Annotated in this window: 53 protein-coding genes and 3 pseudogenes (1 of these 56 only partly in view); 34 read left to right on the top strand and 22 right to left on the bottom strand. The window is 69.6% G+C overall.

The window, feature by feature from the left end:
* From EES42_RS36250 to EES42_RS47415, 3 genes are all read right to left on the bottom strand, one after another.
* Positions 1–1,235: the 5' portion of a multicopper oxidase family protein gene (locus EES42_RS36250; RefSeq protein ID WP_206433769.1), read on the bottom strand. 685 nt of this gene lie to the left of the window's left edge; the window shows 1,235 of its 1,920 coding nt (coding positions 1–1,235); the start codon lies at positions 1,233–1,235; its stop codon lies beyond the left edge, outside the window.
* 482 nt (positions 1,236–1,717) lie between these two features.
* Positions 1,718–1,999, bottom strand: a complete 282-nt coding sequence (locus tag EES42_RS47420) for a DUF6223 family protein (protein WP_266623298.1) — start codon at positions 1,997–1,999, stop codon at positions 1,718–1,720.
* A complete protein-coding gene (locus tag EES42_RS47415; protein WP_266487811.1) occupies positions 1,987–2,259 on the bottom strand; it encodes a DUF6223 family protein in 273 nt (90 codons plus the stop codon). Before EES42_RS47415 ends, EES42_RS47420 begins: the two co-directional genes overlap by 13 nt.
* A gap of 287 nt (positions 2,260–2,546) precedes the next feature.
* On the opposite strand from EES42_RS47415, the gene EES42_RS36240 reads away from it, so the two are divergent.
* The 3 genes from EES42_RS36240 (at position 2,547) to EES42_RS36230 (ending at position 4,661) form a co-directional block, all read left to right on the top strand.
* Positions 2,547–2,777, top strand: coding sequence for a metal-sensitive transcriptional regulator (locus EES42_RS36240; RefSeq protein ID WP_241196843.1), 231 nt, complete (start codon positions 2,547–2,549; stop codon positions 2,775–2,777).
* Positions 2,778–3,138: 361 nt separating this feature from the next.
* A complete protein-coding gene (locus EES42_RS36235; protein ID WP_124722455.1) occupies positions 3,139–3,342 on the top strand; it encodes a helicase associated domain-containing protein in 204 nt (67 codons plus the stop codon).
* Positions 3,343–3,788: 446 nt separating this feature from the next.
* Positions 3,789–4,661, top strand: coding sequence for a universal stress protein (locus EES42_RS36230; RefSeq protein WP_124722454.1), 873 nt, complete (start codon positions 3,789–3,791; stop codon positions 4,659–4,661).
* A gap of 479 nt (positions 4,662–5,140) precedes the next feature.
* Here the strand turns inward: EES42_RS36230 and EES42_RS36225 are convergent, their stop codons facing one another.
* The 4 genes from EES42_RS36225 to EES42_RS36215 form a co-directional block, all read right to left on the bottom strand.
* Positions 5,141–5,560 carry a CBS domain-containing protein gene (locus EES42_RS36225; protein ID WP_124722453.1) on the bottom strand — a complete coding sequence of 140 codons (420 nt, stop codon included), beginning with the start codon at positions 5,558–5,560 and terminating at the stop codon, positions 5,141–5,143.
* Positions 5,561–5,833: 273 nt separating this feature from the next.
* Positions 5,834–5,956 (bottom strand): hypothetical protein, encoded by a 123-nt coding sequence (locus tag EES42_RS47410; RefSeq protein ID WP_266487816.1) that lies wholly within the window; start codon positions 5,954–5,956, stop codon positions 5,834–5,836.
* A gap of 252 nt (positions 5,957–6,208) precedes the next feature.
* Positions 6,209–6,523, bottom strand: a complete 315-nt coding sequence (locus EES42_RS36220) for an SHOCT domain-containing protein (RefSeq protein ID WP_323180951.1) — start codon at positions 6,521–6,523, stop codon at positions 6,209–6,211.
* Positions 6,524–7,207: 684 nt separating this feature from the next.
* Positions 7,208–7,882 (bottom strand): CBS domain-containing protein, encoded by a 675-nt coding sequence (locus tag EES42_RS36215; RefSeq protein WP_124722452.1) that lies wholly within the window; start codon positions 7,880–7,882, stop codon positions 7,208–7,210.
* A 219-nt stretch (positions 7,883–8,101) separates the two neighbouring features.
* Here EES42_RS36215 and EES42_RS36210 point away from each other — a divergent pair.
* A pseudogene (locus EES42_RS36210) lies at positions 8,102–8,281 on the top strand (DUF1918 domain-containing protein); the annotation flags it as partial.
* Positions 8,282–8,386: 105 nt separating this feature from the next.
* Here EES42_RS36210 and EES42_RS46775 read toward each other — a convergent pair.
* The 3 genes and pseudogenes from EES42_RS46775 to EES42_RS46765 form a co-directional block, all read right to left on the bottom strand.
* Positions 8,387–8,803 (bottom strand): hypothetical protein, encoded by a 417-nt coding sequence (locus tag EES42_RS46775; protein ID WP_241196848.1) that lies wholly within the window; start codon positions 8,801–8,803, stop codon positions 8,387–8,389.
* A gap of 113 nt (positions 8,804–8,916) precedes the next feature.
* Positions 8,917–9,324, bottom strand: a pseudogene (locus EES42_RS46770) (protein disulfide oxidoreductase); the annotation flags it as partial.
* 106 nt (positions 9,325–9,430) lie between these two features.
* Positions 9,431–9,826: an NAD(P)H-dependent oxidoreductase subunit E gene (locus tag EES42_RS46765; protein WP_323180974.1), complete on the bottom strand. Its 396-nt coding sequence runs from the start codon at positions 9,824–9,826 to the stop codon at positions 9,431–9,433.
* Positions 9,827–10,111: 285 nt separating this feature from the next.
* Here EES42_RS46765 and ppk2 point away from each other — a divergent pair, with 285 nt between their 5' ends.
* Complete coding sequence (ppk2, locus tag EES42_RS36200) at positions 10,112–10,951, top strand: polyphosphate kinase 2 (RefSeq protein WP_124722451.1); 840 nt, start codon at positions 10,112–10,114, stop codon at positions 10,949–10,951.
* Here the strand turns inward: ppk2 and EES42_RS36195 are convergent, their stop codons facing one another.
* Positions 10,952–11,824, bottom strand: coding sequence for a universal stress protein (locus EES42_RS36195; protein ID WP_124722623.1), 873 nt, complete (start codon positions 11,822–11,824; stop codon positions 10,952–10,954). It lies immediately after the preceding gene.
* 431 nt (positions 11,825–12,255) lie between these two features.
* Here EES42_RS36195 and EES42_RS36190 point away from each other — a divergent pair, with 431 nt between their 5' ends.
* Together EES42_RS36190 and EES42_RS36185 are read left to right on the top strand one after the other, a co-directional pair.
* Entirely contained in the window at positions 12,256–12,717 is a 462-nt protein-coding gene (locus tag EES42_RS36190) for a cyclic nucleotide-binding domain-containing protein (RefSeq protein ID WP_124722450.1), read from the top strand.
* Between the two features lie 47 nt (positions 12,718–12,764).
* On the top strand, positions 12,765–13,388 hold the full coding sequence (locus EES42_RS36185; RefSeq protein ID WP_124722449.1) for a CBS domain-containing protein: 624 nt from the start codon (positions 12,765–12,767) through the stop codon (positions 13,386–13,388).
* Positions 13,389–13,560: 172 nt separating this feature from the next.
* Here the strand turns inward: EES42_RS36185 and EES42_RS36180 are convergent, their stop codons facing one another.
* A complete protein-coding gene (locus EES42_RS36180; RefSeq protein ID WP_124722448.1) occupies positions 13,561–14,421 on the bottom strand; it encodes a universal stress protein in 861 nt (286 codons plus the stop codon).
* Entirely contained in the window at positions 14,418–15,320 is a 903-nt protein-coding gene (locus EES42_RS36175; protein WP_124722447.1) for a universal stress protein, read from the bottom strand. Before EES42_RS36175 ends, EES42_RS36180 begins: the two co-directional genes overlap by 4 nt.
* A 279-nt stretch (positions 15,321–15,599) precedes the next feature.
* Here EES42_RS36175 and EES42_RS36170 point away from each other — a divergent pair, with 279 nt between their 5' ends.
* The 5 genes from EES42_RS36170 (at position 15,600) to EES42_RS36150 (ending at position 19,342) form a co-directional block, all read left to right on the top strand.
* Positions 15,600–16,280 (top strand): CBS domain-containing protein, encoded by a 681-nt coding sequence (locus tag EES42_RS36170; RefSeq protein ID WP_124722446.1) that lies wholly within the window; start codon positions 15,600–15,602, stop codon positions 16,278–16,280.
* Positions 16,281–16,369: 89 nt separating this feature from the next.
* Positions 16,370–17,035, top strand: coding sequence for a CBS domain-containing protein (locus EES42_RS36165; RefSeq protein WP_346775439.1), 666 nt, complete (start codon positions 16,370–16,372; stop codon positions 17,033–17,035).
* A gap of 118 nt (positions 17,036–17,153) precedes the next feature.
* Complete coding sequence (locus EES42_RS36160; protein WP_124722445.1) at positions 17,154–17,756, top strand: CBS domain-containing protein; 603 nt, start codon at positions 17,154–17,156, stop codon at positions 17,754–17,756.
* A 13-nt stretch (positions 17,757–17,769) separates the two neighbouring features.
* Positions 17,770–18,402 (top strand): CBS domain-containing protein, encoded by a 633-nt coding sequence (locus EES42_RS36155; protein WP_124722444.1) that lies wholly within the window; start codon positions 17,770–17,772, stop codon positions 18,400–18,402.
* Positions 18,403–18,466: 64 nt separating this feature from the next.
* Complete coding sequence (locus EES42_RS36150; RefSeq protein ID WP_124722443.1) at positions 18,467–19,342, top strand: universal stress protein; 876 nt, start codon at positions 18,467–18,469, stop codon at positions 19,340–19,342.
* On the opposite strand, the gene ppsA is transcribed toward EES42_RS36150, so the two are convergent.
* Both ppsA and EES42_RS36140 read right to left on the bottom strand, forming a co-directional pair.
* On the bottom strand, positions 19,343–21,766 hold the full coding sequence (gene ppsA, locus EES42_RS36145; RefSeq protein ID WP_124722442.1) for a phosphoenolpyruvate synthase: 2,424 nt from the start codon (positions 21,764–21,766) through the stop codon (positions 19,343–19,345). It abuts the gene before it with no gap.
* A gap of 337 nt (positions 21,767–22,103) precedes the next feature.
* A complete protein-coding gene (locus EES42_RS36140) occupies positions 22,104–23,132 on the bottom strand; it encodes a zinc-binding alcohol dehydrogenase family protein (RefSeq protein WP_124722441.1) in 1,029 nt (342 codons plus the stop codon).
* 167 nt (positions 23,133–23,299) lie between these two features.
* Here EES42_RS36140 and EES42_RS36135 point away from each other — a divergent pair, with 167 nt between their 5' ends.
* Positions 23,300–24,061, top strand: a complete 762-nt coding sequence (locus tag EES42_RS36135) for an HAD family hydrolase (RefSeq protein ID WP_124722440.1) — start codon at positions 23,300–23,302, stop codon at positions 24,059–24,061.
* A gap of 92 nt (positions 24,062–24,153) precedes the next feature.
* On the opposite strand, the gene EES42_RS36130 is transcribed toward EES42_RS36135, so the two are convergent.
* Positions 24,154–26,556, bottom strand: coding sequence for a glycoside hydrolase family 65 protein (locus EES42_RS36130; protein ID WP_124722439.1), 2,403 nt, complete (start codon positions 26,554–26,556; stop codon positions 24,154–24,156).
* A complete protein-coding gene (locus EES42_RS36125; protein ID WP_124722438.1) occupies positions 26,553–27,626 on the bottom strand; it encodes a zinc-dependent alcohol dehydrogenase family protein in 1,074 nt (357 codons plus the stop codon). The genes EES42_RS36130 and EES42_RS36125 overlap by 4 nt, the downstream gene beginning before the upstream one ends.
* A gap of 173 nt (positions 27,627–27,799) precedes the next feature.
* Between EES42_RS36125 and EES42_RS36120 the strand changes: the two genes are divergently transcribed.
* The 4 genes from EES42_RS36120 to EES42_RS36105 all read left to right on the top strand — a co-directional run bounded on the left by EES42_RS36120 (position 27,800) and on the right by EES42_RS36105 (position 32,149).
* Positions 27,800–29,227: an MBL fold metallo-hydrolase RNA specificity domain-containing protein gene (locus EES42_RS36120; protein ID WP_124722437.1), complete on the top strand. Its 1,428-nt coding sequence runs from the start codon at positions 27,800–27,802 to the stop codon at positions 29,225–29,227.
* Between the two features lie 198 nt (positions 29,228–29,425).
* Positions 29,426–30,079, top strand: coding sequence for a CBS domain-containing protein (locus tag EES42_RS36115; protein ID WP_124722436.1), 654 nt, complete (start codon positions 29,426–29,428; stop codon positions 30,077–30,079).
* Positions 30,080–30,211: 132 nt separating this feature from the next.
* Positions 30,212–31,213, top strand: coding sequence for an Acg family FMN-binding oxidoreductase (locus EES42_RS36110; protein ID WP_124722435.1), 1,002 nt, complete (start codon positions 30,212–30,214; stop codon positions 31,211–31,213).
* 60 nt (positions 31,214–31,273) lie between these two features.
* Complete coding sequence (locus tag EES42_RS36105) at positions 31,274–32,149, top strand: universal stress protein (RefSeq protein ID WP_124722434.1); 876 nt, start codon at positions 31,274–31,276, stop codon at positions 32,147–32,149.
* Positions 32,150–32,448: 299 nt separating this feature from the next.
* Here the strand turns inward: EES42_RS36105 and EES42_RS36095 are convergent, their stop codons facing one another.
* Positions 32,449–32,940, bottom strand: coding sequence for an Rv1733c family protein (locus EES42_RS36095; RefSeq protein WP_124722432.1), 492 nt, complete (start codon positions 32,938–32,940; stop codon positions 32,449–32,451).
* Positions 32,941–33,357: 417 nt separating this feature from the next.
* Between EES42_RS36095 and EES42_RS36090 the strand changes: the two genes are divergently transcribed.
* Both EES42_RS36090 and EES42_RS36085 read left to right on the top strand, forming a co-directional pair.
* Positions 33,358–33,819 carry a cyclic nucleotide-binding domain-containing protein gene (locus EES42_RS36090; RefSeq protein ID WP_124722431.1) on the top strand — a complete coding sequence of 154 codons (462 nt, stop codon included), beginning with the start codon at positions 33,358–33,360 and terminating at the stop codon, positions 33,817–33,819.
* Positions 33,820–33,922: 103 nt separating this feature from the next.
* The gene (locus tag EES42_RS36085; RefSeq protein ID WP_124722430.1) at positions 33,923–34,633 is read left to right on the top strand and encodes a response regulator; all 711 of its coding nucleotides are present in this window, start codon (positions 33,923–33,925) and stop codon (positions 34,631–34,633) included.
* Positions 34,634–34,666: 33 nt separating this feature from the next.
* On the opposite strand, the gene EES42_RS36080 is transcribed toward EES42_RS36085, so the two are convergent.
* Positions 34,667–36,391: a sensor histidine kinase gene (locus EES42_RS36080; RefSeq protein ID WP_241196821.1), complete on the bottom strand. Its 1,725-nt coding sequence runs from the start codon at positions 36,389–36,391 to the stop codon at positions 34,667–34,669.
* 305 nt (positions 36,392–36,696) lie between these two features.
* Here EES42_RS36080 and EES42_RS36075 point away from each other — a divergent pair.
* Positions 36,697–39,024, top strand: a pseudogene (locus EES42_RS36075) (heavy metal translocating P-type ATPase).
* A 29-nt stretch (positions 39,025–39,053) separates the two neighbouring features.
* Here the strand turns inward: EES42_RS36075 and EES42_RS36070 are convergent.
* Complete coding sequence (locus EES42_RS36070; RefSeq protein WP_124722429.1) at positions 39,054–39,605, bottom strand: CBS domain-containing protein; 552 nt, start codon at positions 39,603–39,605, stop codon at positions 39,054–39,056.
* A gap of 167 nt (positions 39,606–39,772) precedes the next feature.
* Between EES42_RS36070 and EES42_RS36065 the strand changes: the two genes are divergently transcribed.
* The 9 genes from EES42_RS36065 (at position 39,773) to EES42_RS36025 (ending at position 47,490) form a co-directional block, all read left to right on the top strand.
* The gene (locus EES42_RS36065; RefSeq protein ID WP_241196820.1) at positions 39,773–40,216 is read left to right on the top strand and encodes an SPFH domain-containing protein; all 444 of its coding nucleotides are present in this window, start codon (positions 39,773–39,775) and stop codon (positions 40,214–40,216) included.
* Positions 40,217–40,398: 182 nt separating this feature from the next.
* Positions 40,399–41,142, top strand: coding sequence for a hypothetical protein (locus tag EES42_RS36060; protein WP_241196819.1), 744 nt, complete (start codon positions 40,399–40,401; stop codon positions 41,140–41,142).
* Positions 41,129–42,568: a V-type ATPase 116kDa subunit family protein gene (locus EES42_RS36055; RefSeq protein ID WP_241196818.1), complete on the top strand. Its 1,440-nt coding sequence runs from the start codon at positions 41,129–41,131 to the stop codon at positions 42,566–42,568. The genes EES42_RS36060 and EES42_RS36055 overlap by 14 nt, the downstream gene beginning before the upstream one ends.
* Entirely contained in the window at positions 42,553–42,966 is a 414-nt protein-coding gene (locus EES42_RS36050; RefSeq protein WP_124722427.1) for an ATP synthase subunit C, read from the top strand. The genes EES42_RS36055 and EES42_RS36050 overlap by 16 nt, the downstream gene beginning before the upstream one ends.
* Position 42,967: 1 nt before the next feature.
* Positions 42,968–43,195 (top strand): hypothetical protein, encoded by a 228-nt coding sequence (locus EES42_RS36045; RefSeq protein WP_124722426.1) that lies wholly within the window; start codon positions 42,968–42,970, stop codon positions 43,193–43,195.
* Positions 43,192–43,701, top strand: a complete 510-nt coding sequence (locus tag EES42_RS36040; protein ID WP_124722425.1) for a V-type ATP synthase subunit E family protein — start codon at positions 43,192–43,194, stop codon at positions 43,699–43,701. The genes EES42_RS36045 and EES42_RS36040 overlap by 4 nt, the downstream gene beginning before the upstream one ends.
* A gap of 35 nt (positions 43,702–43,736) precedes the next feature.
* Entirely contained in the window at positions 43,737–45,482 is a 1,746-nt protein-coding gene (locus tag EES42_RS36035) for a V-type ATP synthase subunit A (protein WP_266623264.1), read from the top strand.
* Positions 45,479–46,873, top strand: a complete 1,395-nt coding sequence (locus tag EES42_RS36030) for a V-type ATP synthase subunit B (RefSeq protein WP_124722423.1) — start codon at positions 45,479–45,481, stop codon at positions 46,871–46,873. Before EES42_RS36035 ends, EES42_RS36030 begins: the two co-directional genes overlap by 4 nt.
* Complete coding sequence (locus EES42_RS36025) at positions 46,870–47,490, top strand: V-type ATP synthase subunit D (RefSeq protein ID WP_206433768.1); 621 nt, start codon at positions 46,870–46,872, stop codon at positions 47,488–47,490. The genes EES42_RS36030 and EES42_RS36025 overlap by 4 nt, the downstream gene beginning before the upstream one ends.
* Before the next feature lie 65 nt (positions 47,491–47,555).
* Here the strand turns inward: EES42_RS36025 and EES42_RS36020 are convergent, their stop codons facing one another.
* Positions 47,556–47,978, bottom strand: a complete 423-nt coding sequence (locus EES42_RS36020; RefSeq protein WP_124722422.1) for an Hsp20/alpha crystallin family protein — start codon at positions 47,976–47,978, stop codon at positions 47,556–47,558.
* A gap of 172 nt (positions 47,979–48,150) precedes the next feature.
* On the opposite strand from EES42_RS36020, the gene EES42_RS36015 reads away from it, so the two are divergent.
* The 5 genes from EES42_RS36015 (at position 48,151) to EES42_RS35995 (ending at position 55,466) form a co-directional block, all read left to right on the top strand.
* Positions 48,151–49,548 carry a nicotinate phosphoribosyltransferase gene (locus tag EES42_RS36015; protein WP_124722421.1) on the top strand — a complete coding sequence of 466 codons (1,398 nt, stop codon included), beginning with the start codon at positions 48,151–48,153 and terminating at the stop codon, positions 49,546–49,548.
* A 572-nt stretch (positions 49,549–50,120) separates the two neighbouring features.
* On the top strand, positions 50,121–52,847 hold the full coding sequence (locus EES42_RS36010) for a cation-translocating P-type ATPase (protein WP_124722420.1): 2,727 nt from the start codon (positions 50,121–50,123) through the stop codon (positions 52,845–52,847).
* Complete coding sequence (locus EES42_RS36005) at positions 52,844–53,503, top strand: potassium channel family protein (RefSeq protein WP_124722419.1); 660 nt, start codon at positions 52,844–52,846, stop codon at positions 53,501–53,503. Before EES42_RS36010 ends, EES42_RS36005 begins: the two co-directional genes overlap by 4 nt.
* Entirely contained in the window at positions 53,500–54,156 is a 657-nt protein-coding gene (locus tag EES42_RS36000) for a potassium channel family protein (protein ID WP_124722418.1), read from the top strand. The genes EES42_RS36005 and EES42_RS36000 overlap by 4 nt, the downstream gene beginning before the upstream one ends.
* Positions 54,157–54,359: 203 nt before the next feature.
* Positions 54,360–55,466 carry an AMP-binding protein gene (locus tag EES42_RS35995; protein WP_241196816.1) on the top strand — a complete coding sequence of 369 codons (1,107 nt, stop codon included), beginning with the start codon at positions 54,360–54,362 and terminating at the stop codon, positions 55,464–55,466.
* A 367-nt stretch (positions 55,467–55,833) separates the two neighbouring features.
* Here EES42_RS35995 and EES42_RS35985 read toward each other — a convergent pair whose 3' ends face one another.
* Complete coding sequence (locus EES42_RS35985; protein ID WP_124722417.1) at positions 55,834–56,628, bottom strand: MerR family transcriptional regulator; 795 nt, start codon at positions 56,626–56,628, stop codon at positions 55,834–55,836.
* Positions 56,629–56,641 lie beyond the last annotated feature (13 nt).

Raw genomic sequence — 56,641 nt, 5'->3', positions numbered from 1 at the left:
ACCTGGTCGCGCTGCACAGGTGCGGGGAGGAAGCCTCCCTCGCTGCCGATCTGGCAGAAGGGGAGGGCGGGGGTCGCGGGACGGTTGGCGAGTGGGTGGGTAACGATCTTGAGGATCAGGTACCGCGAGTTGCATCCGTTGAGAAGCCTGAAACGGTAGCGGCGCGGTTCGACTCGAAGGACCGGCCAGGTACTCCCGTTGGTCACCATCGTGTTGCCGAAGAACTCGGGGTTCCAGATCGGGGGGATGTCACTGTCCGGGATGTAGGGGCCCCTGAATCCGTCGAAGGCACTGCGTCCGGCCGGGTAGAACAAGCTGCCGTCGACGTGGAAGGAGCGGTCCTGGATGGCGAGAGGGATCTCGTAGTACTTCCGGCCGGGCGGATCACCGGGCCGGGGCGCGGGCCCGGGCAAAACACCGGCGGGAAGGTCCGCAGGTCCGCCTCGCAGAAGGTAGAACCCTGCCAGTCCGGCGTAGACATTCAGCCGCGTGACGCCCAGGGCGTGATCGTGGAACCAGAAGGTCGAGGCCCTATCCGCGTTGGCGTACTGGAACACAGCGTCCCCCCGACCCCAGGCGTCGCCGAACCGGTCTTCGAACTTCTCCTTGAACTCCTCGTAGAACGAGCCGACTTCGGCGTATCCCGCAGGAAGATCAAGCGCGCCGGGAAGGTACCAGGCTTCGGTGTAGCCATCGCTCTCCTCCGAGTTCCGCCCGCCATGCAGGTGCGTCACGATCGGCACTGGGCCCGTATACGGTCCGGGTGTCGAGCGGAATCCGGGACGTGAGTCCCGGGCCGATGTTCCGCCCGGAGGGTTCGCCCAGTGCAGTGTGGGGTCGACCGGCAACAGGTGTGGCAAGTAACGGCCTCTGCGATCAAGCAACTGGTTCTTCCACCTCACCCTCACAGGTGTTCCGGCACGAGCCTCGACGGTGAACGCGGGGTAGTGGAAGCTGCGCGGGTGCGGAGGCGATCCGTACCCCCACACGGTCGTCGCCGGTAGGCCGGAGGGCAGCACCTGCTGCTGGAACTGTCGCACACCGATCACGTAATGGTCGATGTGATCAGCGACGCCGCCCCCGGCCTGCGGCATGACAGGCGGGACGACGAGCGGCGTGACGTACTTATCCACCTTTCCCGGATCCAGAACGCCCTTGCCGCTGGGCTCAAGGAGGCGTGGAGTCGCGGAGGCCGCCGGAAGGAGCGCGAATATTCCGCCGACCGCCGCCTGCACGACACGCCGTCTCGTGACCACGTAGGTCCTCCATCAATTGCGGGCACCATCAGGGGTCGCAGCTTGCAGATCCGCGCGCTGCCGGCAATGCTCCACGGACCTATCCGGCGACCAGCGCGTGAACGCATACGGGATACCGGGCCCGAACCCGCGTGTGCCAGACCCCGGGATACCGGCCTTGGTGAGCTTCTTTGGTTTCTTCTGTGCGTATTTAAGCCACTCTGGATGCCAGAATCGCGTCACGAGTGAGGCAGCGCACCTCCTATCACCCCATTGCTTCGAAATCGCTGACGGGCAATTAGCAGCCAACCTCCCACCGACGACATCCCAGGACGCTGGAGGAACCGGCGAGTATGACGTAGAGCCGCGTTCACAGCGGCCGACCGGGGAACAGCGCTGGCCCGGAATCCGGATCGCCCTCCAGCACACGACAGGACCACCGCAGAGGAGTGGCCAGCAGCCGAAGCGCGCACAAGCGTCGGTCAGCGGGCCGGTCGCAGAGTCTTGTTCCATGCGCGTGTGATCGCCGGCTCGTTCGGCGCCTGCCGAATCAACCGCGGGCCCGCGCGAAGGCAAGCCCGCAGCGGACCTTCCCAAGGATTCGCGTTTCGGTCAGCCACTTCGGCGGGAGCGAGCCAACCAAGGGTGACGGCGACCAGGCCCATCAGCATGGCGACGTAGGCGCCGCCCAGCCCGGTGCCGGTGCCACCATCGGCGGTGGCCGCAACCGCCCCGCCGACGCCCACGGCAATCAGGCCCGCCACGAGCGCTGTGACGGCCCCGTTCCGTCGGGCCCAGGTGCCGATGTGGCCCTGACGGCGGGGCGGGCCAGGGCCAGGCCGCCGCTGACCGCACCGAGGAGGCCAACCAGCGCGGCCAAGGAAGATCCGATACGGCCGACGCTCAGGGTGTAGACGCTTGCGGCGACCGGCTGGACAGAAAGGTCCGCGGCCGCCGGTACGGCGAGCACGAATCCGCCGACCAGGACGGCGCCGGCCACGGCGAGCACAGTGCGCATTGACATGGGGTGCTCCTTCTCCTCACGGGAACTGGATCACCCCAGCATGTCCGCCTGCTCCACCTCCGGTCGTCCGGCGGACGCGGGCACTTCCCGCTGCCGCGCCCGCCGCAGGCGACACGCATATACCGCCTACGTGGTAGCCGATCACTCGTCTGCAAGCGGGACTCGCCCGGGACCGCATCCGGCTAGGGTGCGCGCGTGAGCACAGGATGGCCCGGTGTCCCGGCCGGTGTGAGGGACTGGGCGATCGCCGTCGGCGTGGCGGCGACGCTGCTGGTCACCGGCCTGTCCTGAACCGTCTTCGGCGGGCTCAAGTACAGCTGGCCGCGGTGATCACGATGATCGAGTCCGGCCGCGACTGCAAGGACGTCGTGACCCAGCTGGCCGCCGTCTCCCGGGCCCTGGACCGGGCCGGATTCAAGATCGTGGCCAGCGGGATGCGGCAGTGCCTCACCGAAGGATCCGACGCCTCACTCATGACACAAGAAGGACTGGAGAAACTCTTTCTCACCCTCGCCTGACCCCGCTCCGTCCGGCCGGCCGGCTCCACCAAGGACCGACCGGCGACGTGGTTCTTCTCGCGGACGTAGGCGGGTCGATGGTCGATATCGCACAAATGGTCAGGTGCGCGCTGCGTACACGTCCCGGGCGGGGGAAACTCGCAACGCTGATCGTGCCGGTATCCCTCGGGCCGGACGAACGGCCGGATGAAATGGTGACGTCGGACGCCTACAAGACCCTCGCGAAAGCCCTCTGGGTCCTGCGGGCGCACGACACGGACATCATCGCGGCACTGGCCGACCCCGCGTCCGCGGGACGGGGCGCTGAGCGCGGCGGCCGAGGTACTGCGGTTCAGCGAGGCACGGCACCCCGCGCCGGTCCGTGCGGCTGCGGGTCATCGACCCGGAGTGCGCCCACAGGCCGCGCGGGATCGGGGCGGCCACGGGGTGGCTGCGGGAGACCGGGAACGGTGCGCTGCGAGTGCCCTACACGGTCATCACGCCGGAGGACTGGCGCACGGTCGGCGGCGGGTATCCGCTCGGGCAGTGGATCGCCGAGCAGCGCCACGCCAACAGGGCCGGGTAACCTGCCTCACCGCGCGCCGCACGGAGCATTCTGCACGGGCCCACGGCAAGGCTGACCGAGCCCGGAGCATGCCCGCGAGACGGAATGGCTCTCGTGTCGAGCCGCCTTGCCAGTAGCCCGTTCCGCCCTTTCAGGGAGCGCCCCGCAACCCGTCGATGCCCGACCACCTGAGGAATGACCACCGCTCTCCTTCATGTGCGAATTCTGTGCCCCTATGAGTCCCGCCACATCAGGGTCCGCATGCGACACCAGGAGATATGCGGTACTTCTCGAAATGAGGAGTAGTCGCTATAGGCGCGTCGGTGCGGATGTTCATACTATCGATTGCCTCTCACCCTCGTCTGGCTGGATACAGATAAGGGCACCGGGGCGCAGCGGGCGGGGCATGCGGACTCGCTTGCTGTCATTCCACCTCTTACGAGCCCTACGGGACGGAGGCAGTTGCCATGGAGACAGTCGTCACCGTAGGCCTCGACGGCTCACCCGAGAGCCTTGCCGCTGCCCGGTGGGCCGCCGACGAAGCCGAGCGGCGCAAGCTCACGCTGCGTCTGCTGCACGCGTGGCCTCTGCTGGTGCCGGAGCCGACCCGCGTTCCTGCAGAGATGGATCAGAACTACTGGGCGAGGCGGATCGTGCACAAGGCGCGGGCGGAGCTCCAGGCGCGCCACCCGGGCCTTGCCATTGTCGGCAGCCTGGTTGCCGACGACGCCCAAGACGCGCTGCTGCGAGCGGCATCGGAGTCCGTGATGATCGTGCTCGGTTCGCGCGGCCTGGTGCCCGTCGAGAGCTATTTCCTCGGAGACATCAGCATGTCCGTCGTGGCACGGGCCGACGTGCCGGTGGTCCTGGTACGCGCCGAAGTGAGCGAACAAAGGCCACAACCCGCCCCAGTAGCGGAAGGCGGCGTCGTGGTGGCACTGAAATTGCACGGCCCCTGCGACGACCTCCTCGAATTCGCCTTCGGCATCGCCGCGGCGCGAGGCGTGGCCCTTCGCGCGGTCCACGGCCAAAGCCTGCCACTGGTCGCATACGCGCCCTGGGGCGTGGATCACGACGTTACGGAAGAAATCACTCGGGACACACGGCAGCGCGTCCACCAGATCCTCCTCCCCTGGCGTGACAAGTTCCCGCTCGTGGAGGTGAGCGACAGCATCGCTCTCGAAAGCCCCGCCAAGGCTGTCGTACGGGCCGCCCATGGAGCCGGGCTGCTGGTAGTCGGCCGACGCAAGCATCGCCCCGCCCTACCGCACCTGGGCCCAGTCGCCCAAGCTGCCATTCATCACGCGCGCTGCCCTGTCGCCGTCGTCCCTCATCGCTGAGGTGCGTAACCATGGCAGCCGGCTCAAGCTGGCAGACGCGTCGGTGGCCGGGGGCCCCGATGCGGACGACATCGTTGTTTTGGCGCTCGTGACCGGCCGACACACACGCGGACAGCACCGTCAACGGCTCCGACCCCAATCGTCGGCGGGCCTGGCCGATCGCCGCTGTTGTCTGCACCCACCACGGCTTCTCCCGTCGCCGCGCCCGCTCCAGCCCTTGCGTCAACGGCCGGAGCGGTACGGGATCGACGGGAGTGGACAGGCCGTCACACTGTGAGCCACCAGGAACGGATCTCGGTCATCACCAAACGCCCTACCATGCCCGTTCCAATCGGCACGACCACGCAGCTCTCGCTCTCGTCCGTGATCATCGAGGGCCTTGATTTGAGCGGGGCCGAGCACGTCCTCAGCGGAACTGGGCTCGGCTTCCAGAGTCGAGGCTCGTCGCTGGGGCAGCATCAGGACCTCACCCCCGATGGTCACTTCGCGGCGCAGATGGCCTCGACGAAGTGGCCCACCTGCTCCTCCGGTAGGCGACGTGCGAGGTCCGCCTCGCTGATCATGCCGACCAGGCGATGGTTCTCAATGACCGGCAGCCGCCGGATCTTGTGCTCCTCCATGGCCCGCAAAACGTCATCCGTGTTGGCCCCAGCGTCAATGGTGATCGGTTTACCCTGCTCGAGCATGCCCGCGGTCATGGTCTTCGGGTCTTTGCCCTTGGCAAGACACTTCACAACGATGTCGCGGTCGGTAACGATGCCATGGAGCCTGTCGTCCGGCCCGCAGACCGGGAGCGCTCCGACGTCCAGCTCGCTCATCCGGCGCGCCGCAACCTCCAGCGTCTCGTTCTCCTGGATGCAGGTTGCATCGGCGTGCATGATCTCCCGTGCAATGGTCATGACCGTCTCCTTCGATCCTGAGGATCAACGCGGCAGAACCCACAGGTCCGGGCACGCCCCGAATCTTTCCTCCCTGAAGCCAGTGTGGGTTCTTCGCACCCCGTACGCATGCTGGCTTCCAGAGTCCCCGCGCCGCCGAGCCTGGCCCACGCGGCATCGCAACTGGGCTGACCGCGTTCGGGATGAGACCCCGGTAGCAGATAGCGTTTCCCTCCGTGTTCTCCGGGGGTCTATGGCGCCGACGTCGACTGCTCGGTCCCGGTCCCTCTCCTGTCACTGGGTCCGGGTCGGCCACATACGACTGCAGCCGTGGTTGAAGACGTCGAGGAACAAGTCGTCGGTGGTCAAGGGGCCGACGACACACCAGTGCTCGTCCAGGACGGGCAGGCTGCGCACGCCGGATCCGCGAAGCGCCTGGTAGGCGGCCTGGATGTCGTCGGTGGTCTCGCGGAGATCTTCGTGGGACGCCCGTTCTCACGTGCGGGTGATACTCCGGAGCTCTCGGGCCATCGCCGGTAGGTGCAGCGCAGCATGCTTGCATGACCTGTTCTTGGCCGCTGGTGCCCACCTCTCTACATACTTTGTACGCGGTCCCGCACCGCAGCAGCTTCCCCTAAGGGTGCCGGTCGCGGTGTGCGGCGGCGCTGCTCACCGCTGTTCACGCAGTAGCGTGAGGCGGCGTTTGTACTCGTCCTCGTCGATCTCCCCGCGCGCGAACCGTTCTGCGAGCAGGTCTTCGGCTCGTCGGCTTCCCCATGCTGCGTCACCGGAGGTCGGGTCGGACTGACGACCGCGGTGGGTATTGGTGAGGTAATGGGTGAGGGCAACGATCCCGACAATCAACAGCGACCAGAACACAACCATGACCACGGTCATGAAAAACCATCCACTCCAGCCCCAGCCGCCGTCGTACCACATCATGCCGATCACCTTCTCTGGGACGACCGCCGTCGACAGTTCCACAGTGACACCACGTGGCGCCGACGCGGAAGGGAAACATGGCCCTGTCAGAGGACTGAACGGCCCGTACGATCCGTACGCGGACGATCGCTGACGAAATCCGCTCAGGTCCTTGAGCCTCGCGTGCCTCGGGGCGTGCCACAACGGACGCGCTGGTATCGCCTAGAAGACAGCCCTCGACGGGCACCAGCCCCCGCGAGCCGAGAACGATCTCACGGACTCCGGTGCCACTCGCAGAGGCACCTGCTCGGCATCGTCGGCGACCAGGCTTCCGACGATGGGTAGGCCCAGGTGATGTGCACGGTCGGCCTCGCCCAGTAGTTCTGATCCATCTCGGCGGGAATTCCAGTCGCTCCCGGCACCAACAAAGGCGGCGCGTGCACCAGGCGCGGCGTGAGTTTGTGCCCACAGCTTCGTCGGCGGCCCAACGGACAGCGGTCAGGCCCTCAGGTGGCCCCGTCGAGACCGGCGATGACTGCTGGCTCCATGAGGGCTGCCTCCGTCTCGCAAAAGGCCGGAACGACGACGGTGTGGGAGCCGCCCTTCCACACTGCTGCCGCCCCCTGTGTCACAGCCCAGGGCGTGAGGGACGACGGCAGGGCATTGAAGGGCTGAGCAGGGGTCTCGGAAAAGGCATACGGGAGCACGGCCGCCGGCCTTGTGGTCGGACAACAGCCGCGCGGAATCTCACGTGCTGGTGGGCGTACTCGGTACGTCGCTGGTCCGGTAGGCCAGGTGTTCGGCGACGGACACCACACCGTCGACGCTCCTGCACAACCGTTCGATGATGGGAATCAGGCTCTTGAACTCGACGGATCCTCTGAGCGTCACCTCCCCCTGCCGGACCTCGACCGTCACCGCCGAGGGAGCGAGGCCCATGGTCTGCTGCAACACATCACGGTTGATTTCCTCTCGGATGGCATCATCGTGGCGCAGGAAGACCCGTAGCAGGTCTCTGCGGCTGACGATGCCCAGTAGCTTGTCCGTCTCGTCCACGACGGGCAGCCGTTTCACGTCCTGCACTTCCATGAGGCGGGCAGCCTCGACCACGGTCCACTCCGGACGCGCGCACACCGCGGGAGCCGACATCAGTTCCTCGGCCCTGGCCCCCTCGGCCTTGGCCCGCTCCCACGCCTCCAGATGCGGAATCGGTGTCCGGCCGGTCGGGTCGGTCAGGTCGGCGGACTTGCGCAGCAGGTCGGCCTCGGACACGACACCCATGGGCCGGTCCAATTCGTCCACCACGGGCATCGCGGTGACATCGTTCTCCGCCAACAGTTTGACGATCTCCTTGAACGGCAGGTCACGCCGCGCCCGAACAACGTCTCGGGTCATGAGCTCTGCAACAGTTCGGTGATGCATGTGACTCGCCTTTCAGGAAGCGCTGGTCGGAAGTGGTCATGTGCCGAGCGGATCAGGAACCAGACGCCCACGGTCGTGCCGACCGGGCTCGCCTTCGGGGCCGGTGGACCCCAAGGAACGTCCCACTCGGCCCCACGGCATTGTGCTTTCCTCCTCGTGCGGCGGCACGCCGTGCGTGGCAGTTTGAGTACAGCGACACGATGAAGAACGGTGACGATCATGCGAGCTCACCTCGGCGATCGCCTTGTCGTCGAAAGTCCGGCCACCGGAACCAACAGACGCGAGGGCGAGATCGTCGGAATCCACCATGCGGATGGAACCCCTCCTTATGACGTGCACTGGTCCGACTCCGACCGGGAGACGCTCGTGTTTCCCGGGCCCGACGCCCACGTGCGTCATTCCGGGGACGGGACACAAAGAACCCACTAGCTGGGCCGACGTCTGAATGCCGATACCCGACACGCGTCGAACGCAGTGCGTCCGGTGCCCGTCGGCCGCTCGCCGTCACAGCGCGGCCACACGTACTGCCGTGACCTTGTACTCGGGACAGGATGTGTCGGTGTCGGCATGGTCGGGCGTAAGTTGGAGGTTGCCGCTGCGCCGCGTCACGCTTCCGGAGTTGTAGTGCGCCCACCGCCGCCCGGTCACCAGGACGAGTGGATGGTCGGGATCGGGCAACTCACCGGGCGGGAGGTAAGGGACCGCCGCGAGATGCGCCCGGCCGTCCGCAGTGGCGAACCGCTCGCCGTACAGCTTGGCCCTGCCCGGACGGTCGGAGTGCGGACAGGGCCAAGGGACGGCGCCCTCGCGGTCCAACCGTTCGTGGGACAGCCCGGCGAACACGGGTGCGACCCGCCCGCACTCGTCCAGGGTGGCGGCAGGGGTCGGGCACCCCAGGTCCACGCCCATGGCTGCGGCCACGGCTTGCACGGCCTCGAAGTCGGTACGGGCCTACCGCCCCGGGATACGATCCAGGAGACGGCCGCCAAGGTCTCGACGTTGTTGACCACGGTCGGCGCATCCCACAGCCCGCGCTGGGTCGGGTACGGCGGGCGCGGTCGGGCGCACCCCCGGTCCCCCTCCAAACTCGCGATCAGGGCGGTCTCCTCACCCGCGACGTACGACCCGGCTCCCTCCACCACCTCGATGTCAAAGGCCGTGCCCGTGCCGTGGACGGACGGGCCGAAGTGTCCGTCGGCGTACGCCCGCGCGACGGCTTCCCGCATTCTCATCAGCGCGCACGGATACTCGGAACGCACCAGCACCAGCCCCTGGCGGGCCCCACACGCGAAACAGGCCAGAGCCAGGCCCTCCAGCACCCGCTCCGGATCCTCCTCCATCAACAGCCGGTCGGCGTACGAGCCAGGGTCTCCCTCATCCCCATTGGCCACCACCACGGTGCCGGGCGCCCGGCCGGCCGTCTCCCACTTCGTGGCGACCATGAAGCCGGCTCCGCCACGCCCTCGCAACCCAGATGCCGCCACTTCCCGCTGGACCTGGTCGGGAGTGCCTGTCGTCACAGCCTGCGGCCAGGTCTGCCACGCGGGCTCACCGGCCAGCACGCCTGGCGAGCAGTACGGGGTCGCCCGTGTCGTCGGCCACCGGGATCCGCGGCGCCAGCGGCGGCTCACTCCTCGCGAGTTGACCGGCCAGCGTCGGGCCCGTGCAGGGGGTGTCGCCGTCGAGCGCTGCGGGACCTGCGTAGCAGTACCCCAGACAGCGCACGGTCTGGAGTGATGTCTCTCCGCCTGGCGAGGCGGTTCCTGCCACGACGCCCAGTGAGTGCTCCGCATCGGCGAGATGCCGGCCGGCCTGGGCAGCGAAACACGCGGTCGCGGAGCAGAGCCGGACGTGACGGCGACCGTGCGCGGTCACGAGGTCCGCGTAGTAGCGGGCCGGTCCGAGCCCGGCTGCGGCGGGCAAGCCGGCACGAGCGGCGACCACCGGAGCCCACGCCTCGGGGCTGTCCACCGTTCCCGTTCTGGCCTCCGCCAGCGACCGGATCAGCCGGGCACCCGGCCGACCGTGTCAGCCTGCCAGCGCCCGAAGCGCGTCGAAGCGGTCTGCCGAACCGACAGGATCCATGCCCTCATCGTGGAGGCGGCCGGCCGTGGCTGCAATTCCGGCATGAGCGCTTACGCATGCGAGCAACAACAGCAACAGGGCGATCCATGTGTGGACGGAACACGGTCTCTTCCATAACGTCGTGCCATGTCTGAACGTCGTGCCATGTCTGACGAGAAGAGTTCGGGCGAGCCCGGGAAGCTGCCGCGCTCGCTGTACGAGCGGGAGCTCTACCGGCTCCAGACCGAGCTCGTGAAGCTCCAGGGGTGGGTACGCGCCGAAGGCGCACGGCTCGTCGTGGTGTTCGAGGGACGTGACGCAGCGGGCAAGGGCAGCACGATCAAGCGCGTCACCGAACACCTCAATCCCCGGGTGGCACGGATCGTCGCGCTGCCGCGGCCCACCGAGCGCGAGCGCGGCCAGTGGTATTTCCAGCGCTATGTCGAGCACCTTCCGGCCCCGGGGGAAGTGGTCCTGCTCGACCGGAGCTGGTACAACCGCGCCGGCGTCGAACGCGTCATGGGGTTTTGCACCATGGAGGAACACCAGCGGTTCCTTCGCCAGTGCCCGATCTTCGAGCGCATGCTGGTGGAGGACGGCATTCTGCTGCGAAAGTACTGGTTCTCGGTCAGTGACGCGGTGCAGGAGGAGAGGTTCCGGCGCAGGCTGCAGGATCCCACCCGCCGGTGGAAGCTCTCGCCGATGGATCTGGAGTCGATCACCCGCTGGGAGGCCTATTCGCGGGCGAAGGACGAGATGTTCGTCCACACCGACATCTCGGAGGCTCCGTGGTACGTCGTCGAGAGCGACGACAAGCGCCGGGCCCGGCTGAACATGATCGCTCATCTCCTGTCCACCGTGCCGTACAAGACGGTCGATCCACCGGTGATCGAACTGCCCCCGCGGCCTCCGTCCACCGGGTACCAGCGACCTCCGAGAGACCTTCAGACATACGTCCCCGACCACGCCTCAAGGCTCGGGAAGCGAGGCGGGAGGGGCATCTGATCAGGGCGCGAGAGGTACGACGGCCACCGGACAGTCGGCGTGGTGGAGCAGGGTATGGGCAACCCGGCCGAGTTGGAGTCCGAAGTGGCCTCGGCAGCGATGCGCTCCGACGACGATCAGGTCCGCCGCGGCCGAGCGCCGAACCAGTACCTTTGCGGCCGGTCCCTCCACCGCCGCCGAGTGCAGCCGGACCGTCGGGTGATCCTGTACGGACGCGGCCATCGCCTCGTCGATCAGGGTCGCCGCACGTTCCTTGTGGTACAGGTGCTCACTGGCAGTACGCCGGGGGTCGGCACGGTTGTGCGAGGGACAGCGCCAAGCCCGTACGGCATCCAGTTCGCAGCCCCTCGCCCCGGCCTCACGGAAAGCAAACCGAACCGCCGCCGATCCACTCTCCGGTTCCCCTACGCCCAGAAGGATCCGCCCGTGCCCGCCTTCGATGCCTGCCTTGTCACCGCGTACGACGATGACGGGACACGGGGCCCGCGCGGCCACGGCCAGACCGACCGAGCCGAGCAGAAGGCCGGTGAACCCGCCACGGCCTCGATCCCCGGTGATCAGCGCCTCGGCGTTGTGGCCCTCGTGCAGTAGGGCGATCACCGCGTCCTCGGGCGTCGCCTCGGCAGAGATGTCGACGCCCGGATGTCGGCGCCGGACCCGCTCAGCGGCAGTGTCGACAATGCAGTCGGCGAGCGCCCGCTCGGGGGGTCGGCCCAGGCTGAGCGCGAGAGCGGCGCCCTCGTACTGCTCCCACCCGAACGCGTACACCAGCCGCAGCGGCAGCCCGTGAAGGGCCGCCTCGTCGGCGGCCCAGTCGACCGCCCTCAGGCTGCTCTCCGATCCGTCCACACCCGAGACCAGGGGCAACGTCATCATCCCCACCGCCTTCCGCTCGCCTGCTGAAGGGAGAACGCCTGTTCTCACGGTCGCACCGGCGCAGGTCGGAGGTGAGAGCCGGTTCGGCCAGGCCAGGGAACGTCCGACCCTGTTCGTGGTCCGGCTGGACCACGTGCACGACGTGCTTTTCGGCAGCGGCACGACGGGAGCCGGATGTGCTCGTCGCCGCCCCGGCGTCCGGTTGGCCCGCGAGGCGCCGGAGGCGATAGTGGAGGGACCGGGCGGCGGCCTGGCCCGGTCGTTGCGATCGGGCGCGAGGAGCGCCCCGGCGGACAGGGCGGCCAAGTGCTCCGGAGTCGCGGGGCCCACAGAGGTCCGGACAGGCCTGCGGCAGGGGCCGGATGGCCCATGTCCGCGCACCGTCTGTCCGGCGATGCTGACACCGGGAACTACAGAGGAGGCCACCGATGAGCGGTTCTCCGACTCGCATCACCGCGGCCCTGCCCGCCCGGTACCGTGCCCGCCTGATGGGGGTCGGGCAGGAGGTCAATTTCGCCCAGGGGGTCCGTCTCTTCCAGGAAGGAGACCACGCGGACCGCTTCTGGATCCTGCGTTCGGGCACCGTCACGCTGGACATCCGTGTGCCGGGCAGTGCACCGGTGGTGATCGACAGTCTCGGATCCGGCGAACTGGTCGGCTGGGCCTGGCTGTTCGAGCCCCACATCTGGCACCTCGGAGCAGAGGCGATGACGCCTGTCCGCACCCATGAGTTCGACGCGACGGCCGTACGCATGATGATGGACGCGGACCCCGCCTTCGGTTCGGCCATCGGCCATTGGGTCGGTCAGGTCCTCGCCCACCGGTTGCAGGCCACTCGGATCCGTCTGCTCGATCTATACGCCCCGCACGGAAGCGGCGGATTCGTGTGAGTACGCCGTCGCGCCACCACCCAGGAATCATGTCCGAGGAGCATCCCGTGGCCGCATCCCCGTACACCGTCAGCGACGTCATGACCCTCACGGCCGTGGCCATCGGCCGCGAAGCCTCGTACAAGGAGATCGTGGAGCTGATGCACCACTGGAAAGTCAGCGCCGTGCCGGTCCTCGAAGGCGAGGGCCGCGTCGTCGGGGTCGTCTCCGAGGCGGACCTGCTGCCGAAAGAGGAGTTCCGGCAGGACGACCCGAAGCTGCCCGCCCAACTGGAGGAAGCGTCCAAGGCCGACGCCGTACTGGCCGGGGATCTGATGTCGAGTCCGGCCATCACCGTCCACCCCGACGCCACGCTCGCCGAGGCCGCCCGGATCATGGCGCGCAAGCGCGTGAAACGACTGCCCGTCGTGAACGATCTCGGCATGCTGGAGGGCGTCGTGAGCCGCAGCGACCTCCTGAAGGTGTTCCTGCGCCCGGACGAGGAGATCGACGAGGAGATCCGGTCCGCTGTCGTCGCCGGACTCTCTCCCCCGGAGGAGGTGGAGTTCACTGTGCTGGACGGTGTCGTCACCGTTCGGGGGCCTCTCCGGGACCGTTCGCTGGTGCCGCTACTGGCCCGTGCCATTCGCGCGGTCGAAGGCGTCGTGGACGTACGCATGGAACTTGCCTGAAACTTCCGGGGCGAGCCGGTTTCGGGGAAACGGTCATCAATGAGATCACACGGCCGCACCGTCGCAGCATTCACTGAACGACGAAACGCCTCGCGCCGGCTCCGGTCCGGCCGACGCGGGGTTCCTGTCCGGATTCCCTCTGCCCGGCCGGAGCGTTCGTCACGACGTGGGTTTACACGAGCGGAACCGTGATCACTGGGCAGTGCGCCCGGTGCAACAGACCATGGACAACGGAGCCGAGCCGCATGCCCTCGTAGCCACCACGCCCACGGCGGCCCACGACAACGGCCAGGGCGTGCTCTGCCGCCCCTGCAAGCTCTTCCACCGGATGTCCGGTCGGTACCTCGTGGGTCACATGCACCCCCGGGTACCGCGCTGACCAGCCCGCCGTGGTCTCGGAGAGCATGCGTCGCTGCGCCTGGACGGCGTCCTTCTCGTCGTGGAGCATGAATACGGGCGGCTGCCAGACCGAAATGGCACGGAGCGCTGCCGCTCGGAGGTCGGCCTCCTCGAACGCCAGCCCCAGCGCTGCTTTCGAGGACTCACTGCCGTCGATTCCCACCACCAGGTAGGCCGGCTGCTGGGTGATGTGCTCTGCGTCGCCCACAACCACCACGGGACAACGCGCCTGGGCCGTGACGGGGACGACGAGGGAGCCTGCGCTGAAGTACTCCGCCGTACGGCTCAGATGGCGGGATCCAAGCACGACCATGCGGGCCCGCGCGGACAGCCCGCCCATCACGGTGGCCGGGAAGCCGTCGAGCAGCTCGGTGACAGGCTGCATTTGCAGGTGGCGCGCCCGGACCCATCCTGCCCCCTCCCGGAGAGCGTCCGCCCCGGCTTCCAGCATGGCTTTCCTGCGTGGCCGGTCATCGCCCTCACGCCATTCGCGCCCCGGAGGTACGGCTACGACGAGCCGCAGGTCCAGCCTGCGTCGATGTGCCTCGTCGGCCGCCCAGGCCAATGCCAGGTGCCGATTCCTGGCGGGATCGATACCTACGACGAGCTCGCGGCGTGCGTCGGTGTCCATCATGAATCGCTCCCCTGTCCGGAACCGTGCCGAGGAATGAGCTGCACAGGACAGTGCGCGTGGTGCAGAAGGCTGTGCGTCGCCCGGCCGAGGGTGGGGCCGATGTATCCGGGTGTCCGTCGCCCACCCATCACCAGCAGATCCGCATGGCGCGATGCCTCCACCAGGACCCCGGCCACATTCAGGCTCTTCTCGGCTTCCGCCTGAACGTTCAGGTCCGGGAATTCGTCGCGAATCCGGTCCGTCACGGCGATCAGATGGTGGACGTGTTCACCGACGATCTCTTCGACATCGTCGAGCATGGTCACGGCAAGTCCAGCGGATCCGAGAATGCTCCACACATGCAGCAGCCGCAGCGAAGCCTTGTGGATCTCGGCTTCGCACGCCGCATACCGAGCGCATTCGGCATCGTGCTCGTCACGGACCGCGGCAAGCACCACGCCTCTCTCCGTCCCTTCGTCAGTACCCCTGACTATGACCACGGGCGTCGTGGCCTCGGCTGCGACCTTCAGGCCGACGGATCCGAGCAGGAGATTCTTGAACCCGCCCAGACCGCGGTTGCCCACCACGACAGTGCCGCGCGGGCCGGCGGTCCGGCGCAGGCTGGGGACAGCCGCGCCGCCGCTGAACTCCGTGGTGACGTGCAGATCGGAATGCAGTTCCGTGATGGCCGCGGCGGTTTCCCGCAGCAGTTCGTGGCCCGCTCTGCGAACGCGCTCGATGTTCTCTACCGAGAGATAAAGAACCCGGCTGTCGGTGTCGGTCGCGTGGACGATACGCAACGTGCTACCTCGACGCGCGGCCTCAGCCGCTGCCCACAGCGCCGCACGGCGGGCCGGCTCGGAGCCGTCGACGCCGACGGTTACGGATCCCAGTTCCGGGCTGCCGGTGATGCCTCTCATGGTCGCTCCTCACCGAGGCCGCTGAAGGGTCGGCTCCCACACTGGCACCGCTCGCCCCTGCGGGGAGAGGGCCGCTCAGGGCCGCCCCGGGGCCGATGGACCCTGTCGGGAGAATCCTGCGGGCCCCAGATGCCACGGCGCCCGGGGCCGGGTCCGACCGGTCCCGGTCACGCCCCGTTCGGCCCTCCTGTACCCGTGCGGCCCGAAGCATCGTGGTTTCTGAACAACCTCCGGCATCACGTCCGGGTGAATCGCTGTGAGACGGCAGGGGGTGCCGCCATGAAGCACATCAAAGTGGGAGACCTGATGACCGACGATGTCGTCTCGGTCGTCCCGCTCACTTCCTTCAAGGAGGTGGCGAAGCTGCTCGCCCAGCACGACATCAGTGGACTGCCTGTGCTCGACGACGAGGACCGGGTCGTCGGTGTCGTCTCCGAGAGCGATCTGCTGAGCCGGCAGGCGGCGGGTCATCCTGGTGCCGGTGCCACGGCCGCCGTTCCGTCCGGAGCGGAATTCACCGCTGCCGAGATCATGTCGACGCCGGCGGTGACCGTCCACGCGGAGGAGAGCGCGCCGGAGGCCGCCCGGCTGATGACGCGCAGCGGCGTGGAGCGGCTTCCGGTCGTGGACGACGAGGACAGGCTTGTCGGCATCGTCACGCGCCGGGACCTGCTCAGTCTTTTCCTTCGACCTGACTCGGAGATACGACGACGCATCATCGAGGACGTGCTGGTGAGCGCCATGGGAATCGGGTCCGACGCGGTCACCGTCCATGTCGTGGAAGGTGTTGTCACCTTGGAAGGCAGGCTGGAGAACCGGAGCCAGATCGCGATCCTGGCCTACCTTGCCGAGCAGCTCGACGGGGTGGTCGCGGTCGTGAGTCACGTGACCGCACCCGTGGACGGCCCCGTACCCGCCCCCCTCCAGGAGGTCACACATGGCCCGTCCGCCGAGTGGTGAGGCCGCGCCGCTGCCATCGCCGCCCGCCGCGGCAAACCCCTGCACGAAAGGGAAATCGGACCATGATGCATCGCACTGTTGCCGAAGTCATGACCCGGGACGTGGCCACGGCCAGCCCCGAAGCATCGCTCAAGACGGTTGCCTGGAGCCTTGCCTACAACGATGTCTCGGCCCTGCCCGTCGTGGACGCCCATCACCACCCCATCGGCATCGTCTCGGAAGCCGACCTGCTGCGCAGACAAGCGGGTCTGCCGGAAGCAGAAGGCCGTGACCAACTGCGCGGGACGGCGGCCGTCGACCACCGCACCATGGACGCCCGTACCGCCGCCGACCTCATGTCCACTCCCGTACTCACGGCCCGGCCCTCGTGGGGCATCGTCGAGACGGCGCGCTTCCTGAACGAGCGGGGCGTCAAACGCCTTCCGGTGATCGATGACACCGGCACGCTCGTGGGCATCGTCAGCCGTTCGGATCTGCTGCGCCCCATGCTCCGCCGCGATGACGCCATCCGCGAAGAAATCGTTGACGAGCTACTGGGCCGAACTCTCCGGCTCACTCCGGGCGGCGTGACAGTCACCGTTCAGGAAGGAGTCGTCACCCTGAGCGGCATGGTGGAGGAACGCTCAACCATTCCGATCATCGAACTCCTGTGCCTCTCCGTCGACGGTGTCGTCAGTGTCGACCAGTCCCTCGCGTACGCCGTGGACGACCTGCAGCCGGATCACGAATCTGCGCATGACGCCGACAACCCCTGAGCGTTCACGCCGGGGCAACAGGGCCGAGCAGTCCCCGGCGGCCCCCGGATGGTCCTACCGCCGGACGTCGACGATGCCGACGCTCGGAAATACGGGGGCCCATATTCCTGGAGGAACCATGAAGCATCTGCGTACCGTCGACGACGTGATGACGCACGCCGTCGTCACGGTCAACCGCGGAGCGGCGTTCAAGGACATCGTGGAGGCCATGCGGCAATGGCGGATCAGTGCGCTGCCCGTCGTGTCCGAAGAGGGACGAGTCGTCGGCGTGGTCTCCGAGGCGGACCTTCTGCTCAAGGCACAGGGCGCGGACGAGTCCCGCGCCGTCACCGCCGGTGAGCTGATGACCGTCCCCGCCGTGACGGTGTCCCGGAGCGCGGGGATCGCGGGGGCCGCCCGGCTGATGGCCCGCGGTCACCTCAAGCGACTGCCGGTCGTCGACGACGACGGACGCCTCGTGGGCGTGGTCAGCCGGGGTGATCTCCTCAAGATCTACCTCCGTCCGGACGAGGACATCGCCCAGGAACTGCGCGAGCTGATCATGACTCAGCTGATCCCAGCGGGCTCCGCGAACGTGTACGTCCATGTGTCCGACGGCATCGTCCGTCTGAGTGGCACCGTTCCCGACCCGTCACTCGGTGACGTGCTGGTGCGTGTCGCGCGCACGGTGCCGGGAGTCGTGGACGTCTCGGCCCGGTTCGAGTCCGAAGTTCCCGCATGACTGGAGGGCGACGATGAGGCATCGCAGCGTCTCCGACCTCATGACGCCCACGGCCGTCAGCGTCCAGCGCGGCACCACGTTCAAGGAGATCGCCCGGCTCCTCGACGAGTTCGGCATCACCGCCGTGCCTGTCGTGGACGAGTACGGATGCCCCGTGGGCGTCGTTTCCGAGGCCGATCTGATCCGTCGGCACGGCACCGGGAACACCGCCGTCGATCTCATGAGTCACCCGGCGATCACCGCGGCTCCCGGGTGGAGCGCTGTCCGCGCCGCCCGTGTCATGGAGAAGCACAAGGTCAAGAGACTCCCGGTCATCGACAGCGAAGGCCGGCTGATCGGGGTCCTGAGCCGCAGCGACCTCCTGCAACTCTTCCTGCGCAGGGACCACGCCATCCAGGAGGAGATCCTCGAAGATGTCCTGACGCACACGCTGCGGCTCAGCCCCTCGTCGCTGACCGTCGAGGTCACCGATGGTGTCGTGACCCTCAGCGGCATTCTGAACCGGCGCAGTCTCGTCCCCGTCGTCCTGCGTCTGTGCCGGAGCGTCGACGGAGTCGTGGACGTGATCAACCGGCTCGACCACGAGCAGGACAACCTGTCCGACGATGTACGCATGGGCACCCGAAAGCAGCCGAGGAAGGCCTGACAACGCCGACGCGTACGCGAGTTCGTCACCGACCCGAAGCAGCCCCTGCCCGAGGAGGGCCATCATGAACCGGCGTATTGTCGTCGGCCTCGACGGATCCGCAGAGAGTGTCGCGGCGGCTCACTGGGCCGCGCGCGAAGCACTCCTTCGCCGTGTGCCCCTCCATCTCGTCCACGCCGAAATATGGGATCCGCCCCTCATCGTTGCCGCGGCCGGTTCCGAAGAGCGCCGCCAAGCGGCTCGGACCCTCCTTCGTGAAGCTTCCGACGAACTGCTGGACAAGCACCCCCAACTGGATATCAGCGCCGAATCGTTCGACGGACAACCAGCCGCCTCACTCGCCCATGCCACAGCGGGCGCGAGCATGCTGGTGCTCGGATCCCGAGGACTGGGCACACTCAGAGGATTTGTCCTCGGTTCCGTCGGCATGGCCGTCGTCCACTCCGTGGAGCAGCCCGTCGTCCTGGTACGCGCGAGCGAGGACGCGCTGCCGCACGTCCAGGGGCGGCACCTGGACCGCGGCGTGGTCGTGGGCGTCGACACCGGTCGGCCGTGCGACGCCCTGCTCTCCTTCGCGTTCGACGAGGCATCACGGCGGGGTTGCACACTCCATGCACTGCACAGCTGGATGCTGCCGCCCCTGGCCGGGTCCGGGGCCGCGTACAACCCTGAAGTCAATGCCCGGATCGCTCAGATCAAGCGAACCGGCCTGGACGACATACTGCGTCCTTGGCGGGACATGTACCCGGGCGTCGACCTCGACGCGCAGGTGACGGTCGGACCTTGCGCCGAACAACTCCTGGAAGCAGGTTCCGAGGCGGGTCTGATGGTCGTCGGCCGTCGCATCCGCCGGTCCTCGGTCGGCACGCACATCGGCCCGGTCGCTCACGCGATCCTCCATCACTCCACCGCGCCCGTCGCCGTCATCGCTCACGAATGACTATGCCGTCCTGCCGGATCCTTGGACGGAGCCGACCGGTTCGTCCGCTCGCGGCTCCCGTTCGGCAGCCACCACATGCTGCTTGACCGAGGCGAAGCTGTCCGGTGCGACCGAGATCGAATCGATGCCGGTCCTCACCAGGAATTCGGTGAAAGCAGGGTCGTCGCTGGGGCGCTGGCCGCAGAGACCCACCGCACGATCGGCGGAATGGGCGCGCAGCACGAGCAGCCGAATGCTCTGCGTGACTGCGGGGTCGGTCTCGTCGAAGACATGGGCGAGGGTCTCGGAGTCGCGGTCGACGCCCAGGGTGAGCTGCGTCAGGTCGTTGCTCCCGATGGAGAATCCGTCGAAACGCCGGGCGAATTCCTCGGCCAGGATGATGTTGGAGGGGATCTCCGCCATGACGTAGACCTTGAGGCCGTGCTCGCCCCGGCGCAGTCCCTGCTCCGCCATAACGTCCAGAACCCGGTCGGCCTCTTCGAGGGTGCGGCAGAAGGGAATCATGACGATGACGTTCGTCAGCCCCATCTCGTCGCGAACCCGGCGCAGCGCCCGGCATTCCAGGGCGAAGCCTTCGCGGTAGCCGTCGCTGTAGTAGCGGCTCGCCCCACGCCAGCCGATCATCGGATTCGCCTCGACCGGTTCGAATGCCTGTCCGCCCAGCAGCCGCGCGTACTCATTGGTTTTGAAGTCGCTGGTCCGTACGACGACCGGATCGGGCCAGCGGGATGCGGCGATACGCGCCACTCCGTGGGCCAGCCGGTCGATGAAGTACTGGCCGCGGTCGAGGTGGCCCTCGGTGAGCTGTTCGATGGCGCAGCGGTCGCGCCGGTCCAGTCGCTCGGGATGCAGCAGTGCCATGGGGTGAGCCTTGACCTGGTGGGCGACGATGAACTCCAGGCGCGCGAGCCCGACACCGTCGGCGGGCAGGCGCCACCATCGGAAGGCGGCCGACGGGTCGGCGAGGTTGAGCATCACGCGGGTCCGGGTGGCGGGGAGGTCGGTGAGATCGGTCTCGCGCTCCTCGTAGGCCAACAGCCCTGCGTAGACCCGGCCACGGGCTCCCTCGGCGCACGAGACGGTAGCGTTCTGGCCGTTGCGCAGCACCTTGGTTGCCTGTCCGGTGCCGACTACGGCCGGGACACCGAGTTCACGGCTGACGATGGCGGCGTGCGAGGTCCGTCCTCCATGGTCGGTGACGATGGCGGATGCCTGCTTCATGACGGGTTCCCAGTCGGGGTCGGTGATGCCCGTGACGAGCACACCATCGGTCGGGAAGCGGTCGAGATCCACAGGCGAGTCGAGGACGACGACCGGGCCCGAGCCGATGGCCTCGCCGACCGCTATGCCCTCGACGAGGCTCTTCTGCGGAATGTCGGTCAGGCGGCACCGGCGCAGTGTCGTCGTGCGGCGGCGGGACTGTACGGTCTCGGGGCGGGCCTGCACGATCGACAGTTCCCCGGTCAGGCCGTCCTTGGCCCATTCCAGGTCCATGGGACACCCGTAGTGTGCTTCGACGGTCATCGACCATTCGGCCAGTTGCCGGACCTCCGTGTTCGTCAGAACACATCGCGAGCGCTCCTCGCCGGTCGTATCGACACTCCGGGTCCGTCCGTGTTCTCCGTAGACTGCCTTCTTCCGCTTCGCTCCGATCCGTATGTCGATCACGGGATCCAGTACCGGGTCCTTGAGGCTCGGTTTGAAGACCGTGTACTCGTCGGGGTCGACCTGGCCACTGACGACGGTCTCGCCCAGGCCCCACGCCGCGCTGACCACGATGACCTCGGGGAACCCACTCTCGGGGTCGAGGGTGAAGATGACTCCGGCGCCCGCGAGGTCGGAGCGGACCATGACCTGGACGCCGACGGAGAGAGCCACCGCGAGGTGGTCGAAGCCCATCCGTTCCCGGTAGTCGATCGCGCGGTCGGTGAACAGCGAGGCGTAGCAGCGGTGGCAGGACAACAACAGCTCGGCGGGCCCTCGTACGTTCAGGTAGGTCTCCTGCTGGCCGGCGAAGCTCGCCTGGGGCAGGTCCTCGGCGGTGGCGCTGCTTCGCACGGCGACCTCGGGATCCTCTCGTCCCTGGTCGCGTGCGAGCTGCTCGTATGCGGAGACGATCTCGGTCCGCAGTCCGGCCGGAAGCGGCTCGGCCATGATCATCGACCGGATCCCCGCCCCCACCTCGTCCAGCGCGGCCCCGTCGTACAGCCGTGCGATCTGTTCCTCGATCCGCGCACGCAGCCCGTGGCCGTCGAGCAGTTCCCCGTATGCGTCAGCCGTCACAGCGAAGCCCGGGGGCACCCGCACACCGGCAGCTGCCAGGTGCGCGGTCATTTCCCCCAGTGAGGCGTTCTTGCCGCCGACAAGGCCGACGTCCTGCCGGCCGAATTCCGCGAACGGTGCGACGCGCCGAGTGGTTGCCATGATGTCCTCCGCCGTGAGTGCGGTGACTGTGGGCTTCAGTAGGGCATGGGCCGACCCGAGGGAGTACGCAGATCCTGCTGCGCATGACTGTGGTACCGCCTCGGCCGGATCCTGATCCGGATGCGTTGCATCGTCGTCACCTTTTCGGGAGGCGGAGTACAGGGCTGGGTGTCCGACATCCACGGTCGCTCCCCAGGGGGGCATCGCCGCAGTGCCGAGGGGGCCAGGAGCTGGGCCAGTGGGCCGTGCCGAAGCGGGACCGATCGGCCCATGGCCTCGGCCGGGCCGGAACCGGCTGCCGTTGCGGGCCGCGGTGGCTGCCCGGCCGAAAGGAGGCTCATCCCAGGACGAGGACGGCGGCGCCGCTGACCCGGTCGGCGGCCAGATCCCTCAGAGCCTGGTCGGCGCGGCTCAGCGGATACGGGCTGACGGTGACCCGAATGCCGATCCGTGCGGCCGTGTCCAGGAAGTCGCGGCCGTCCTGCCGGGTGTTGGAGGTGACGCTGCGCAGGTTCCGTTCCTCGAAGAGGTGGCGCCGGTAATTGAGCACGGGGATGTCGGTGAGATGGATGCCAGCGACGGCGAGCGTTCCTGAGCGGTCCAGCGCCTCCAGGGCCACGGGGACCAGATCACCGACCGGTGCGAACAGGATCGCCGAATCCAGTGGTTCGGGCGGGCGGTCGTAGGCGCCGCCCACCGAGGAGGCACCCAGCTCGGCGGCGAGTTGACGGGCACGGGCCGAACGGGTCAGCACATGCACGGTCGCCCCTTCGGCCAGGGCGACCTGCGCCGCCAGATGGGCCGAGGCCCCGAAGCCGTAGATCCCGAGCCGGCCGCCGGGCGGCAGGGCGCTGCGGCGCAGGGCGCGGTACCCGATGATCCCGGCGCACAGCAGCGGCGCCAGCAGCGCGGCGTCCTGGTCCTCCGGGAGCCGGTAGGCGTAGTCGGCCGGTACGAGGGCCATGTCGGCGAAACCGCCGTCCGCGTCCCAGCCGGTGTAGAGGGAGGCCGGGCAGAGGTTCTCGCGACCGGCCCGGCAGTAGCGGCAGTGGCCGCAGGTGCCGCGCAGCCACGCTCCACCGACCCGGTCACCGACCTGAAAGCCCGTGACCGTCTCGCCGACGGCTGCCACCCGGCCGACGATCTCATGGCCGGGAACGGTCGACGCGCGGTGCGGGCGCAGGTCGCCCTCGGCAAGGTGCAGGTCGGTGCGGCACACACCGCACGCCTCCACGCTCAGCAACAGTTCACCCGGCTCCGGCGAGGGGACCGCTCGTCGCACACGCACCAGCGGGCCGTCCCCGATCGGGCCAGGGCTTCCTACGGCCCATCCGGTCAGCGTTCGCGAAGCCGGCTCGTGCACCATGCTCCCAGCGTCGCGCCGGCCGGCAGGTCCGGCAAACGCTCACCGCGCAACGGACGGAGGAGCGGACGCCCTTCGGGCAGGTGACGAAGGCTCGCTCTTGCGGTCGGCGCGCCCGTGACCGGTAGACGTGATGCCATGGAGAGGGCTCCCTGACGAAGGGATCCGTCATGAGCGGCACACCGTCCCTGGCAGATTGCCTGCGCTCACTGCGGGCCGTGGTCTTCGACACCGACGGCGTGATCATCGATTCCGCACGGGTCCACGCCGCGGCCTGGCAGGGTGCCTTCGACGCCTGTCTGTCGGCTGCGGGCGGGCAGCGCCCGTTCGATCCGGTGAGCGACTATCTCCGCCATGTCGACGGCCGCTCACGGCTGGACGGGGCCGCCGGGTTCCTGGCCTCCCGGGGGCTGGATCTGCCGCTCGGCGATCCCGACGACGCGCCGGGCACCGCCACGGTGTGGGCCGTCGCGGCCCGCAAAGAGGAACTGTTCACCGCGAGCGTGCGTGCGCACGGTGTCGCGGCCTGGCCCGGCACCGTCCGGCTGCTGCACACACTGGGGCGTGAGCGGGTGTCCTGTGCCGCTGTTTCGGCGTCGCGCCACGCGACCGAGCTGATGACCGCGGCAGGCGTGATCCCCCTCTTCCGGAGTGTGGTGGACGGCAACGAAGCGCGCCGGCTGGGGCTTCCGGGCAAACCGGACCCGGCGCTCTTCCTTGAGGCGGCCCGACGGCTGGGGGTTCCGGCTCGGGACGCGGCGGTGTTGGAGGACGCACTGGCCGGTGTCGAGGCCGGCCGGCGGGGCGGATTCGGTCTGGTGGTGGGAGTGGACCGTACGGCCGGGGGAAGCAATAGGTCCGCACTGCGCCGCCACGGCGCAGATGTGGTCGTGACCGACCCGGGCGAGCTGTTGACCCCCGGGACGGACTGATATCCGCGGTCCGTACCTGGTCGCGCGAGGGCCGATGACCGGTCGAGCGATCCGGTCTCTCTCCCAGCAGAGCGCGCTGGATCCGCGAGGAGTCAGCGCACGGGCAGGCGGAACCAGTGCTGTTCCCCCGCAGCCACGGTCACCAACCGTTCGCCGGGCAGGCACACGGTCAGCGGGGAAGCCAGCTGCGAGCGGGGCGCACGGATCCCCAGTCGGCCCGGCAGGAGCCGGACACGGATGCCTCGGTGCCCGCGGTAACAGAACGTGAACGTGCAACGCGGCACCTCTCTGAGTGGAATGGGATCGATACGGAGCCCGTCCGGGCCTGCCTCCAGACCTGCGACGCCCCGTTCGACGAGGTCGAGGGTGCCGGCCATCGCACCGAGGTGGATGCCTTCGCCGGTGGTGCCGCCCTGGACATCCGCCACATCGCTGAGCAGGGCTTCCTCGCAGTACCGCCAGGCGTCCGGGCCTCTCTCCCGCGCGAGTACCCAGCCGTGCACCAGGCTGCTGAGAGTCGAACCGTGACTGGTGCGAGCCAGGTAGCAGCCGACCGTCGCGCGCCACGTTTCGTCATCGAGCCGGTATCCGAGACGGTCGAACACGGCCCGCAGCTCGGCCGGGCGGAAGAGATAGCCGAGCATGAGTGCGTCGGCCTGCTTGGACGCCTGATAGCGATTGACCGTGTCCCCCTCGGACTCCAGGATCCGGTCGAGCCGACGGATGTCGCAGTAACGGGAGCGGTAGGCGTCCCAGTCCAGTTCGGCCAGCTCGCCGTAGCCCTCGAACTGGCTGATCACACCGCCGTGGAACGGCACGTACAGCCGACGGGAGACGTCCTCCCAGCGGCTCAGCGTCGTGTCGTCCAGGCCGAGCCGCTCGGCCAGCTCCCGTCGACGGGCCTCTGGGAGCTCGCCGAACACCTCAAGTGCGCGTGCGATTACCCAGGCCGCGGTCACGTTGGTGTACGCGTTGTCGTCGATCCCGGGAGCGGCGGCCTCGGGGTAGGCGTCGTGGTACTCGTCCGGGCCGACCACACCGCGGATGCGGTAGCGCTCGCGATCGGCATCGTAGGTGGCCGCGGCGCCCCAGTAGCCGGCTATGTCGAGCAGCAGCTCCGCCCCCGGTCCTTGGGCGAATCCGGTGTCGCCGGTGCTCTGACCGTACCGCCACACGTTCCAGGCGATGGCCGATCCGACATGGCGCTGCAAGTGCGAGTGGTCGGGAAGCCAACGGCCGGATCGGGGGTTGAGATGCAGCGTCTGCGTCTCCTCGACACCCGAACTGCCGCTCTGCCAGGGGAACATCGCTCCTCGCAGGCCGGCCCGGCGGGCCGCGTCACGGGCTGCGGGCAGGCGACGGTGGCGGTACATGAGAAGGCCCCGTGCCACTTCCGGGAAGTGCAGCGTGAGGCAGGGCAGTACGAACAACTCGTCCCAGAAGACATGTCCCCGGTACGCCTCGCCGTGCAGTCCCCTGGCGGGCACTCCGACGTCCAACTCGGCCGTGTGCGGGGACAGTGTCTGGAGGACATGGAAGAGGTGGAGGCGAAGGATGCGGCCCGCTTCACCGGGTGCCTTCAATTCGCCCTGGCTCCAAAGGCGTTCCCAGGCCGCACGGTGTGAGGCCAGCAGCGCATCGAACGGCGCCGTGTGCGACGCGTCCTCGACAGCGAGCGGCAGCGGGTCGCCCGCGGGGCGGTCCAGCGAGGTGTACAAGGCGACACACTTCACCACGGTGGCGCAACGCCCCCGGGAGACCGGCAGCCTGATTCTCTGGACCGTCCCGGTCCCGGTGCAGCTCGATCCCACCGCTACGAGGGGCCGCGACGACGTTCGCACGGCGACGGCGATCCGGATCCCGGACGAACGGGTCCGGCAGGACAGCCAGGCCACGCCGTCCGCTTCGGCTCCGGCTCGGTGGCCTGTGAGATGACGTCCGTCCAGCCCCCGGTATCGCTCGACGCCGCTGTTGGTGACGTCACCGTCGATGACGGACTCGACCTCCACCGCCCCGCTCCAGCCGTACCCGTGGAAGGTGGTTCTCTGAGCGGCGAGATACGGGTCGCCCATGTGAACGAGTCTGGTGTGGGTGACGCCCAGCCGGCGGCCGTGGCCGTCCTGGAAGAACAGACGCCGGGTGAGAACGCCGCCTCGCAGATCGAGCGAGACCTTGTGATGCCGCAGACTCGGGTCATCGGTGGTGAGCCAGTCCCCCGCCGGTCCGTCGTCCGGCAGGCAGCGGTAGCGCAGGCGCGTCCAGTCGGGCAGGTTGACCATGTCCTCGTTGCCGACCCGTTCTCCCGCGACCTCCGAGAAGAGCCGGTCGTAGCAGCCGGCAGCGTAGGTGCCGGGATAGTGGACCGCGTCGGCGGGCGATTCGGGCGCGGCGCCCCTGGTGGCGAATCGGCCGTTGCCGAGCGTGCACAGGGCTTCGATCGTCCGCTCCGCCTTGGGGTCGTAGCCGTTGAAGTCCCAGGTGGACGCTGTGCTCATGGCTGAGCCGGGGCGATGATCTCGTTGTGCTGCGGTCCTCCCAGTGTCACCTTGAGCGCACCTGTGTCCGCGGCACGGGAGAACACGTCATATGCCTCTTCCATCTGCCCGAGCTCGAAGCGGTGGGTGATCAGTGATGACGACGGCAGCCGGCCGGCGGCCAGCATGCCCAGCAGCATGCGCGTGGAGTACGTGTCTACCAGCCCCGTGGTGATGGTGATGTCCTTGCTCCACAGGTCTTCGAGGTGGAGCGTCGCCGGCCTGCCGTGGACGCCGATGTTCGCGACGCGGCCTCCGGGCCGGACCATGCGGGTGCACATCTCGAAAGCCTCGGGGACGCCGACGGCTTCAATGGCGACGTCGGCGCCGAGCCCCTCGGTGAGGTCGTCGACCAGTTGTCCGGGTTCCTCGGCCGCGCCCGCCGTCGCATCCGCGCCCAGCGAACGCGCGGCGGCCAGCCGGGATTCGGCGAGGTCGACCGCGATGATTCTTCGCGGGCTGTAGAGGCCGGCGCCGACGATGGCGGCGAGCCCGATAGGGCCCGCACCGACCACGACGACGGTGTCGCCGGGCCGTACGCCGCCGTTCAGCACCCCGACCTCATAGGCGGTCGGGAAGATGTCGGCGAGCAGCACACCGTCATGGCTGCCGACCGAAGCCGGCAGCGGGTGCACGGACAGATCGGCGAAGGGCACCCGTACGTATTCGGCCTGGGTGCCGTCGATGGTGTGGCCGAGCACCCAGCCGCCCCCACCGCGGCACTGCCCGTAGTGGCCCTCACGGCAGAAGCGGCACCGGCCGCACGCGGATATGCACGAGATCAGGACCCGGTCACCGGGCCGGACCGTACGGACGTCGGTCCCGGCCTCGACCACTGTGCCGACGGCTTCGTGCCCCAGCACCCGGCCGGGGGCCACCTCGGGCACGTCGCCCTTGATGATGTGCAGGTCGGTCCCGCAGATGGTGACGACATCGACGCGGATCACCGCGTCGGCGGCGTCCCTGACCACCGGATCCGGAACGTCCTGCCACGCGATCTGCCCCGGGCCCTGGAATACGAGTGCCTTCACGACGCCGCCCCTCTTCCTGTGTCCCCCGGTGAGGTTCTCCCCCAGGCTGGCCCGGCGCGGGCCCGCTCCACATAGGCCGGTCGGTCCTCGCCGGGACCGTTCGGGCCCCTCCCGCCCCGGCTGCGGGGATGTGATGGTGAAGACGCTGCCACCCACCGAAGAAGGGGTCGGCGATGTCCGAGGCAGAACCGCACCTGGCCGAGCCCAGGACGAGACCCGCGCTGTTGCGGTTCCTCGGCGGCGTCCGGACCGTCACCGGCAGCAAGTTCCTCATCGAGAGCGACCGTGCCCGGGTCCTACTCGACTGCGGCCTCTTCCAGGGGTTCGCGGACCTGCGCCGCCGCAACTGGGCGAAGCTGCCGTGCGACGCCTCGTCCATCCACGCCGTGGTCATCACCCATGCCCACCTGGACCACTGCGGCTATCTGCCCCGGCTGGTCCGGCACGGCTTCCGAGGACCGATCCTGGCCACCGCCCACACCGCCCGGCTCGCCGAGATCGTGCTCCGGGACAGCGCACGCCTCCAGATGGAAGCGGCCCAGCACGCCAACGAACACGGCTGGTCCAAGCACCGGCCCGCCAAACCGCTCTACGACGAATCCGACGTCGACACCACCGTCAGGTTCTTCGATCCGGTCGAGGTCGGCAGCGAGATCGAGATCATGACCGGCACCCGGCTCGTACTGCATCACGGCGGGCACATCCTCGGCTCCGCCTGGGCCCGCCTGACCCTTGAGGACGGCCACACCCTCGCCACCAGCGGCGACCTCGGCCGACCGGGCCATCCGCTACTGCTGCCTCCGGAGCCGTTCTCGGGCGCCGACGTGCTGCTCACGGAGTCGACGTACGGCGACCGTGCCCATGAACCCGAGAGGGCCCAGGCGGAGTTCGCGGCCGTACTCACCCGTACCTTCGCGCGGGGCGGTACCGCGGTCATTCCCGCCTTCGCGATCGACCGTACCGAGGTCGTCCTCCACGAACTCGCCGATCTGCGCCACAGCGGGATCCTGCCGCGATCGGTTCCCGTGTACGTGGACAGTCCCATGGCTCTGGCCGCACTCGATGTCTACCGCGAGGCGCTGCGTGACCATTCTCCCGAGATCAGGCCCGAGATCCTCGCCCTGGGCGAACAAGCGATCAGCCCTGCCCCGTTCCGCACCGCCCGAACGGTCCAGGAATCCATCTCCATCAACAGTGCGCCCGGACCCGCCGTCATCGTCTCCTCGGCCGGCATGGCCACCGGCGGCCGAGTCCTGCACCACCTCCACCGGCTCCTTCCCGATCCACGCAATGCCGTCGTCGTCGTCGGCTTCGCAGCCGCCGGCACCAGGGCCCGCGACCTCGTCGACGGCGCCCGCACACTCAAGATGTTCGGCGAGTACGTACCCGTACGCGCGGAGGTCGCCGACCTCCCGCACTTCTCGGCACACGCCGACGCCGGCCAGATCATGGACTGGCTGCGCGGCGCCCCCGCACCGCACACGACCTATGTCGTCCACGGAGAGGAGTCGTCGTCCGACGCCCTTCGGGACCGGATCGACAATGAACTGGGCTGGACAGCAGTCGTACCCAGGCCCGGAGAGGCCGTCCTGGTCCGCTGACCGGCCAGTCACCCCGGTCGGTCCTGCAGCACGTTCCCTCCGGTGCGAGGCTGTGAATGAAGGACGGGAGGCACACCGTGCAGGCCGCGAGGACCTCGCCCGTCGCAGATCCGGTCCCACGTCCCCATTTGACCTGTCCATCCCGGTTCGCCCACGGCGGCGGTCGGCCGCTCACCCGCGCCCATCGAGGAACCTGCCATGACCTCCACCCGGTACACCGTCAACGACGTCATGACGGAGACCGTCGTCACCGTCACGCCCGACACGGAATTCAAGGAGATCGCCGACGCCATGGAGCGGTGGAAGGTCACCGCCGTGCCTGTCGTCGAAGACAAGGGCTCCGTCGTCGGCGTCGTCTCCGAAGCCGACCTCCTCCCGAAGGAGGAGTTCCACGAACACCCGCCCGGCATGATCGACCAGATGCGCCGACTGGGCGACACCGCCAAGGCCGGCTCGGTCCGGGCCGAGGAACTGATGACGAGCCCCGCCATCACGATCGAGCCCGGCGCGTCCCTCCCCCAGGCCGCCCGGCTCATGGCCGACCGGCGTATCAAGCGCCTCCCGGTCGTTGACGCCGACGGCAGGCTCAAAGGAATCGTCAGCCGCGCCGATCTCCTCAAGATCTTCCTTCGCCCCGACGACGACCTCGCCGCCGAAATACGCCGCGAGGTCGTCGACCGCCTGTTCCCCGACTCGCATCGGGACGTGAAGGTCGGCGTCACCTGGGGTGTCGCCATGCTCACCGGTCGCGTCCCCGACGCCTCCCTCATTCCCGTCGCCGCCCGCCTCGCTCAATCCGTGGAGGGCGTCGTCAGCGTGGACTGCCGACTCGAAGGCCCGGAATCGGCCTAGCCGAAGAAACGGCGGTATCTCTGCCGAAGAACCGTCCGGAACCGAGCGAGGGACGAACGGCCCATACGTACCGGGCGGCGATCCGCTCCATGCTGAAGGCATCGCCCCTTCCCGTCGTCCGGGAGACCCGCAATGCCCACCGAAGCACTCGAAGACGGCGCACTGGCCGACCTCGTCGCCGATGCCACTGCCGCCCCGTCCATGCACAACGCACAGCCCTGGCTCTTCCGCTATGTACACCACAGCCGCATCCTCACGCTCCGGGCGGACTTCGAGCGCGCGATGCCGGAGGCCGACCCCTCGGCCCGTGCCCTTCACGTCGGCTGCGGCGCGGCCCTGCTCAACCTGCGGGTGTCCGCCGCGCACCACGGCCTGGACGCGGTCACCGTACTGCTGCCCGTGGCGTCGGACCCCGCCGTACTGGCCACCGTCCATCTCAACAGCCGCCCCGACGCACCGCGGAAGCCCGCCGATGAGGCCCTCGCCGTTCTGCACCCGGCGATCAAGGACCGGCACACGAGTCGCTACCCGTTCGACGAACGGCCGGTCCCCGACGACGTCCGGGCACGCCTCGCCGACGCGGCCCGTACCGAGGGCGCCGACTTCGCGTTCCTGACCCCGATCCGCCTGGAGACCGTGCTCGGACTGATCCGCGACGCCGAGGGGTACGACCGTGGTGACCCTGGGCGGGAGGCGGAGCAGCAGCTCTGGACGCGGAACACGGGGAGCGAGGCACCCGTGGACGGAATCCCCGACTACGCCTTCGGCCCCCGCGACGCCTCCGAACGAGCCACCACCCGCGACTTCGCCGGGACCCAAGTCGTCCCGGGCCGGGCCCGTGTCCTGTTCGAGAACCGGCCTCAACTGGCCCTGCTGAGCACCCCGGGCGACCGCCCAACGGACTGGCTGCGCGCCGGTCAGGCCCTGGAACGCGTTCTGCTCACTGCCACGCTCCACCAGGTGTCCACGTCGTTCGCGACCCAGCCACTCGAATGGCCGGACCTGCGCTGGATCCTGCGCGACCCGGTCTTCGGCACGGGACACCCGCAGATGATCATCCGTCTGGGATACGGGCCGACCGGGCCGCGCACACCACGACGTCCCCTCGACCACGTACTGACCATCGAACCGTAGAAGCCACGACCGCATACAACACAGCAGGCAGCCATCCGAGCAGGAAAGGCGGTGGGAGCCATGCAGCTCCCGATAGTCGTCGGAGTGGACGGATCAGAGGGCAGTCTCCGTGCCCTGGACTGGGCCGCGGCAGAATCGGCGCGCTCACGGCTTCCCCTCCGCGTCGTCCACGCGTCGTTGTGGGAGCACTACGAAGGCATGCGTCCCACCTTCGACACCGGGCGTCCGGCCGAGCAGATCCTCGCCGAGCACCTCGTCGCGTCCGCGCAGGAGCGTGTACATCGCCTCCACGCGGAGGTGCGGGTGGTCGCCGACGTACAACCCGAGGACCCGGTGAACGCGCTGGTGCGCGAGAGCCATGAGGCAGCCCTGGTCGTCCTCGGCTCCCGTGGCCGCGGCCGGATCGCCGGCATGCTTCTGGGTTCCGTGAGTCTCGCCGTCGCGGGCAGGTCCCACTGCCCGGTCGTAGTGATCCCGGCGGCCGCACCGAACGCCCAGCCGAAACCGGGCCGCGTCGTCGTCGGAATCGGCGACGCCCCAGGGCCCTCGGCTGCCGCCCGTTTCGCACTTGCCCAGGCGGCAGCGCGCCACGGCGAGCTGATCGCCGTACGCGCCTGGCGCTGTCCCGCCCACGAAACCGCGGATCATCCGCTCCTCGCGGGCTCCCCGGCCTCCGCACACCGCCGGCAGGCCGAAGAACACCTCGAAGACGTCCTGGCCGTACTGGAACGGACCGAGTCGGAAACCGATGTCCACCGCTCCGTGGTGCAGGGTCCCGCCCACCAAGTAATCATCGAGGAGGCCGAGGGAGCGGAGCTTCTGGTCGTCGGCGCGCGTCGTGCCGATGGACATCATGGTCCGCATCTCGGACCGGTGAACCACGCGGTGTTGCACTACGCGTCCTGCCCGGTCGCCGTCGTCCCGGACACCCACTGAGCACGAGTGCGGCACCGGCACCACCACAGATCTCGTCGCCGGGTAATACGTCCGGCGCTCCTCGGCAGGCCTCATCAACACGGAGGGCATCCCAGGGCGCCCCCGCCCGCACTGGTCCGGCCCGACGGCAGTGTGGCGTTCCCCGACCTCCCGGCCGGCCCGCCCCTGGGCCTGGGCGCCATGCCGTTCGAGACGGCCGATCTGGAGGTGGCGGAGGAGAGCTGCCAGGCGGTCCTCGACGCGCTCCTGCCAGATCGGCCGAAGCATGGTCTCTCCTCGGAGTTGCGTGTGCCGATCCCCTAGCGATTTCGGAACTGTTCGGACAGTTCGGCTTCCACCTTGTCCCATTCCTTCTCCCACCCCCGGTACCTGATGGTGTCCACCAGCTTCGTGAAGACCTGCCACACTGCGGTGAACAGTCCCGTCGCCAGTGCGAAAGTCACTGTTGCCGTCATCCACGCGGATGCAACGGCCTCACCCGGTGTCGCGGGTCCCCTGCTGGTGGCCGCACCTTGAGGAGTGGTCCAGATCGGGACCATGGAACCGGCCGGGCTGCCCGCCCAGACACTGACCACCGCCGTGCGCACATGGCCGTCGGGCTGTGTCCAGCGGACAGGGGCGCGCACCAACGACTGTGCTCTGGCATCCACTGCGGGGCCGCCGGAGTCGGAAACGAGCCGGGCTTCGACTCTCGTCGTATCGGAGAGGGCGGCAGCACGACGGATCTCGGCATCGTGCACCGCACGGCCCGTAGCGGCCGATGCCAAGGGTGCCGCCAGCAGGAAGACCACAACCAGGAGCACTCTGCCCCAGCGCTGGATCCGGTCCGAGACACGGACCGGCAGCCTATGGGTGCTGGACCCGCCGGGTCCTCGCCCGGCTCCAGGGGACACTTCTTCAGTCATGATCCGGCCTCATTCCCCTGCTGCTGCGCCGCCCCTTGCCCGTAGCGCAACGCGAAGCACGAGCAGGAGCGGGTGTCATCATCCTGTGCGCCCCGTGCGGCCTGCGGCATGGGCTGAGCGGGGCGCGGTACCAGGCCGGTCGGCCCAAGCGCCAGGCGGCCCGGGCAACTCACGATGGAGTGGGTGAGGAGCACTCAGTGGATGATGACCGTTCGCGCCGACTGGCCGAGCGTCCCTCCGCAAGCACGCATATCGTTCGTAACGGGCGGGCGGTACACGCCGTCGGCCAGGAACGGAGGCTCCATGTCAACGGCCAGGAGTCTCCTCGACGCGGTCCCGCCCGAGAGCCGGGCCCGCTTGCTCGACGAAGCGGCCTGCGAAGTACCGCTGGTTCTCGACGCACGGCTCTTCGAGGAAGGCAGAAAGGCGGACCGCTTCTGGGTCATTCGCTCCGGACAGGTAGAGGTCGACCTGCATGTGCCCGGCCGTCGTGCGGCGGTCGTCGAGACATTGGGACGGGACGATCTGCTGGGCTGGTCCTGGCTGTTCACCCCGCACGTCTGGCACCTGGGGGCGCATGTGATCCAGGCGGGTCACGCCGTGGAATTCGACGCCGCCGCCGTCCGCTCACTGTGCGAGGCCGATGCGGTGCTGGGCCGGGCGGTGTACAAGTTCGTCGCGGAGACCGTGGCGGAGCGCCTGTACGGAACACGGAAACGGCTGCTGCAGTTGTACGGCCCCCGGGCAGAGGCCCCTGAGGCCTGACCGGACCGGAGAACGGGACCGTTCGACCCTGGCGCGGTCCGCCTGTACGAGCGGACGATGACGAGGCGGGACTGCGCACCCCTTGGAGCCGAGGAGGGCCACCATGAGCGACAGCACGGGGTTCTCGGCGCAGAATCCGATCCGTGTGTTCCTGCTGGACGACCACGAGGTGGTCAGGCGCGGCGTGCAGGATCTGCTCGACGCGGAACCCGACATCGCAGTCGTCGGCGACGCCGGCACGGCCGACCACGCATTGGCCCGCGGCCCGGCGCTCCGCCCCGACGTCGCGGTTCTCGATGTGCGGCTGCCGGACGGCGACGGGATCACAGTCTGCCGTGAGCTGCGCTCGCGGATGCCGGAACTGGCCTGCCTGATGCTCACCTCGTTCGACGACGACGAAGCACTGCTCGACGCCATCATGGCCGGCGCGGCCGGCTACGTACTCAAGGAGATCAAGGGTTCGGACCTCGTCACCGCCGTGCGCACACTGGCATCCGGGCGCTCGACCCTCGACCCGTCCACGACGGCACGGCTGATGAACAGCCTGCGCGAGGAGCAGTCCGGTTCCGGCTCCGAGGAGGACGACGCGCTGGCGGGGCTGTCCCCGAGGGAGAAGGACGTCCTCGCGCTGATCGGTGAAGGGCTGACCAACAGCCAGATCGGCATGCGCCTCTACCTGTCGGAGAAGACGGTCAAGAACCACATCTCCCGCCTGCTGGCCAAGCTCGGTGTCGAGCGCCGTATCCAGGCGGCTGTGATCGCCGCACACGCCACAGAGACCTCCCCGCCGAGTGCCGGGCACCATCAGATCTGACCGTACGGGCTCCGCGAAGCACCCCGCGCAGCATCAGGAGAGTCGCAGCGGCACACGCCAGCTCAGCCGGGTGCCGCCCTGTGCGGACTCCCCCACACTCATCTCTCCGCCGAGTTTCTCGGCGCGCCGTGCGAGGTTGTCGAGCCCGCTCCGGGAACCGCTGTGTCTCGGCATGCCCACACCGTTGTCGGACACGATCAGGTTCACCTCGCCCTTTCCCACCACCAGCGAGATGTCAACCGCCGTCGCCCGTGCATGGCGGACGACGTTGCTCAGCGCTTCGCCGAGCACCGCGATCACCTGCTCGCCGGTCTCGGTCGGCACGTCCGTGTCGATCAGCCCGCCCATCCGCACAGACGGCTGGAAGCCCAGGGTCCGTGCGGCCTGCTCGACCGTGGCCGCCGTCCGGGCGCGCAACCCCGGGCCGCGCCGGCCCGAGTCACGGGCGCGGAGTCCGAAGATGGTAGACCGGATGATCTTGATGGTCTCGTCCAGATCGTCCACCGCGCGCAGCAGCCGCTCGCTCGCCTGTGGCTGTTCCACGAGCCGCACCACGCTCTGCAGCGTCATCCCGGTGGCGAACAGCCGCTGAATGGCCAGGTCGTGCAGATCCCTGGCGATGCGGTCACGCTCCTCCAGCAGGGCGATCTGCCCGGCGGACTCGCGCCGTTCGGTGAGTTCCAGCGCCAGAGCCGCCTGCCCGGCGAACACCAGCAGAGGCGCGGTCTCCGCATCGGTGAAGGCGGGACGCTCCCGTATCCGGGCCAGCAACAACACCCCACGGGTCCGCTCCCCCGTGACCATCGGAACCGCGACCGCGGGGCCGAGGCCTGTCCACCTCTGCGGGCCCTCGGTGATCCTCGGATCATGTGCGACATCAAGGCTGGTGATCGGCTCGCCCGCGTCCAGGGCGGCGCCGGCGAACGATCCCGCTCGCGGCAGGACCAGACCGCGGTGCGTCTCGGCGTCCAGCCCGGACGCCTGTGCCACGCGGAGGCACTTCCCTTCCGCGGGCAGTGCCAGCACGCCGAGATCCGCGGCAAGAATGTGTGAGGAATGATCAACGATCATCTGCAGGACGTGCCCCTCGTCCGCCCCGCTCAGCAGGGCCGCGACGATCTCGCTGTTGGCTTCCTGCCAGCGTTGGCGGTCGCGCGTCTCGGCGTACAGACGGGCATTCTCGATGGCCAATCCTGCCGCCACCGCGAGTGTCGACAGCACGGTTTCGTCCTCGGCGTCGAATGCCTGTCCGCCCCGCTTCTCGGTCAGGTACAGGTTTCCGAACACCTTGTCGCGAACCCGGACGGGAACCCCCAGGAACGAGTGCATCGGGGGGTGGTTCAGCGGAAACCCGTAGGACGACGGATGCTCGGAGAGTTCCACCAGTCGCAACGGCTCGGGATGACGGATCAGCTCGCCAAGGATGCCGTGTCCCTCGGGCAAGGTACCGATGGCCTCGCGCTGCTCCCCCGTGACGCCCACCGGCAGGAACTGCGTGAGCCGGGTTCCCTCACCGACCACGCCCAGGGCCCCGTACTCGGCGTCGACCACGACGACCGCGGCCTCGACGATCCGACGCAGCACCTGGGGCAGATCAAGGCCTCTGCCCACCGACATGACGGCATCCAGCAGCAGGGCCGCCTCGGCCGGACCCCGCATCACGGCGTCCAGCCGCTCCTGGAGATCACCCGGCAGCGTGCCCAGACGGCGGTGTGCCTCGCTGCAGTGGCCGGATCCCCTGTCGCCGTTGTCGCCCACCGTGCCTCCAGTCGTGACCCACGTAGCGCGCCAGGCCACACCTTTCACGGTAATGGCCTCACCGCGAGAAGCATCTGGTGAGCGGCAACCGGCCCGAACAAGCGGCACGGATGCCGCTCCGGACCTCGCCACCGCGCCTGTTCGCACGCCGTGCTCACCGGCCCGGGCCCTGAAGCGCGAAGAGCGTCTGTACGGCCCTGGTGACAGAGCCGTTCGTCCCCTGCCGCGGGTACGCCCCGCCGGGGTGTGATGGACAGGGACCGGACGCACCGCAGGCAACCTTGCCGGACGGACAGAGGTACGTCATGAACCGCTCCGCCCTCACCACACCGCTGCGCTCTTCGACCGGAGCGGTCGCCTCACGGCTGGAGCCCGCGCTACTGACTGTCACGGCGGCGGCCCTCACCGCAGGAGGTGCCGCCTGGCTCACCGGCGACGAGGGTCTCGCAGACCTGCTGTGGGGCCTGGGCACCCTGCTCGCGGTCCCACCAGCGGTGGGCTGGGTGGTCGCCGCGCTCCGCCGCGGCCAAGCGGGCGTCGACCTGATCGCGGTCCTCGCTCTCGGTGGCACCCTTGCCGTCCATGAGTACCTGGCCGGGGTGCTCATCGCGCTGATGCTGGCCACCGGACGAACGCTGGAAGCGGCAGCCCGACGGCGTGCCTCGCACGATCTGAGTGCACTGCTGGAGCACGCGCCTCGCTCGGCACGACGCCGCACAGCGACCGGAGTCTCCACTGTGCCACTGAGCGAAGTCGCCACAGGTGACCTGCTCGTTGTGGGGCCGGGCGAGGTCGTACCGGTCGACGGGCGGGTGGAGGGCGCCGTGGCCAAGCTCGACGAGTCCGTACTCACGGGCGAGTCCCTGAGCGTCGAGCGGCCGACGGGCGACGCCGTCCGCAGCGGTGTGGTCAACGTCGGCGGCGCCTTCGAGCTGCGCGCCACGGCGACCGAGCAGGACAGCACGTACGCCGGAGTCGTGCGACTGGCCAGGCAGGCCGGGGCCGGGTCCGCGCCCGTGGTACGGCTGGCCGACCGCTATGCGGCCTGGTTCCTTCCGCTCACCCTGGCAGCGGCGGGAACGGCCTGGCTGCTCAGTGGCTCGGCAGTCAGGGCGGTCGCGGTGCTGGTGGTCGCGACCCCGTGTCCGCTGCTGCTGGCCGCGCCGGTGGCCATCGTCTCCGGGCTCTCCAGAGCCTCGCGCCTGGGAGTGGTCATGCGCGACGGTGGTGCCCTGGAGAACCTGGGACGTGCCCGTACCCTGCTGCTCGACAAGACCGGCACCCTCACCTGCGGCCGCCCTCGCGTCGTGGATGTGGTCGCCGCATCCGGGTGGCAGTCGACGGAGGTACTGAGGCTGGCCGCGTCGCTGGACCAGTACTCACCCCATGTTTTGGCCGAGGCGATCGTCGACAGCGCGCACGAGCGGAAGCTGGTGCTGTCCGTCCCGTCCGATGTCACAGAGGAGCCCGGCCGCGGTGCTTCGGGCATCGTGGACGGGCACCGGCTTTCCGTCGGCCGCTTCGACGTGTCCGGCGCCCGCCCGCCCTGGGCCAGGGCTGTGGACAGCCGTGCGATTCTCGACGGCGCCGCGGTGGCCTGGCTGGCCGTGGACGGTTGGCCTGTGGGGGCGGTGCTTCTGCGGGATCCCCTGCGCCACGACGCCGCGCGCACCCTGCGCCATCTGAGGACCGCGGGCATCGAGCGGCTGCTGATGCTGACGGGCGACCGCGCGGAGCCGGCCCGCGAAGTGGGTGCCATCCTCGGTCTGGACGACGTCCGCGCCGGGCTCGACCCGGCCGGCAAGGTCGCCGTGGTGCAGGCAGAACGCGCACGTGCGGTCACCGTCATGGTGGGGGACGGCGTGAACGACGCCCCCGCGCTGGCCGCAGCGGACATCGGTGTGGCGATGGGTGCTCGCGGCTCCACCGCCTAGTCGGAGGCGGCCGATATCGTGCTGACCGCCGATCGGGTGGACCGGCTCGCCGACGCCGTCTTCGTCGCCGTACGGGCTCGGCGGATCGCGGTGCAGAGCGCCCTGGGCGGAATGGCGATGTCCCTGGCGGCGATGGCCGCAGCCGCATTCGGCCTGCTGGCGCCCGCCCTGGGAGCCCTGCTCCAGGAAGCCATCGACGTGGCGGTCATCCTGAACGCCCTGCGCGCGCTGTGCGTGGACCGGACAGCGCGGCCGGCGCTGACACCCGCGGCCGAGGAGCTCATTCACCGCTTCGCGTCGGAACACGACGACCTCCAGGACGTGCTCGAAGCGGTGCGCGGTGCGGCAGACCATCTCTCGGACGGTCCCGGCCCGCAGGCTCTGGCAGCCGTCGAAGAAGCGCATCGTCTGCTCACCGACCGGCTGCTGCCCCACGAGTACGCCGAGGAGCACGAGCTCTACCCCGCGCTCGCGCCCACCCTGGGCGGGCCGGAGTCGACGGCCACCATGAGCCGTGCCCACACCGAGATCGAACGCCTCTCCCGCCGCATCGCGACCCACCTGCGGCTGGCCCACGCCGAGGGCGGCCTGTCCCCCGGCCAGCTCGACGATCTGCGCTGCTGCCTGTACGGGCTGCACACGGTCCTCCGCCTGCACTTCACACAGGAGGAGGAGAACTACTTCTCGCTGGCCCAGTGAGGAGGGCCGGCACGCCGACCGCTTCTGGATCATCCGTACCGGCCGGGCAGCACCGTGATCGCGGGACTCGTCATGAGGTCAGCCGCTGTCTCACCGAAGGCCTTGCCGTGCATGCGTCGCTCGCGCAGCCTGCCTATGCGTCCGACCCGGTGACCGGAGGCCTCGAAGGCGACTTTCGCCAACAGGTCGGACTCCGAGACGACGCCGACCACCTGGTCCTCGTCGTCCACGACCGGAATCGCGCCGACCTGCTCACGTGCCAGGAGACGGGCGATGTCGCGGTATGGCAGATCGTCGCTCATGGAGGCGGCGGGCACGTCCATCACGTCCCGCACCAGGGGGATCCCCGCTCCCGGTGGCGAAGACGGCTGCGGAGACGACGCGGCCGACGGAGCCGGTCGAGCGGTGACGTCTGCGGGAGCTTGCTCCTCGGCGCGTGCGTGCCCGGCTGCGGCCGAGGCCACGGCGCCCAGGTAGCGAATCAGCGTGTCCTGCCGTTCCGATTCGCCGGGGCTCCAGGGGCGGGAAGGCAGGTCCCGCCGGGCCTCGGCCTCCGCGGAGAAGTTCTCGTGCCTGTTCACGGCAGCCTCCGGACTCCGTCGGGTTGCCTACCGTCCCAGTCTTCCGCTCCGGCCGCCCTTGCCAAGAGCCGAACGGCCCTGGTGGAACGGCGTGACGGCCCTATCCGGTGCGGGCTGGAACGGGAACGGTGAGAATGAAGGAGCAGCCGACCGACGGGAGGCCGCCGATGAGCCTGCGTGACTTCTTGGAGCGGTTCCGTCCGGCGGGAACACCGGGAGCGTCCGCCGCCGGCGTACCCGTCGACCGTATGGCCGAACGTGCCGCGGAACTGGAGCCCACCCTCGCACAACTGATGGATGTACAGCGGGAGGCGGCACGGATCCGGGCCTCGGCGGACGAGGCTGCCGAGGCCGTGCGGCGGGACGCCGCGCGGGAGGCGACAGAGCTTGTGGCGGCCGCCCGGGAGCGTGCTCCCGAGATCCGCCGGCAGGCTGCGGAATCCATCCTCCAGGACGCCAGGCGGGAGGCGGACGCCCTTCGCGCCGCCGGGGACGGCGCTGCCTCGGTGGTCCGGCGGCGGGCCCGGGAGTGCATGCCGGACCTGGTGGACCACACGGTGGCTGACGCGCTGAGTCTGGCCTGCGGCCCGGGCGAGGGCGAAGCGCCATGAATGCGGGTTGGACCGCCGGGGCGGTGCGGGCCAAGGCCCTCGTCGGCCGATACCCGGGCGCCGGGGGTGCACGGGAGGTCGCGACCTGTCACACGCTCGACGACGCTTTGCGATACCTGGCGGCGACCCCGTACTCAAGATATGCGCGGACTGCGGTCGGACTGCCCGAAGCTCAGCGGGCAGTGACCGCCACGCTTCTGTGGCATCTGCGGGTGCTGGCCGGCTGGCTGCCCCGGGGCGGTGCCCGTTTGCTCGTTCCGCTGGCAGCGGGGTTCGAGATCGCCAATGTGGCCTCCCGGCTGACAGCACCGGACGGTTGCCACGCGGATCCCCCGCGGCCGTACCGGCTCGGAGCCCTGGAGACTGCCTGGCGGAATCTGGAGCGTGCCGGCACGCCCGCGGAACTGCGGGCGGCACTCACCGCTTCGCCTTGGGGCGATCCGGGTGGTGACACGCCCTGGGCCCTGGTCACAGGTATGCGAATGGCCGCCGCACGACGCACTACCGTCGCCGTACCGCCCGCGCGCCGATGGGCCCGGGGGCGCGCCGCGCTGCTGACGGCCCGTGAACGATTCGTGTACCAGCGCTCCCTTCCGGAGCCTGCACGACGTGACGCGGCACGGCTGCTCGGGGCACGGGCACCGGAGGCCGCCTCCTACCAGGAGTTCCGCGAGCGTCTTCCTTCGACGGCCGGCTGGGTGCTGGCGGAGATCGAGGAACCGGGTGCACTGTGGCAGGCCGAAGCCCACTGGTGGCGGACGGTGCAGGTCGATGGTGCGGAGATGCTGCACAACGGCCGGTGCGGGCCGCGGGTGGTGGTGGGCGCGGTCGCGGTGCTGTCCGTGGACGCCTGGCGCGTGCGGGCGGCGCTGGGGTCGGCGGCACGCGGGGGACGGCCCTGGGAGGTTTTCGATGCCCTGGTCTGAGGCGATGACACCGGTCCGGATGCGCCGCGTGGCGGTGATCGTCCCGGAGGCGGCCCTGCGAGGCACGCTGGTGCGGATCGCCGAGGCCGGTTGCGTGGAACTGGACCGAACCGAGGAAGCGGCTTCGGGGGCGGCGGCGGCGCGGCTGCAGCGGTTGCGGGGAGGTGTCACGACGACCGGGCCCGGCACTGCCGCTTCGGCCGTCCTCGCCGCCGAGGCGCCCGACCTCGATCTGCTCCAGGAGCGGGGCGATGTCGAGCTACTGGCGGGCGAGGCTCAATTGGAAGAGCTCACCGAAGGAGCTGTACGACGTGGGGAGGTGGCCGCGCTGGCCGGGTGGTGCCCAGCCGCCGAGGTTCCCCGCGTCGCGGGCCGGCTGTCCGCCGCGGGCGGCGCGCTGGTACCGCTTCCGTCCCCGCGCGGCGCGGATCCGCCGACGCTGCTGCGGTCGGGCGGGCCCGCGTCTTTCACGCCGCTCGTGACGACGTACGGCACACCGGCCTACTCCGACCTGGACCCCTCGTGGCCGACGGGGCTCGCCTACGTCGCGATGTTCGGGATCATGTTCGGTGATGTGGGCCACGGGGCGTTGCTGGTCCTCGGCGCGCTCGCGCTCCGCTTCGGTCGGCCCCGCCGACTTGCCGCGCTGCGTCGGTTGTGGCCGTTTCTGGCGGGCGCGGGAGTCGCCGCCATGCTCGCGGGCGCAGCCTACGGAGAGTTCTTCGGTCCGACCGGGCTGCTGCCGGTCCTGTGGCTGAGCCCGTTGGACAGCCCTGCCCGGCTGCTCGCCGCCGCCGTGGTCTTCGGAGCGGGGCTGCTCACCGTCGCGCATGCCGCCGGAGCGGTCAACCGTGTGCGTGAGCACGGCTGGGGAACAGCCCTGTACGCGGCGTCGGGCTGTGCTGGACTGCTGTTCTACCTGGGGCTCGCCCTGGCCACTGCGGGTCTGCTCCTGCATCGGCCGCCCGCGACCGTTGCCGGGGCCGCGCTCGGGGTGACCGGGCTGACGCTGGTGGCCCTCGGACTGTTCCGGGCGACAGCGGGCGGCGCGGCCGGATGCGCCGAAACGGCTGTACGACTGTTCGACGTCGTCGTTCGCACGGGCACCAACACCATGTCGTTCGCCCGGCTCGCGGCCTTCGGGCTCACCCATGCGGCGCTCGCCGACCTGGTGTGGCGCGGCACCACCGGCCTGGCCGGGCGCGGTGCCGCCGGAGTGGCCGGCGCCGTGATGCTGTTCGCCGTGGGTACGGCCCTCTCGTTCGCCCTGGAGGCCCTGGTGGCGGGTGTGCAGGCTCTGCGGCTGGAGTACTACGAGCTCTTCTCCCGCCTCTTCGAGACCGAAGGCCGCCCGTTCCGTCCCTGGCACGTTCCTGTGGCGGAACCCGACCGCGCTACGAAGGTGATCCCATGCTCACCTGGCTGATCGTCCTGCCTGTTCTGGCCGCGGTGCTCGGCGCCGCCCGGCTGCTGCGGCGGCGCAGGGCGAGACACGCATTCCGGTGGCTGCTGGCCACGAACCTGGCCCTGCTGGGCGGCGCCTGTGTCGTCCTGGCCACAGCTCTGACGGCCCCTGCTCAGGCTTCGGCGCAGGCCGCGACGCCCGGCGGAGTCAACGGGTCCGCCTTGATCGGGGCGGCCATCGCCGTGGCCGGCGCCTCGATCGGGTCTGCGATCGCCGTGGCGTACACGGGCGCGGCGGCGCTTGCCGCGCTGAGCGAACGTCCGGAGATGTTCGGCCGGGCGATGGTGATCGTCGGTCTCGCGGAGGGCATCGCCGTGTACGGCCTGGTGGTGGCGATCCTGTTGATCGGCAAGGCCTGAGATGGGCACCGTGACCGCGATCGGAGCACGGACCGGCGTGTGCGGGCTGGCCCTGGCAGGGGTCGACGTCCTCGTCGCGGAGGAACCGGACGCTGTCCGCCGCGCCTGGCGGGCGCTTCCCGGCACGACCGGCCTCGTGATTCTGACGGCGGAGGCCGCCGAAGTCCTGGGGCCCGAGGTCATGGCGCCCGACCCGTCCCGTCCGCTGACAGTGGTGATGCCCCGGTGACCGGGTCCGTGGACGCGCTGGATCCCGTACGCGCGGAGTTGCTGCGCACGGCACGGGCCTCGGCCGACGCGGTCCGGGACCGCGCACGGGCCGACGCGGCCGAGACTCTGCGCGCCGCTCGGGCCACGGCCGAGGAGTTGCTTGCGCGGGCGCGGGACCTCGGCACGGCCCAGGGCGTCGCCGATGCGGAGCGGGAGCGGGTGCGAGCGGTCCAGGATGCCTGGGCGGCGGAGCTCGTGGTCCGTGCAGAGGTCTACGCGGAACTGGCGTGTGCGGTCCGTGAGGGTGTGCGCCGGGCACTGGCGGAAGGTGCCGTATCGCAGGCCCGGCTCGCCGAGGCAGCGCGCGCCCTGTTGGGAGCGGGAGCGCGGGTCACGGCTGCCGGAGGAGGCGGTGTGACGGCCGAGGTGCCCGGCCGTCGGGTGGATCTGTCGGCAGATGCCCTCGCCGACCGGGCCCTGAACCGGCTGGGTGCGCGGGCCGAGACGCTGTGGGCGCCGCAGTGACCGCCCCGGGAAGCCAGGGGACGGGCCCGCAAGCCGTGGGAACCGGTCCGGCGTGCCCGCGGCGGGACGATACGTTCCGCCCGCGGATCCTCCGGGTCGCCGGCCCCCTCGTGGAGATCACCTGCCCGGCCGCGGTCGCCATGCACGACATGGTCGTGCTGGGGGCCGCCCGGGTGCCGGGCGAGGTGGTCGCCATCCAGGGCGACACGGCCACGATCCAGGCGTACGAGTACACCGGCGGGCTGGCCCCGGGGCATCCGGCGGAGCCGGAGGGCAGGCCGCTGTCGGTGCGGATGGCGCCGGATCTGCTCGGCGGCGTGTTCGACGGTCTGCTGCGTCCCCTGGCCGGTGCCGGAGACTTCCTGACAAGCGGATCGAGTGGTGTGCCGAACCGGCGTTCCTGGCAGTTCACACCACGGGTGTCCGCGGGAGCGCGGGTTGCGGCCGGAGACACTCTCGGGGAGATCGGAGCGAAGGTACCGCTCCGGCTCCTGGCGCCTCCGGGCAGATCGGGCGAGGTGACCCGGATAGCCTCGGCGGGCGGTCACTCCCCGGACGACGTGCTCGCCGTCGTCGGCGGGCACGAGGTACGGATGGCACAGTCCTGGCCGGTGCGCAGGCCCCGACCGGTCGCGGAGCGGTTGCCGACGGATCGGCCGCTGCACACCGGCCAGCGAGCCGTAGACCTGCTCTTCCCCGTGGCGCTCGGCAGTACGGTCGCCGTGCCGGGCGGCTTCGGCACTGGCAAAACCATGCTGTTGCAGCAGATCGCCAAGTGGTGCGACGCCGACGTGATCGTCTATGTCGGCTGTGGCGAGCGCGGCAATGAGATGGCGGACGTCATCGAGGAGTTGACAGAGCTTTCCGACCCACGCACGGGGGGCCTTCTGGCGGAACGGACCGTGACGATCGCGAACGCCTCCAATATGCCGATGATGGCCCGCGAGGCGAGCGTGCACACGGGCGCGACGGTTGCCGAGTACTTCCGCGACATGGGCCTGGACGTCGTCCTGATCGCCGACTCGACCTCCCGATGGGCTGAGGCATTGCGGGAGTTCTCCTCCCGCATGGGTGAACTCCCCGCCGAAGAGGGCTATCCGGCGGGGCTCGCATCGCGACTGGCCGCGTTCTACGAGCGCGCCGCCGCAGTGCGGACCCCGGGCGGCGCGACCGGATCCGTCACCGTGATCGGAGCCGTGTCCCCGCCGGGCGGCGACCGCACCGAGCCGGTCACCGCCCACACCGAACGCTTCGTACGGTGCCTGTGGAGCCTGGACCGCGATCTCGCCTACGCCCGGCACTACCCGGCCGTCTCCTGGGCCGACTCCTTCTCGCGGGACGCCGCCGCGCTGGCTGCCTCGCACGCCCGGTCCGGTGATCCCGAGTGGGCCACGCGACGCGGGCGGGTTGCGCAACTGCTGGCTGAGGCGGACCGGCTGGCCGACCTGGTCGAACTGGTCGGCATCACGGCACTGCCGCCCCAGGAGAGGATCAGCGTGCTCGCGGGACGGCTGCTGCGCGAGGCCGTGATCCAGCAGAACGCGCTGTCACCCGCGGACGCCTACAGCACTCCCGAGAAGACTGCTGCGCTCGTCGAAGCCGCCCTGGCGGTGATCGACCGCTGTCTGGAACTGGTCAGCTCCGGTGCCCCGGCGGACGCGGTCGAAGCGGTGGACTTCACCCCGCTCCTGCGTGCCCGCGAGTCTGCGGGGCCCACCGGGACCGCTCTCGTGGCAGCGGCACGGAACACCGTGCTGGCACGGCTCAAGGAGGTGGCATGAGCGGCACCGTGAGTGTCGAGTACACGGGCGTGCGCGAACTGCGCGGACCGCTCGTGATCGTCGAAGGCGTGAGTGGGGTGGGCTGGGACGAGTTCGCCACGATCGTGCTCGATTCCGGTGAACGACGGCACGGGCTCGTCCTCGAAGTGAACCGGGATCTCGCGGTGGTGCAGGTGCTGGAGGGCACGGCCGGCATGGACAGGACGGGTACAGGTATCGCCTTCGCGGGGACGCCACTGCGGATCCCGGTCGGCTCCGGATGGCTGGGGCGGGTGTGCAACGGCCGGGGTGAACCGGCCGACGACGGGCCACCGGTGCTGGGCGGCACGGACGCCCCGGTCGCTGGCGTGCCGATCAATCCTGTCCGCCGGGAGCCGCCGAACGAGCCGGTGCTGACCGGCGTGGGCGCCGTGGATGTCCTCACCACACTGGTGCGGGGGCAGAAGCTGCCGGTGTTCTCTGTGGCGGGCCTGCCCCATCTGGAATTGGCGGTACAGATCGCGGCCCAGGCGACGTGCGGCGGTGAGCCGTTCGCCGTCGTCTTCGCCGGAATGGGACTCACGCATGCCGATGCGGCGTTCGTCCGGGACGGTCTGGCCGCCCGTTCCGCCGCACGAGAGCTGGCCCTCCTCGTCAACACGGCAGACGACCCAGTGATCGAACGGCTGCTCACCCCACGTCTCGCGCTGACCGTCGCCGAGCACCTCGCGTTCACGCAGGGCCGGCACGTGCTGGTGGTCATGACGGACATGACGGCCTACTCCGAGGCGTTGCGCGAGGTCTCCGCCGCACGGGGTGAGATACCTGCCCGGCGGGCTTACCCCGGCTACCTCTACAGCGATCTCGCGTCCCTGTACGAACGCTGCGGCAGGATCAAGGGACGCCCAGGATCGGTGACCGTACTGCCGGTACTCACCATGCCCGCGGGCGACATCACCCACCCCGTGCCCGACCTCACGGGCTACATCACGGAGGGTCAGGTCGTGCTCTCCCCCGATGTCCACTCCACCGGCACGTATCCCCCTGTCGACCCACTGGCCTCGCTGTCACGGCTGATGCGCAAGGGAGCCGGACCGGGGCGTACCCGTGCGGACCATCCGGCCGTCGCCGCGCAGTTGACGGCCGCGCTGGCCCGGTCCCGGCAGGTCCGGGAACTCGCCGACCTGATCGGACGGCCCGCGCTCAGCCCGACCGACCTGCGCTTCCTGGACCTGGACGACGCCTTCCGGCACCGGTTCCTCACCCAGAGGACGGACGAGAACCGGTCGCTGGACGAGGCCCTGGGCCGGGCCTGGGAGGTGTTGCTGACGCTGCCGCGCAGCCAGCTCGGCATGATCCCCGCGGACCTGCTCGACGCCCATACCCCACCGCGGGGCGAGGAGCCGACGTGAGCGTCCACGGGCGCCGGGTACCGGCAGGACGTGCCGGTCGACTGCGCCTGCGCCGAAGCCTCGCCGGTGCACTACGCGGAGCGGACCTGCTGGAACGCAAGGCCCGGCTCCTTCTGGACCGGGAGTGCGCGGAGCGACGAGCGGCCGAGGAAGCGGGCCTTGTATGGCGGAATCGACTGGCCGAAGCTGATTCCTGGCTGGTGCGCGGAGTGATGCTCGGCGGCGAACGGGCGCTGGCCGAGGCGGTTCCTGCGGGCCGGGCATCCATCGAGGTCCGGTGGGACTCGCTGATGGGTGTGCGCCATCCCGCAGCCATGGCCTGGACCTGCCCCGTCCGCTCGCCGACCGAGCCGACACCCCCCAACACGGCGCTCGCGCACGCCGAGACGGCCTACCGTGCAGCGGTCAGCGCCGCAGCGGAACACGCGCGCCACCAGGCAGCCACCGATCTGCTCGCCGCCGAAGCCGAACGGACCCGGCAGCGGGTCCGCGCCCTGCGCCGCCACTGGATCCCACGGCTGCGGAGCGAACTGACGGCGGTGGAACTCGCGTTGGAGGAAGCCGAGCACGAGGAAGCGGTACGGCGCGGCTGGGCGGCCGCACGAAGAGCGGGGTGACAGCCACTTGAGGCGCGCCGATGGCGGGCCCGTAGTGGGGGCCCGCCATGCGTAGCCGACCGCCGTCAGCCGCCGTGCTTGATCTCGACGTGCTTGGCCGACGGCTTCTCGGCGCCCATGCCCACACTGACCGTGAGCATGCCATTGGTGTAGTCGGCCGTGACATCGTCCTCGTCCGCGCCCGACGGCAGCGTCACACTGCGGCTCATCACGCCGTAGCGGATCTCGCTGTGGTTCTTGTCCACTTCCTTTTCGGTGCGTTCGGCCTGGACCGTCAGCACACCGTCGCTGATGAAGACGTCGATGTTCTCGGGAGATGTACCCGGAAGCTCCGCCCGCACCACGTAACGGCCGTTCTCCGTGTAGTCCTCGATACGAACTGTGTACAGCTCGCCCATGGTGGGCATCGCGAACCGGGCGGGCAGGTTCTCGAACCAGTCCGGGACCTCCGGGAACGGGAACCTCTGCCCGCGCTTCAGGGTGGTCATCGTGGTACCTCCTCGGTGTTCGGTCGCCGATGCCGGCACACCCAGTCCAGCGCGGCCGGGTTCCGAATACTGAGGCCGATCGGCCCATGCCCGGGGTCCCTCCGGGCCCTTTCTCCCGGCCGGCCCGTGGTCAGACTGGTGACCACTGGACGATCACACGGCGGCGATCACCATGTCCGACGTCACGACCACCGATCTCTACGAAGTGACCATGGCCATGTCCTACCTCCAGGAGGACATGCGGGCTCCGGCCACGTTCGGTCTGTTCGTCCGCGACCTCCCGCCCAATCGGGGTTTCCTGGTGGCCGCGGGTCTGGAGCCCGCGCTGGACTTCCTGGCGGGCTACCGCGTGGAGCGGGAGGACATCGAGGCGTTCGCGGCCGCCCTGCACCGCCCGGAACGGGACCTCGAACCGCTCCTCGGCCTTGCCTTCGAGGGCGAGGTCCGTGCCGTGCCGGAGGGCCGTGCGGTGTTCGCCGGAGAGCCACTGCTGGAGGTGACCGCCCCGCTGCCGCAGGCCCAGCTCGTCGAGACGTACCTGCTGAACCAGGTCTGCCACCAGACGGCGGTGGCATCCAAGGCGGCACGCAGCGTCCTCGCGGCGGGCGGAAGGTCCGTGGTCGACTTCTCGCTGCGCCGCGCCCACGGGCCGTGGGCCGGACATCAGGCTGCCCGCCTCGGCGCCCTCGTGGGCTTCGCCGGCACCAGTGACGTCGCTGCCGCCATCGCCCTGGACATCCCGGCCTCGGGCACCATGGCCCACTCCTACATCGAGGCGTTCTCCGGTGAGGAAGAAGCCTTCCATGCCTTCGCGCGCGCTCATCCCGGCCCGGTCACCTTTCTCGTCGACACCTACGACACGGAGGAAGGTGTGCGCACAGCCGCACGAGTCCTGACCGATCTCCAGCGCGGCCCCGGCTGCGCGATCCGCCTGGACAGCGGAGACCTCGGCACACTCGCCCGCAGTGCACGCACCGTTCTGGACGACGTCGGACTGGCCGATGTGCTGATCGTGGCCAGCGGCGGACTGGACGAGTACGTCGTGGAACGGCTGGTGCGTGCCGGTGCCCCGATCGACGTGTACGCAGTGGGCACACGTGTGGGCGTGTCCGCGGACGCCCCCTATCTGGACGCCGCGTACAAGCTCGTCGAGTACAACGGCCGTCCCATGATGAAGCTGTCCTCGGCGAAGGTCACGACACCGGGCCGTAAGCAGGTCTTCCGCCGGGCCGGGCGGCCCGACGTCATAGCCCTCAACGGGGAGGACCCGCCGGACGCCGCCCGGCCGCTGCTGCGCACGGTCATGCGGGGCGGTCGACGCACGGGGCCGCCGGACCGGTGGCAGGACGCCCGCGAGCGATTCCGCGAGGACATCGCCGCTCTGCCCGCACCGGCCCGCCGGATCCACGATCCCGATCCGGTCACACCGATCCGGTCCCGAGCCCTTGAGAAGCTGACCGACACGGTGCGCGCCGACATCAAGGCCCGACTGCGCCGGGAGCGTCGAGTCGCGCGCTCGGGCACGGCAGCCTCCCGCGCATCGGCCCCGACCCGCACATCAGGCATCTGAGCACGACGGCCCAGGATGGGTTCGGCTTCGCCTCGGTCGCTGACCGTCCCAGCCGTTCTGTCCGCTTCCAGACAAGCCGCGAAACCGTCACGGAAAGTCCGCCCGGCCCCGGCGACGGGCCCGGATGGCCCCTGCCCCGGCCCGGTGCACGGAGCACAGGGTGGAGACGGGACTCACTCGGAAAGGGGGCTGGCCTGCCAACCGCGGCGGGGGCGACGGCCCTTCCGGCCAAGGTCGGCACGTCCTGCGGCGAAGGGAAGCCACTGTGTCAGCAGTACCTCTTGACGCGCCGCCGTCACGGTCCTCGCTCCGGCCGCCACGGCGGCGCCCTCGTCGCACAGCGCACGGGACCGGAAATCGCGATGCCATCGCGGCTTCGACGGTCCCGCGCTCGTGCGGGCTCCGGGAGCCGTCCGGGCGGCCTGCGGCGTGCGGTGGTCCGTATGGGCCGTGAACCCGTCCGGTGGGGAGCGGCCTCGCTCCGCGAGGGCGGCCCACCGGAAGACGACGCGGTCCCCCCGAACGAGCCGCTGCGGCACCGGCCAGGTGACCCCACTCCGTCCGTCCCATCCTTGCCCGTCCCGGAGGTCTACGCCGCCCTCAACAGTTCCCCCCGCGGTCTGACCCCGGGCGAGGCCACCGCGCGGCAAGCACGCTACGGCCCCAACGGGCTTCCCGGCGTGAGCCATGGGCACGTGTGGCGACGGCTGATCGCGCAGTTCACCGACCTCTTCGCAGTCGTGCTGCTCGTCTCCTCGGCGATCACATTCCTCGCGTACTTGCTGGAACAGCCCCGGGATCCGGCCACACTTCAGCTGGCACTGGCCATCCTCGGCGTGGTGCTGCTGAACGCAGGCATCGGGTTCGCCCAGGAATACTCCGCCGAACGGACGGCGGAGTCCCTGCAGGCGATGGTGCCGCACACCTGCCGGGTGTTGCGGAGCGGGGATCCACGGGACCTGCCCGCGCGCGAACTGGTTCCCGGTGACGTCGTGCTCCTGGAGGCCGGGGACGCGGTGTCGGCCGACTGCCGACTGGTCGAGGCACACGAGGTCGCCGTGAACAACGCGGCGCTGACGGGCGAGAGCGATGCCGTCGCCCGGGTGGCCGGGCCTGTGCCGGCGGGGCCCCCGCTGGAAGCACGCAACCTCGTGTTCATGGGCACGGACGTGATCGCGGGCACGGGCAAGGCCGTCGTGTGCTCCACCGGGACGGCCACCGAGTTCGGACGAATCTTCCGGCTCACCGCCGCGGCGCCCCGGCAGAAGACCCCGCTGCAGCGGCAGGTCGCGGCCATGGCCCGCCGGGTGGCCGGCGTCGCGCTGGCGACCGGGGCCGTCCTGTTCGCGGTGCGTGCGCCCAGTGGGCAGCCGTTCGTGGACACGTTCGTCTTTTCGCTCGGGGTGATGGTCGCACTCGTGCCGGAGGGCCTGCCTGCCACGCTCTCCGTGTCCCTGGCGATCGGCGTCCGCCGTATGGCCCGCCGGCACGCCCTCGTCAAGCAACTGCTCGCGGTGGAGGCGCTCGGATCGACGAGCGTGGTGTGCACCGACAAGACGGGCACGCTCACCCAGGCCGAGATGACCGTCGTACAGCTGTGGGTGAACGGTGTGCCGCACTCCGTCGCCGGAGTGGGATACACACCCGTCGGTGAGGTCACCGACGCCGGACCTGTGCGGGAGCTGCTCCGGGCAGCGGCACTGTGCAGCAATGCCCGGCTGGTGCCGCCGACCGGCCGGTACGGTTGGCGGGTGCTCGGCGACACCACCGAGGGGGCCCTGGTGGTGGCCGCCATGAAGACCGGCCTGGATCCGGTGGCCGAGGAGGCCCGTACTCCGCGGGTGGCGGAGCATCCGTTCGACTCCGTTCGCAAACTGATGAGCACCGTGCACCGCGACCTCGACGGCAGCTGCCTGGCGTACGTGAAGGGCGCGCCGCTGGAGTTGCTCGCCCGTTGCGACGCCGTCGACCGGGAAGGCGCGCGGGAGCCGCTGACGGACGTCTGCCGTGCAGAGATCACCGCGGCCGCGGACGGCATGGCCGGGCAGGGCCTGCGCGTGCTCGCGGTCGCCCGACGGCGGGTCGACGGCCCGCACCCGCCGCTCGGGGACACCGAGTCGGGGCTGGCCTTCCTGGGTCTGGCCGGGATGTACGACCCTCCCCGGCCCGAGGTGCGGGACGCGGTGGATGCCTGCAGGCGGGCCGGGATCCGGATCGTCATGGTCACCGGCGATCATCCCCTGACCGCCGAGGCGGTCGCCCGGCGAGTCGGCATAGTACGGGGACGGGCCCCGTCCGTGGTGACGGGTACGCAGCTGAACGCGCTGGACGACGGCGGCCTGGACGCAATGCTGGCGGGCTCCACCGAGCTGTTGCTGTGCCGGGTCAGCCCCGAGCACAAAATGCGGGTGGTCACCGCGCTGCAGCGGCGCGGTGAGGTAGTCGCCGTCACCGGGGACGGCACAAACGACGCCCCTGCCCTCAAACACGCGGACATCGGCGTCGCCATGGGCGCCTCCGGCACGGACGTCGCCCGCGAGGCAGCGGTGATGGTGCTTCTCGACGACTCCTTCGCCTCCATCACCACAGCGGTGGGTCTCGGCCGTTCGGTCTACCGGAACATCCGCAAGTTCCTGATCTACCTCTTCAGCCACAACATCGCCGAACTCGTACCGATCCTCGCGGCGACCTTCGCCGGCTTCCCGCTGGTGCCGATCACGGCCGTACAGATCCTCGCCATCGACCTCGGCTCGGACGTGCTGCCCGCGCTGGCGCTGGGCGCCGAACCGATGGAGCGCGACGTCATGGACAGCCCGCCGCGGCCGCGCCGGGAACGGCTGTTCTCTACAGCTGTCATGGGGCGCATCCTCTTCCTCGGCGGCATCCAGGCCCTCGGCGTCTGCACCGTCTTCTTCTGGCACATCCACGCATCCGGCATCCCGTATACCGACTTCACCAAGAGCGATCCCGTCTACCGGGAGGCGATCACCATGGTTCAGGCCGGCATCGTCGTCAGCCAGTTCTTCAATGCGCTCGCGGTGCGCACCGACCGGCAGAGCGTCTTCCGAGTCGGCTTGCTGACCAATCCCTGGCTGCTGGCCGCAGGCTGTTTCGGAATCGGGCTGATGGCTGCCATCAGCTACGCTCCACCGCTCCGGGCGATCTTCAACACGGCGCCGCTGGCCCCAGCCGACTGGGCGGTTCTGGCCGCGTTCGGAGCGCTGTTGCTGGCTGCCGAGGAAGCACGGAAATGGGTTCTGCGGCGGCGTGGTACTCCCTCGAAGGGAGAAGCACGATGAGAGTGATCATCGTGGGTTGCGGGCGGGTCGGGGCCACCCTCGCCACGCAGCTCGTCGCCGAAGGCCACGACGTATGCCTCGTCGACCGGCAGCCCGAGGCGCGCAGACTGTTGCCGCCGGGATTCCCCGGCGCCTTCCACGCGGGCAACGGCTTCAGCCGATCCGTGCTGGAAGCAGCCCGGATCGACCACACGGACGCGTTCGTCGCGGTCACCTCGGGGGACAACAGCAACATCGTCAGCGCGCGGACCGCCAAGGAGACGTATCGGGTACCGACCGTCCTGGCCCGTATCCACGATCCCCGCCGAGCCTCCATCTACCGGGAACTGGGCATCCCGACGGTCTCCAGCGTCCGGTGGGCCGTCAACCGCATCCACCAGATGCTTCTGCACCGGCATCTCACTCCGGAGCTCTCCTTCGGCAGCGGCGAAACCCTGGTGGTCCGCTCCCAGCTACCGGCCTATCTCACCGGGCGGCCACTGACCGAGTTCGATGTCGACGGGGAGATCCGCGTCGTGGAGATCACCCGCGGCAGCCGCTCGCTGCTGCCCGCCCACGGTGTCCTGGCCGAGCCCGGTGACCTGGTCACTTTTGCCGTCGCCGCCACCTCGCTGGGCCGGCTGCGCGGCTTTCTGGACAAGGAGCTGGGAACGTGAAGGTCCTGATCGCAGGTGCGGGCCGCCTAGGCACTCAGGTTGCCCAGGTGCTCTCCGCAACGCGCAATGACGTCACACTCGTCGAGCACGACGAGGACCGCATCACTGAAATCGGCGACCTGCCCGCAGTGCACCTGATGGCCGGGGACGCCTGCGAACCCGTACTCCTGGAACGGGCGGGCGCACTGACCTGCGACCTCGTCATCGCCGCCACCGGCCGGGACGAGGACAACCTCGTCATCAGCCTGCTCGCGAAGCGCCGGTTCGGCGTGGCGCGCGTGGCCGCGCGTGTCAACGACGCGGAGAACGCCTGGCTCTTCGACGGACGGTGGGGCGTGGACGTCGCGGTGCCCGCGGCCACTCCGCTGATCTCTCTCATCGAGGAGGCCACGGGTGCCACGGACACGGTGGCACTGCTGCGACTCAGCAAGGCCGGCGTCGAGGTCATCGAGACAGCAATCACCGAGAACTCCCGGGCCGCGGGTCACACGCTGGGCGAAATCACGCTCCCGGCCGGCACGGTCGTGGCCACCGTCGTCCGCGACGGGCGTCCGACAGTGCCGGGCCCCGAGGTGCGGCTACTGCCGGGCGACGAACTCCTGCTCGTCTCGCACGAGGCCACCGAGCAGGAGATTCACGCAGCCTTCCAGTGATCCCGCAGCGTTCTTCCGGCTCCTGAGCCGTGGCCATGGTCCCATGCCTCTCCTCTCCCGGGAACGCGCCCCATCCCCGTCTCGGGCACGCGGTGGCGGTGGGCCTGAGCCGTCCGGCCACGTACGAGGGCCGTTCGACCCAGTGCGGGCGGAGCGTCCTGTGGCGGATGGTCGAAGAAGGCCCGAAGGAAGGAGGGGCCGGCATGCGGTGGGAGACGATCCGGAAGGACACTCCTCCTCGGACTGCCCCCAATCTGGGCGACTACGACGAGGAGTGTGCCGGCTTTTCGTGGTGGGAGGCACGGGCCAGGCTGGAAGGGCTGCCCGGCGGGCGGGGACTGAACATCGCACACGAGGCCGTGGACCGGCACGCGGCATCGCCCCGTGCGTCAGCGGTCGCGCTGCGCTGCGTCGGGCGCGACGACTCCGTGACCTGCGTGACCTACGCGGACCTGAGCCGTTCGACGGCACGGTTCGCCAACGTGCTGCGCACTCTTGGGATCGGTCACGGCGACCGGGTGGTGACGCTGCTGGGGCGCTGTCCCGAGCTCTATACCGTGGTTCTCGGCACGCTGAAGAACACCAGCGTGCTGTGCCCGTTGTTCTCGGCGTTCGGACCGGACCCGGTCGCACAGCGAGTGACGCTGAGCGACGCGAAGGTGCTGGTCACCACCGCAGAGCTGTACCGCAGGAAGGTCGCCGGGCGACGCGGCGGACTTGCCGCCCTGCGCCACGTACTGATCGTCGGCGAGGGCGCGGACGAACTGCCCGGCACTGTTTCTCTCGCCGCGCTGATGGCCGACGCGGCCGACACCTTCACGATCCCGCCGACTTCGCCCAACGACATGGCCCTGCTGCACTTCACGAGCGGCACCACGGGCACCCCCAAGGGCGCGGTACATATGCACGAGGCAGCCGTCGCCCATTACACGTCCGCGCTCTACGCCCTCGACCTACACCGGAACGACGTGTTCTGGTGCACCGCCGACCCGGGCTGGGTCACCGGCTTGTCGTATGGGATCGTCGCACCGCTCATGCACGGCGCGACCGTCGTGGTGGACGAGGGGGACTACGACGCCCGCCGCTGGTACCGGATCCTCGCCGAGCAGCGGGTGAGCGTCTGGTACACCGCGCCGACGGCCCTGCGCATGCTGATGCGGACGACTCCGAGGACCGGACCGTACGTCCCCCGGCGCGGCCCGCATCATCAACGACGCCGTGCACGAACTCACCGCGCTGCGCCCGCCGCCAAACGGCCGCCCGGTCCAGCTCCTGGTGAACTGCTGGTACGGACGCCACCGAGACGTTGACCGGACTACGCGGGGACACACCGAGCAGGATCATATCCCCGCCATGCCCAGTCGGTAGACGTTGCGCATCCCGACGATGAAGGAGCGCAACGGAGTTGAACGAGCAATTTGGTGATGTCCGCGCCATGCAGCTCCCGCACTGGGGGCAGGTGGCTACGGACCCGAGTGTCGTGCCCTGGCTGGTCTTCGATGAGGAGGGAGGTCGTGCAGCCGGCCCGCAGGGCCCTGACGTATGCGACGGCACGGGCCTTGTGGTTCAGCCCACAAAACTTCAGTTGCGCGTGGCGTTGGGACGCCGCAGAGGCCGGCTGGGGCAGTGAACACCAGCAAAGCCCCACCTGCCGGAACGCCGCACCGCAGCGTTTCCCTATCGTGTTCCGGCCGCACCCCGTGTTGGGTTCACGCGCTCAAGCTTGGACCAGCCGGTCCAGCCTCGCTTCGACAGCAGCTCGATCAGCCGACGGGTCGGCGGCAGGGTGTCGAACACATGTGTATCCAGCAGCTCGGCGAACGATGGCTCGATGCCCGTGTCGTCGACGTAGAACTCGCCCTGCTCGTTGGCCATCTGCGTGATGTAGGCGGCCAACTTGTCGGCCAGTTCGACCAGCCGTAGGTCGTCGTCGGTGCGGTCGAGAGCCTGGCTCAGGGTGAGATAGAAGTCGATGATCTGCGGGTCGGAGATCTGCTCCCGCTTGCGTGCCATCCACTCCGGGACTCGCTCGGGTGAGCGCGCGGCCAGCGGGATCCAGCCGTCACGCTCGACCTGGACAATCCGCTCGTCGACCCCGAGCACCCGCAGCCGGTCAAGATACTCGACCACCTCCTCGGGCAATGCCAGGCTGTCCCCGGCGGCAAGACGGGCGATCCGCTCGCGGTGCCGCTGCCGCTCCCGGATCTCCGCCCGCAGCCGCTTGTCGATATCTTCGACTGCCGCGGCGAACTCCTCCTCGTCGGCCTGCAGCAGCTCCCGCACGTGCGCCAGAGGAACCCCGGCCTCGGCGAGGGTCCGGATCTTGACCAACTCAACCACGGCGCCCGCGCCATACCTCCGATAGCCGGAGTGATCCCGCTCTGGCTCCGGCAGCAACCCCTTGGCGTGATAGTGCCGCACCGCGCGCACCGTCACTCCGGCATACGACGCCAGCTCGCCGATAGTCAGCATCAGACCAGTCTCC

The sequence above is a fragment of the Streptomyces sp. ADI95-17 genome (assembly GCF_003846175.1).
GTDB classification, from domain to species: domain Bacteria; phylum Actinomycetota; class Actinomycetes; order Streptomycetales; family Streptomycetaceae; genus Streptomyces; species Streptomyces sanglieri.
The sequence above is the reverse complement of the archived record's forward strand: the minus strand, read 5'-3'. Positions and strand labels throughout refer to the sequence as shown.

Coding starts and splice junctions, on each gene's coding strand:
- EES42_RS47415 (WP_266487811.1), bottom strand. CDS start 2,259: ATGTCAATGCGCACTGTGCTCGCCGTGGCCGGCGCCGTCCTGGTCGGC.
- EES42_RS36230 (WP_124722454.1), top strand. CDS start 3,789: ATGGAGACAGTCGTCACCGTAGGCCTCGACGGCTCACCCGAGAGCCTT.
- EES42_RS36225 (WP_124722453.1), bottom strand. CDS start 5,560: ATGACCATTGCACGGGAGATCATGCACGCCGATGCAACCTGCATCCAG.
- EES42_RS36215 (WP_124722452.1), bottom strand. CDS start 7,882: ATGCATCACCGAACTGTTGCAGAGCTCATGACCCGAGACGTTGTTCGG.
- ppk2 (WP_124722451.1), top strand. CDS start 10,112: ATGTCTGACGAGAAGAGTTCGGGCGAGCCCGGGAAGCTGCCGCGCTCG.
- EES42_RS36195 (WP_124722623.1), bottom strand. CDS start 11,824: ATGACGTTGCCCCTGGTCTCGGGTGTGGACGGATCGGAGAGCAGCCTG.
- EES42_RS36190 (WP_124722450.1), top strand. CDS start 12,256: ATGAGCGGTTCTCCGACTCGCATCACCGCGGCCCTGCCCGCCCGGTAC.
- EES42_RS36180 (WP_124722448.1), bottom strand. CDS start 14,421: ATGATGGACACCGACGCACGCCGCGAGCTCGTCGTAGGTATCGATCCC.
- EES42_RS36175 (WP_124722447.1), bottom strand. CDS start 15,320: ATGAGAGGCATCACCGGCAGCCCGGAACTGGGATCCGTAACCGTCGGC.
- EES42_RS36170 (WP_124722446.1), top strand. CDS start 15,600: ATGAAGCACATCAAAGTGGGAGACCTGATGACCGACGATGTCGTCTCG.
- EES42_RS36165 (WP_346775439.1), top strand. CDS start 16,370: ATGACCCGGGACGTGGCCACGGCCAGCCCCGAAGCATCGCTCAAGACG.
- EES42_RS36160 (WP_124722445.1), top strand. CDS start 17,154: ATGAAGCATCTGCGTACCGTCGACGACGTGATGACGCACGCCGTCGTC.
- EES42_RS36155 (WP_124722444.1), top strand. CDS start 17,770: ATGAGGCATCGCAGCGTCTCCGACCTCATGACGCCCACGGCCGTCAGC.
- EES42_RS36150 (WP_124722443.1), top strand. CDS start 18,467: ATGAACCGGCGTATTGTCGTCGGCCTCGACGGATCCGCAGAGAGTGTC.
- ppsA (WP_124722442.1), bottom strand. CDS start 21,766: ATGGCAACCACTCGGCGCGTCGCACCGTTCGCGGAATTCGGCCGGCAG.
- EES42_RS36140 (WP_124722441.1), bottom strand. CDS start 23,132: ATGGTGCACGAGCCGGCTTCGCGAACGCTGACCGGATGGGCCGTAGGA.
- EES42_RS36135 (WP_124722440.1), top strand. CDS start 23,300: ATGAGCGGCACACCGTCCCTGGCAGATTGCCTGCGCTCACTGCGGGCC.
- EES42_RS36130 (WP_124722439.1), bottom strand. CDS start 26,556: ATGAGCACAGCGTCCACCTGGGACTTCAACGGCTACGACCCCAAGGCG.
- EES42_RS36120 (WP_124722437.1), top strand. CDS start 27,800: ATGTCCGAGGCAGAACCGCACCTGGCCGAGCCCAGGACGAGACCCGCG.
- EES42_RS36115 (WP_124722436.1), top strand. CDS start 29,426: ATGACCTCCACCCGGTACACCGTCAACGACGTCATGACGGAGACCGTC.
- EES42_RS36110 (WP_124722435.1), top strand. CDS start 30,212: ATGCCCACCGAAGCACTCGAAGACGGCGCACTGGCCGACCTCGTCGCC.
- EES42_RS36105 (WP_124722434.1), top strand. CDS start 31,274: ATGCAGCTCCCGATAGTCGTCGGAGTGGACGGATCAGAGGGCAGTCTC.
- EES42_RS36090 (WP_124722431.1), top strand. CDS start 33,358: ATGTCAACGGCCAGGAGTCTCCTCGACGCGGTCCCGCCCGAGAGCCGG.
- EES42_RS36085 (WP_124722430.1), top strand. CDS start 33,923: ATGAGCGACAGCACGGGGTTCTCGGCGCAGAATCCGATCCGTGTGTTC.
- EES42_RS36065 (WP_241196820.1), top strand. CDS start 39,773: ATGAGCCTGCGTGACTTCTTGGAGCGGTTCCGTCCGGCGGGAACACCG.
- EES42_RS36055 (WP_241196818.1), top strand. CDS start 41,129: ATGCCCTGGTCTGAGGCGATGACACCGGTCCGGATGCGCCGCGTGGCG.
- EES42_RS36050 (WP_124722427.1), top strand. CDS start 42,553: ATGCTCACCTGGCTGATCGTCCTGCCTGTTCTGGCCGCGGTGCTCGGC.
- EES42_RS36045 (WP_124722426.1), top strand. CDS start 42,968: ATGGGCACCGTGACCGCGATCGGAGCACGGACCGGCGTGTGCGGGCTG.
- EES42_RS36030 (WP_124722423.1), top strand. CDS start 45,479: ATGAGCGGCACCGTGAGTGTCGAGTACACGGGCGTGCGCGAACTGCGC.
- EES42_RS36020 (WP_124722422.1), bottom strand. CDS start 47,978: ATGACCACCCTGAAGCGCGGGCAGAGGTTCCCGTTCCCGGAGGTCCCG.
- EES42_RS36015 (WP_124722421.1), top strand. CDS start 48,151: ATGTCCGACGTCACGACCACCGATCTCTACGAAGTGACCATGGCCATG.
- EES42_RS36005 (WP_124722419.1), top strand. CDS start 52,844: ATGAGAGTGATCATCGTGGGTTGCGGGCGGGTCGGGGCCACCCTCGCC.
- EES42_RS35995 (WP_241196816.1), top strand. CDS start 54,360: ATGCGGTGGGAGACGATCCGGAAGGACACTCCTCCTCGGACTGCCCCC.
- EES42_RS35985 (WP_124722417.1), bottom strand. CDS start 56,628: ATGCTGACTATCGGCGAGCTGGCGTCGTATGCCGGAGTGACGGTGCGC.